Source organism: Variovorax sp. 01N429 (assembly GCF_056399425.1).
This window is the reverse complement of sequence record NZ_JBFTRG010000004.1, coordinates 394,343-449,583: the sequence shown is the minus strand read 5'-3', so window position 1 is coordinate 449,583 and position 55,241 is coordinate 394,343. Positions and strand designations below refer to the sequence as shown.

The following is a 55,241-nucleotide window of genomic DNA, read 5'->3' as shown; positions in this document are numbered from 1 at the left end:
GCGGCGTGTTGAACATCGAGTCGTTGTCCGACTGGATCTTGTAGTCGAAGGCCGAAGGCGTGATCGGCAGCGCCTGGCCGATGAGGTCGTCGCGCACGATCACAAGTGTGACGCCGGCCGGACCGACGTTCTTCTGCGCGCCTCCATAGATCAGCCCGTAGCGGCTGACGTCGACCGGGCGCGACATGAAGTTGCTCGACATGTCCGCCACCAGCGGCACTTCGCCAGTGTCGGGCGTCCAGTGGTACTCGACCCCGCCGATGGTCTCGTTCGAGCAGATATGGACGTAGGCGGCGTCGCGGTCGAGTTTCCAGCTCTCCCGCGGAGGCACGCTGGTGTAGCCGCCCGCCTCGCTGCTGGCGGCCACATTGACCTTGCCGTACTTCTTCGCTTCCTTGATCGACTTCTTCGACCATTCGCCCGTGTCGATGTAGTCAGCGCTTGCACGACCGCGCAGCATGTTCATGGGCACGATGGCGTTCTCGCCGATCGCGCCGCCCTGCATGAAGAGCACCTTGTAGTTCGAAGGCACTTCCAGGAGCTCGCGCAGCAGCCTTTCAGCCTCCGCGTGGATCGCGATGAATTCCTTGCCGCGGTGGCTCATCTCCATCACCGACATCCCGCTGCCGTGCCAGTCGAGCATCTCGTCGGCCGCTTGGCGCAACACCGATTCGGGCAGCGTCGCGGGACCGGCGCTGAAGTTGAAGACACGGGTCATCGGGCGATCTCCAGGAAGGAAGCAGCGTGCAGGACGGTAGCGCATCGCCGCACCTTCCACAAGAGTCCACGGGCCGGCCTGCCGGCCCGCCCGGCTTGCGCGCAGGATCAGTTCAGCTGCGCCTTGTCCAACCCGAAAGCCTTGTCGGCGGAACCAGGGACATTCCTGAACCCGATGCTCAGCCGGTTCCACCCGTTGATTTCCATGACCACGAAGCTCAGGTCTGACAGTTCCTTTTCCGAGAACTGCGTCCGAACGCTGTCGAAGATGTCGTCCGGCACGCCGTGCTCCGGCAGGCGCGTCAGCACCTCGGTCCATGCCAGCGCGGCGCGCTCACGCGCTGAGAACAGCGCCGACTCACGCCAGATGGGCAGATGATGAATGCGCAGTTCGCGCTCTCCGTGCAAGCGGGCTTCCTTGACGTGCATGTCGAGGCAGAAGCCACAGCCGTTGATCTGCGAGGCACGGATGTGCACGAGGTCGCGGATCGACTGTTCGACCGCACAGTCTTTCAGCTGACTGCTGAACTCCTGGAACTTCTTGACCAGCTCAGGGGACTGCTGCCAGGGATTGATGCGTTGGCTCATGATTGCTCCGATGGGTGAGGCATCGCGCATGCACGCCGTTCGATGATGCGAGCCTCGGGTGATGAAATTGGCGTCCACCCCCTGAAGACGTTCGAGCCCCGCGCCTTGTGACATCAACGCGCCAAAAGCGTTGCCAGCCGCGCCAGCTTGTCAGGGTTGCGCTGCACGTGGATGCGCACGATGCGCTTGCCGTCGGTCTCGTAGGTCTGCACGGATTCCAGTTCGCCGCCGATGAAGCGCAGGAGCCCCAGCTCGCCGTTGACCCGCGCCAGCTCGACGCGCTGGCCCTCTCCGAAACGTCGCTGCACGGCAAAGTACAACTGCGCGATCCGCTGGCCTCCCACGACCGGCCTGCCGAAGCTCGGCACCTTGCCGCCGCCGTCTCCGATGAGCTCTGCGTCTTCCGACAGCATCGATTTCAGCGTCGCGAGGTTGCCCCCCGTCGCCGCCGCCGCGAAGTCGCGCAGCAGGCGCTCATGCATGTCCGGTGAAACATCGTAGCGGGGCCGCTCGTCGCGGATCTGCGCCTTCGCGCGATGCACCAGTTGGCGGCAGGCCGCTTCGCTCTTGCCGATCATGCGCGAGAGATCGGCGTAGTCGGCGTCGAACACCTCCCGAAGCAAGAAGGCCGCCCGGCCTTCCGGCGAGAGCCGCTCCAGCAGCATCAGAAAGGCCACCGACACCTCGTCCGCGCGTTCGAGCAACTGGTCGGGCGTCGGGGGCGAGTCGGTCAGCACCGGCTCGGGCAGCCAGATCCCGACATAGTGCTCCCGCCGCGACTTGGCGGTGCGAAGGCGATCGATCGACAGCCGCGTGGTGACGGTGACCAGCCAAGCCTCGGCGCTGTCGAGCTCCGTGTGATCGGCTTCATGCCAGCGCAGCCAGGCATCCTGAACCACCTCTTCGGCCTCGGCCACGGAGCCGAGCATGCGGTAGGCGATGCCCTGGAGGCGGGCGCGAAGTTGGTCGAAAGTGCGGGTCGGATCGTCCATATTTCCTCAATACGTTGGCCAGGGCGATTTTGTGACAAGGCCGGCTTTGTTGAATTCGCTTCGCCGCTAGACTCCACGCGGTGTGCGCCGCCCGCGCATCGATTCAGGAGTCAAAGGAGTCAAACGCCCCATGGCAGAGCCCCGTTCCCGACCACTGACTGTGCATGCACCGCGCGCGGTAACGGCGATGCGCGAGCCATTCGAGCGGCTGGTGCGCAGCGGGCTGGCTTTCAACGCGCTGCGCACCGAGGCGGAGGTGCATGCGCTGCTGGTGGACGAGGCGGCCGATCTCAGCGGCGCTCAGCGCGTGCTGCTGGTACTGGAGGCGGGGGCGGGACCGAACGTTGCCGGCTCGATCCTTCCCGGAGGCGAAGATCCGGCCGGGCTGCTCGATGCCATCCGCCCTTGGCTGACGGAAGCCGTCCACGGGAATTCTGCGAGCCTGCGGCATGGGCCGGACGGTGCCGAACCGAAGGCGCAGCGCTCGTGCGTGATCGCTCCGCTGATGGCGCAGCACACGCCAATGGGCTATCTCTACACCGATGTCGAAGGCACGGCCGGCCGCTTCGATGAGGCGGACCGCGATCGGATCGCCCTCCTCGCGCAACAGGCGGCCGCGGCACTCGCCGCCATCCGCGAGCGCGAGAGCCTTCAACATCAACTGACAGAGCGAACGGCCGAGCTCGCGCAACGCGCCGGCGAACTGACCTTCGTGAACAGCATCCAGCGGGGCATGGTGGCCCGCATGGAATTCCTCGCGGTCATCCGGATGGTGGGCGACAAGCTGCGAGAGATGTTCGACTCCGGCAACGTGGCCATCATGTGGTGGGACGACCGGACCAACTACGTCCAGGCGCTGTACCGCTATGAGCACAATCGCCCGCTCCCGCTGCTGCCGGCACGGCCGCTGAAGCCTGACGAAACCGTGGCGACCATCCTGCACGAGCGCAAGGTTCGCGTGGCAAACACGCGTGAGGAGCAGGTTCAGGCCGGCCTGCGGCCGACGCCTGGCACCGATTGGGCCCATTCGGTCGTCGGCGTGCCGATCATCGGAAGCGACCGCGTTCTCGGCGTGATCGGCCTGCAGAACCATGAGCGCGAATATGCTTTCGGCCGCAGCGAGATCCAGCTCCTCGAAACAGTGGCGGCGAGCATGGGCATCGCGCTGGAAAACGCCCGTCTCTTTGATGAAACCCAGGAAGCGCTCCATCGACAGACCGCGATGGCCGAAGTGCTTCAGGTCATCGGCAGCTCGATGGAAGACGCGCAGCCTGTCTTCGAGAAGATCCTGGAGAGCTGCGAACACCTGTTTTCCGGTCACCAGTTGGGGATCTCGCTGCTCGGGGACGACGGCCTGGTGCACCTGGGCGCCCACCGGGGCTCCGCGCGCGAGGCATTGGAGCGCCACTATCCGCGGCCGGTCCTTACGGAAGCCATGGGCTCTCCGATGGTGGGCGTCGAAGTCTTTCATCTTCCGGACGTGCTCGCCGACCCGAAGGCCCCGGTCTTCATGCGCGAAGTGGCCGAACAGATGGGCAACTACGCGATCATCGTCGCCCCCTTGATCTGGGAGGGCCGGAATATCGGCTCAATCCACGTCAATCGCCAGCCGCCGGGCCCCTTCAGCGAGAAAGAAATCAAGCTGCTGAAGACCTTTGCGGACCAGGCCGTGATTGCGATCCAGAATGCGGCATTGTTCAAGCAGACCCAGGAGGCGCGCGCGGCGGCCGAGGCTGCGAACGAAGCCAAGAGTGCCTTCCTCGCGACGATGAGCCATGAGATCCGCACGCCGATGAATGCCGTGATCGGCATGAGCGGCCTGCTGCTCGAAACGAAGCTGGACGCGGACCAGCAGGACTACGTCGCGACGATTCGCGATTCGGGCGATGCACTGCTGACGATCATCAATGAGATCCTCGACTACTCGAAGATCGAGGCCGGCCGCATGGACATCGAGTCGCATCCGTTCGACCTGCGCGATTGCGTGGAATCAGCGCTCGACCTGGTAAGCTCGCGCGCGACCGAGAAGAACCTCGATACAGCCTACGTCTTCGAGGGCGACGTGCCCGCCGCAGTGAGCGGCGACCTGGCGCGCCTGCGGCAGATCCTGCTGAACTTGCTGAGCAACGCGGTGAAGTTCACCCATGCCGGTGAGGTGGTGTTGACAGTCAGTGCGCAGCCAGCGCCCTCGGGCAAGGTGACCCTGACCTTTGCAGTGCGCGATACCGGCATCGGCCTCACTCCAGAGGGCATGGGACGGCTGTTCAAGTCCTTCTCGCAGGCGGACTCCAGCACGACGCGCAAGTACGGCGGCACCGGCCTTGGCCTGGCGATCAGCAAGCGTCTGGCCGAACTCATGGGCGGGCGCATGTGGGCCGAAAGCGCCGGCATGGGCAGCGGCTCGACCTTCTTCTTCACCATCGAAGTACCGACGGCACAACTGCCGCCGACTCGGAGCCGCGATTTCTCGGGCGTGCAGGCAGAGCTGCGCGGCAAGCGATTGCTCGTGGTCGACGACAACGCGACAAACCGCCGCGTGCTTTCATTGCAGGCGGGCCATTGGGGCATGGAGACACGCGAAACGGATTCTCCCGCCGAGGCCCTGCACTGGCTGCAGGAAGGCAAGCCTTTCGATCTCGCGATCCTCGACATGCACATGCCGGACATGGACGGAGTCGAGTTGGCGCGGCGGATCCGAACCCTTCACGCCACCTTGCCGCTGGTGCTCTTCAGTTCGGTGGGCCGTCGCGAGGTAGGTGATGCCGAATCAATGTTCAGGGCCTTCCTGGCCAAGCCGATTCGCCAATCCCATCTGTTTGATACCTTGGTCAGCCTGCTCGCGCATGACACTGCCGCAAGGCCACCGGCAATCGCCAAGGCCAAGGCACAGATCGATCCCTCCATGGCGGAGCGGCATCCACTGCGCATCCTGCTTGCCGAGGACAACGCGGTGAACCAGAAGCTTGCGATGCGCCTGCTGCAGCAGATGGGCTACAGGGCAGACCTCGCTTCCAACGGCATCGAGGCTGTGGAGTCGGTGCAGCGCCAAACCTACGACGTCGTGCTGATGGACGTGCAGATGCCCGAACTCGATGGGCTGGATGCGACGCGCCAGATCTGCGCGCTGCTGGAGCCCGGGCAACGACCGCGCATCGTGGCCATGACGGCCAATGCGATGCAAGGCGATCGCGAGATGTGCATGGAGGCAGGCATGGACGACTACCTGACAAAGCCGATCCGCGTCGATCGGCTCATTGAAGCATTGAACAGCGTACCGACGCGCAGGGAACGATGACATGAGCGATGCAACCATCGATCTTGGGACTTTCAACGAACTGAAGGAAACCGCGGGGGCCGACTTCATCGAGGAGCTGGTTCAGACGTTCCTGGAAGAAGCCCCGGCCATGCTCCAGGAACTGCGCGATTCGCTGGCCGCCGAAGACGCCAATACGTTTCGGCGAGCAGCCCATTCGCTCAAGTCGAACAGCATGACCTTCGGCGCGCTCAGGCTCGGCGGAATGTCGCGCGAGCTGGAGTTGAATGGATTCGCAGCGAGCGCGAGTCCGAACACCCTGGACGCGCTGGAACAGGAGTACGCGCGCGTCGCCACGACACTCGCGGAGTTGAGCCATGGTTGACCTGCGCCATGCGCCCGCCCGGCTTCTGGTGGTGGACGACAACAAGGTCAACCGCCTGCTGCTGACTCGCAGCCTCGAACAGCACGGGCATGGGGTCGACTGCGCCGAGAACGGGCGCGTCGCACTCGAACTGCTGCGCCGTCAGTCCTTCGATCTGCTGCTGCTGGACATCGAGATGCCCGAGATGGACGGCTTTCAGGTGCTGGAGCAACTGACTGCCGACCCCAAGCTGCGTGACATTCCCGTGATCGTGACCTCCTCGCTCGAAGGCTTGGCGAACATCGTGCGTTGCATCGAGCTCGGTGCCGAGGACTACCTGCACAAGCCGATCAATCCGGTGTTGCTGAAGGCCCGCATCAGCGCCAGCCTGGAGAAGAAGCGCCTGCGCGACCAGCAGAAGGAAATGGTGCGCCGCTTCGCGACCTCCGAAGTTGCGCAGGACTTGCAGCAATCGGGCTTTGCGTTGGGGGGGCGGCGCGTGCAGGGGACGGTGATGTTCTGCGACATCCGCGGGTTCACGTCGCTGGTCGAATCACAGCCGCCCGAAGAGACGATCGAACTGCTCAATACCTACTACACGCTGATGTTCGACGCCATCAATGGCCACGGCGGCGTGGTCAACCAGATGATCGGCGACGGCTTGATGGCGATCTTCGGTGCGCCGCTGCCGCTGCCCGACCACGGCGAGGCCGCGGTGCTTGCGGCCCTGGACATGATCGAGATGATCGAGTTGTTGAACGTCGACCGAATCGCAACGCCGAAGCCCGCGATCCGCATCGGCATCGGCATTGCGACAGGCGAGATGGTGGCGGGCTACACCGGCACGCAGCAGCGCGCGACCTACACCTGCATCGGCGACACCGTCAATCTTGCCGCGCGCCTGGAAGAGCACACCAAAATCGCGAAGCGGCCGATCCTGATCGATCCGACGACGAGCGCCGCGATCAATGGACGCATCGATTTCGAGCACCTCGGGCCGGCGACGTTTCGCGGCAAGGCAGCGCCGGTGGAGGTGTATGCAGTGGGCACCGCACAGCCGATGGCGTGACGTTGCCGTGTTGTAGGCCGTTCGCCTCGGTGCGGATGGGTAGATTCCTACGACGACGCAAGCAACGTTAGCGCATGAACCTCTAGGAACATTGAAGCTGCACTCCGCAGCCAACACACCAAGAGGGGACATCATGCTCATGCAATGCGCGTTCAAGTCGTCGACAGCGACACTCGGCCGGCTCGGGCTTTTTGCCGTGGCGGGCACGCTCGCCGCGTGCGGTGGCGGGGGTCACGGCGGGGGCGGGTTTTTTCCCATCACGCCGCCTGGGCAGTCCAAGCTCGTTTGTGACGACACCATGAAGACGCGCTTCACGCCGGACAGCCTGACGCAGGTTCTTCTGGTGAAGCCGTTCAAGGCGGGCGATCCGCTCTTGCTCTCTGGGGCATCGACCGCAACGACACCGACGGCAACGAGCGATGTGTGTGTGGTCAAGCTGCTTGTCGGCCCTGGCAATCCGGGGCCGGCGGGTGCGCCTTCGACTTCGTCCGGAATCGGCATCGAGATCTGGTTGCCGAGTGAAGGCAAGTGGAATCATCGAATCCACGTCAAGGGCGGCGGCGGCTGGGCCGGCGGCGTGCAGGCTTCGACGACGGCACTGGCCGGCACCACCGGCGGCTCGTCCGGCTCACCCGCGACGACCGCCATGGTCGAGGGTGCCGTATCCGCAAGCACCGACACCGGGCATGCCAACACAGCGAATGGCGGCTCCTTCGCGATGAATCCCGACGGAACGATCAACACAGTGTTGTGGAGCGACTTCTCCGAGCGGGCCATTCACGAAATGGCGGTGAAGACCAAGGCGCTGACGCAGGCCTACTACGGCACTGCGGCCAAGTACGCGTACTGGGACGGCTTCTCGACCGGCGGTCGCCAGGGCCATAAAGAGGCACAGGCCAATCCGAAGGACTTCGACGGCATCCTGGCCGGCGCGCCGGCGATCAACTGGTCGAAGTTCATCACATCCGAGCTGTATCCGCAGATCGTCTATCAGCGCGACCTGGGTGGCGTTCCGCTCACGACAGCGCAGATTGCATTGCTCGGCAATGCCGCCATCAATGCATGCGACGTCGTCGGCAACCAGCATCTGGGCTACGTCCCCGATCCCTCGCAGTGCCGCTACGATCCGACGCAGGACGCGAGCGTGATCTGCGCATCGAGCGGAGGCGGCGCGCCAGCTGACAGCTGCGTCACGCAACAACAGGCCGTCGCCATGAACAAGATCTGGTACGGCCAGACGGCTGACGGTTCCGTGCCCTCGCCTTCGACCGACAACGGCTTCGCGCTTGAACCGCAGGGCAGCCAGCGCTGGTATGGCCTCACGCGAGGCACCAACGTCTCAGGGCTTGCAGGCCCGACGCCCTTCACCATCGCATCCGACATGGTGGCCCTCGAGCTGCAGAACCCGACGATTGCGTCGACCAACTTCGTCAACGCGACGGGCAATGGCGCTGACGGTTGGAAGGGCTTGTCGTACATCGACTTGTCCAATGCATACGACCGCGGCGTGGCACTCCAGCCCCAGTTCGCCAACATCAACACCGACGACAACAATCTCGCCGAATTCGCGGCGCGGGGCGGCAAGATGCTGGTCTATCACGGGCTGTCGGACACGCTCATTCCGCCGCAGGGCACGCTCAACTACTACAACAGGTTGACCACGAAGATGGGCGGCGACACGATCGTCAAGAACTTCTACAGGCTCTTCCTCGTTCCGGGCATGGCGCACGGTTTCACAAATGGCACGACCAACCCTGCCGCGAATCCGCCGCTTCCAACTCTCGACCAGCTGTATCTCGCGCTGACGGCGTGGGTGGAACAGGGTCAGCCGCCAAGCAGGCTCGACATCACCTCGCAGGTGACCACGGGCGGCGCGAAGACGACTTCACGGCCGATCTGCATGTATCCGACCAAGGCCAACTTCGTGGGCACCGATCCGAGTGCGGCAAGTTCGTACAACTGTTCCTGAAGTTGTCTTGAACCTGTGTTGAACTGAAATAGGAGACTGGCGGGGTCCGTCTGAAAATGCTAGTGTCCCGATCGGCTTCGGCAGCAGCCGAATGGGAGCCGACATGACAGCAACACCCCGCATTCGTCCCGCGAAGTTCGTTCACGTGGTTTACCGGACCTATCGCTTCGACGAGATGATCCGCTGGTACCAGACCGTGTTTGACGCCACGGTCCGGCATCGCAACCCGGCGATTGCCTTCGTCACCTACGACGATGAGCATCACCGCGTCGCCTTCATCAACCTGTCGGTGTTCGAGCCCGATGGACCCCGACGCCGGCAGGATCTTGTCGGCGTCGACCATGTGGCCTACACCTACGGTTCATTGCGTGAGCTTGCGGAGAACTACGCCCAACTGAAGGAGCTCGGCATCCTGCCGTACTGGTGCCTGCATCACGGCATCACGGTGTCGATGTATTACGGGGACCCTGACGGCAACCGAATGGAGTTTCAGGTCGACGCCTACGCGACCAACGAAGAGGCCACCGAATTCATGGAAGGTCCGGGGTTTGCGCAGAACCCGATCGGCGTGGAATTCGATCCCGATGAAATGCTCGCCCGCCTGCGCGCCGGCGAGCCGGAGTCGGCTTTCCTGCATCGCACGGTGCATCTGCCGGTGGCGCCATTGCGCCATCCGGTGGTTGCGGATTGAGCGATGAATTCATTGGCCGAGTGACAGCTTGCCAATGCTGGCCTGACGAAGCGGATGCTGCTCCCACTTGCAGCCTACGGACCCACCTTCGTGGTCGTGAGCTCCGCGCTCCTTTACTTGTCGCGGGGCGCGATCCTGCGGCCGCGCTCTCATGGCTTCTATCGCTTCTTTGCATGGGAGTGCATCCTCGGGCTGATCTGGATCAACTTGCCCGTCTGGGGTGATGCGCCGCTCACCCCGGGCAAGTTGGTGGCGCAGGCGCTTTTCATGACCTCCGTGTTGCTGCCGCTTCACGCCTTCGTTCTCTTGAGGCGTCTCGGCACGCCGAGCGAGACGCGCAGGGACAAAGCCCTGCTTGGATTCGAGAAGACGACGACGCTGGTCACCGCCGGTGCATTCCGATTCATTCGCCACCCGATGTACACCGCGCTGATCTGCCTGGCGTGGGGCATCTTCCTGCAGCAATTCACCTGGCCCGGTCTCGGGCTGGCGCTGATGGCGACGGCGCTTCTTGTCGTCACCGCCTTCCGCGAAGAGAAGGAATGCCTCGCGCATTTCGGCGCGGCCTACCAGGACTACATGCGACGCACGCGCCGCTTCGTGCCCTTCGTCCTGTAGCTTTCTTGTAGGCAGCCGAACGGATCCGGCGCATCCGGCCCGCAACATGCGCCGCCCGTTTTCTCGCCTTTACGAAACTTCACCTGCTATCAATGGCATAGCTGAAAGTCCAGGCAGGGCAAGGGTTTCCCCACGGGCATGGGATCTTTGCGTTGCCCTCGCCTGCTCGCGAGAATAACATTCATTCTCATTTGTGAGTCTAGAATCGGCGCCTCAAATGATCGCCACATCCCCCGACAACCGTCGCCGCGCCTATTGGCTCAAGACCCTGCATGAATGGCATTGGGTCAGTTCGGCGGTCTGTCTCATTGGGATGATCTTGTTTGCGGTCACAGGCTTCACGCTCAACCACGCGGCAAGCATCGAGGCAAAACCCAGCATCACAAGCCATGCGGGCACCATCGATTCGGCATTGCGCGAAACACTCGTGCAGCAAGCCGCCGCCGTCAAGGCGCAGAAGGCGCAAAAAGGCAAAGCCGAATTGCCCGAGGAGCTTCAGGCTTGGGTGCGGCGGCAATGGTCGATCGACACTTCGGGCCGCGAAGCCGAATGGTCGGACGAAGAAATCTATCTCTCCCTGCCGCGTCCGGGCGGCGATGCCTGGCTAAGACTCAGCCTCGCCGACGGCCAAGCCGAATACGAGCGCACGGACCGCGGCTGGCTCTCCTACTTGAACGACCTGCACAAGGGCCGCAACACGGGTACGGCCTGGAGTTGGTTCATCGACATCTTCGCCGCGGCGGCGCTGGTGTTCTCGGTCACTGGTTTGTTCATCCTCAAGATGCATGCGGGCAATCGGCCCTTGACATGGCCGATGGTCGGCATGGGCCTGGTGATCCCGATGCTGCTCGCATTGCTGTTCATTCATTGATTTCAGGAGAAAGATTCAGTGCAAGTTCGATATTCGATTGCCCTTGCCGCTCTGCTCGGCGCCCCGGCGTTCGCGGCGGGCCTCTCGCTCAACATCGAAGTCCCGCGGCTCAACGTCGCCGAATACCACCGGCCCTATGTCGCAGCGTGGATCGAGCGTCCCGACCAATCCGTCGCGACCACCCTGGCCGTCTGGTACGACGTCAAGAACAAGGGCAACGCCGAGGGCGAAGGCACCAAGTGGCTCAAGGACATGCGCCAGTGGTGGCGCCGCACGGGACGCGAATTGCAGATGCCGGTCGACGGCGTGAGCAGCGCGACGCGGCCGGCCGGCAAGCATCAACTCAACTTCACAGAGGGGTCCGTCGCATTGCCCAAGCTCGCACCTGGCGCATACAAGCTCTACGTCGAAGCGGCGCGCGAAGTGGGCGGACGCGAGATCGTGAGCATCCCCTTCCAGTGGCCGCCACAGGGCGACTTGCCCGCCGCAAAAGGCAATAGCGAGTTGGGCGAGGTCAAGCTCGAACTCCGGCCCTGAACGTCAATTCATCATCAACGGGATTCACCATGAAGACTGCTATCCGTACTGCGGCCATTGCGCTTGCTCTTTCCGCCGGCGCAGCCGCCGTCCAGGCACACAACGTGTGGTTGCTGCCGTCGAGCACGGTTCTGTCGAAAGGAGACTGGATCACGGTTGATGCGGCCGTCTCGAACGATCTGTTCTTCTTCAATCACAACCCGCTCGGACTGGACAATCTCGCCATCACGGCGCCGGATGGCAGCAAGGTGGCGGCGGAGAACATGCACAAGGGCAAGCTGCGAAGCGTGTTCGACCTGAACCTCGCGCAGCCCGGCACCTACCGCATTGCGGTGCTCAATGAAGGCGTCTTCGCGCGCTGGAAGGACAAGTCCACCGGCCAGGCCAAGCGCGCCCGGGGCACGCCGGAGAACATCGCCGGCCAGATTCCGGCCGACGCGCAGGAGGTCGAGGTCACGCAATCGGCAGGACGCATTGAGACCTTCGTGACCGTGGGCAAGCCCAGCACGCTGAAGCCGATCGGCAAGGGGCTCGAGCTCGTGGCGGCCTATCCGACGGATCTGGTCAAGGGCGAGAAGGCGACCTTCGTGCTGCACATCGACGGTCAACCCGCGAAAGACGTCGAGGTCAACGTGACGCCCGGCAATACGCGCTATCGCGACAAGGTCGATGAAGTTGCGATCAAGACCGATGCCAAGGGGCAGTTCGCCGTGACGTGGCCGCAGGCGGGCATGTATTGGCTCGAAGCGGCCACCAAGGACGGCAAGACCTCGGTACCGCAAGCGAAAGAGCGGCGTCTGACTTACGCCGCAACCCTGGAAGTGATGCCCTGAGCGCATCGGAGACTCCTTCGGAGAAGCCGGCGGCAGAGCGCATTTCGTTCGCCACGTGGCGCGCGGGCGGCTATGCGAATGCGGGCGCACCGCGACGGGCGGACCCTTCCAGCCTTCAGACCTTGGCTGGTCGAAGCATGGGCACGATGTGGTCCGTGCGCTTCGACAATCCCGCCATGATCCCGCTTGCTGCCATTCAGGCGAGCGTGGAAGCTGCCTTGCAGCGCGTGATTGCGCAGATGAGCACTTGGGAGATCGATTCGGAGATCAGCCGCTTCAATCGCGCCCCCGAGGGCAGCCGTCACGTCATTGGAGCGGAATTCGCCGAGGTGCTTGCATGTGCGATGCACTGGGCATCCGCGAGTGACGGAGCCCTCGATCCGACGATCGGGCCGCTCGTCGCCCTCTGGGGATTCGGCTCGCAAGCATCGTTGTCGACGGCTTTGCCTGATGCATCGCACATTGCCGCGGCGCGAGCGCGCGTCGGATGGCAACGCATGATGTTCGATACAGCTCGCCCATCGATCGTGCAGCCTGGGGATTGCGCGCTCGACCTCTCCGGGATCGCGAAGGGGTTCGCAGTCGATCACGTCACTGCCGCTTTGCATGGCATAGGCCTTCGCGATTTTCTGGTCGAGATCGGAGGGGAGCTTCGGGCGGCCGGGCGGCGGCCGGGCGGCGAGCCATGGCAGGTGGTCATCGAATCGACGGTCGGAATGACTCGGAGGATTGCGCTGTCCGACATGGCGATCGCCACGACCGGGGACCGCTGGCACGTGCACGATCGCCATGGGCGACAGTGGTCGCACACGATCGATCCGCGTTCGGGCGAACCTTCGTGCAACACAGTGGCATCTGTTTCGGTGCTGCATTCGCAGTGCATGCAGGCGGATGCACTGGCGACGGTGCTTGCCGTTCTGGGGCCTGACGATGGGTTCGCTTTTGCGCGGGAACACAAGCTCCCCGCATTGTTCGTGCTGCGTGACCCCACAGGTCATGTCGAACGAACCAACGAATTCTGGCCAGGCGGAGCGAGCGCCGCATGAGCGAACCCACCCTGCGAGCACTTGCCGCGTGCGCGATCGTGCTCGCCTACGCGACTTTGTGCCTTGCCGTGTATGGGCGGCAGCGCCGGGCGCGCACCGTCGATGCGCGAACAGCTTCGGCATTTGCGGGCGCTGATGCCGGCGAAGCGGCACTCGTGCTTTTCGCAACCCAGACCGGCCATGCCGAAACGCTGGCGTGGCAAACGGCGCGATGGCTTCATGAAAGCGGGACGCCGGCGCGCCTGATGCCCCTCGACAAGGCCGACGTCAACGTCCTGCGCAATGCACGGCGAGCGTTCTTCATCGCGAGTACCTATGGCGAAGGCGACCCGCCCGACGGTGCCAGTGTGTTCGCCGAGCAGGTGATCGGGTCTTCAGCCCAGTTTCCTTCTCTGCGCTACGCGGTCCTTGCGCTGGGGGATCGCCAGTACGCCAACTTCTGCGCGTTCGGGCGCATGCTCGACGAGTGGTTGCACGCACGGGGTGCGACTCGGCATTTCGACAGGATCGAAGTCGACAACGCAGATCCGGACACCATCGCCGCGTGGAAAGCGCGGTGCAGCGGCGTTGAAGAGGTTGCGGTGCAGCCCGCAACGCCGCCGGGTCAGCCGACTCGCTGGCGCCTCGCCGCACGCACGCTCTTGAACCCGGGCAGCGCGGGCGCCCCTGTGTTCGAGCTGGGTTTTTCACCGTTGGCCCCATCCGAAGCCACATGGGAATCAGGCGACATTGCACAACTCACGCTTGCAAAGGACCCTGGCCGTCCTCGTGATTACTCCATCGCATCCATTCCGGCGGACGGTGCATTGCAACTCCTGGTTCGCCAGGAGCGGCATCCCGACGGCACCCTGGGCGCGGGTTCTGGGCTATTGACTTCGACCCTTGCCATCGGTGACACGCTGGAATTCCGAATCCGGCCGCACCGCAATTTCAGGCTCGCCGAGAACCGGGAGCGCCCTCTCATCCTAATCGGCAATGGGACGGGCCTGGCCGGTCTTCGCAGTCATCTGCGCGCGAGGGCGGCAATCGGTCAGAAAGACAACTGGCTGATCTTCGGCGAGCGCAACGCGAAGCACGACTTTCTCTGCCAGGAAGAGATCGAGGGATGGCGCGGCGACGGCGTACTGAGGCGCCTCGACATGGCTTTTTCACGCGATCAGGACCAGCGGGTCTACGTGCAGCACCTGTTGCTTCAGGCTCATGACGATGTGCGCGAATGCGTCGGGCGCGGGGCCGCCATCTACGTCTGCGGGAGCATGCAGGGAATGGCTTCCGGCGTGGATGCGGCCCTGCGTCAGATTCTCGGGGCGGATCAAGTGAGCGAACTCGCCGGCACGAATCGCTACAGACGCGACGTCTATTGACCACGCAAAGTTGCTCCGCCGCAACAGCATGCACCGCAATCTGGCGATTTGTTTCACAAAGATGAACAGCGAGTTAATTTGCGGTTGAGAGTCATTATCATTTAGGACGAACTCGCCTCTACCGCGATTCGACTCACCCAGCCAATCCAGACGCCTAGAAGGCGCCCTCGTGGACCCGCCAGTGAAGTTCTCAATTCCTTCCTTTCCGGAGAACATTCATGGCCTACATCAAGAGCCGCAAGCATGCTGTCGCACGCGCCCTGCCCCCCCTGGGCAGCGCTACGGCCGCCACACTTTTTGCACTGGCACTGCCCGTCTCGGCGCAGACCCCGACGAACACTCTCAAGGAAGTTCGCGTCGTCGCCGACACTCCCGCGACTGAACTGAAGGTCGACAATTCGGCCAGCCCCAAGTTCACGGCGCCGCTCGTCGACACGCCGCAGACGGTCCAGATCATTCCGCAGGTGCTGATGCGGGAGCAAGGCGCCACGACACTGTCTGAAGCCCTGCGCAACACGCCGGGGGCCGGCGCTTTCTATCTCGGAGAGAACGGCAACACCACCACTGGCGATGCCATCTACATGCGCGGCTTCGATGCTTCGAGCAGCATCTTCATCGACGGCATTCGCGACCTCGGTTCGATCACGCGCGACGTGTTCAACATCGAACAGGTCGAGGTCGTGAAGGGGCCATCGGGCACCGACGTGGGACGCACCTCCCCCACCGGCTACATCAACATGATCTCCAAGCAGCCGAACATGGAAGACGCCTTCCTGGGTTCCGTCGGATTTGGCAGCGGCAGCTATAAGCGGGGCACCATCGACTGGAACAAGGTCATCACCAACACTGACGGCTCTGGTGCGGCGTTTCGCCTGAATGCCGTCATGGACGACTCCGGCGTAGCCGGCCGCGACGAGATCACCACCAAGCGCTGGGGCATTGCACCGTCGATCGCGATCGGGCTGAACACGCCGACGCGCTTCTACTTCAACTATCTGCACATGGACCAGAGCGGCGTTCCTGATGGCGGTGTGCCGACCATCGGCCTGCCGGGCTACACGAGTCCCGATCCGAAGCGTGGGTTCCTGAGCTTCGCCTCGCCTGTGGATCCGTCGAATTTCTACGGCACGACTTCGGACTTCAACAACGTGACGGCCGACATGTTCACGGCGCGCGTCGAACACAACATCACGCCTGACGTCATATTGCGCAACACCACGCGCTACGGCAAGACCTCCCAGGACTACATGCTGACGTCGTTCATGGGTTCGTCCGCGAACCTCCTGACGCCGGTCGTTGCCAACCCGAACACCTGGAGCATCGCGCGGAGCAATCCCACCAACAAGGACCAGACGAACGAGCTGTTCACCAACCAGACCAACGTCTCCGCGAAGTTCAACACGGGATCCGTCGGCCACACGATGAACGCTGGCCTGGAGTTGATCCGAGAAGAGCAGACCAGCTTGGGATTCTTCGGCCCCAATGTCACTCCCGCCGCTGGCGCACCCTTCAACACCGGCGCCTGGCCCGCGGCCAACCTCTACAACCCCAACCCGAATGTCGTCGGCTTTCGCCGGACCTACAGCGGCGCGGACAGCGTGGGCTCCACGGATACGGTGGGCCTGTATGTGTTCGACACCGTCAAGCTGAGCGAGCGTTGGCAGTTGACCGGCGGCGTGCGTTACGACCACTACAACACCGACTATCGCGCCTCGACGCTGTCGACCGCCACCACTTTCCCGAAGCTGCCGGTCGGCACTCTGGTGCCCACGTCGCTGTCGACCTCCGACGACTTGTGGTCGGGCAAGCTGGGCGTCGTCTACAAGCCGGCGGAAAACGGAAGCATCTACGCGGCATGGGGCACCTCGGCACAGCCGCCGGGCGGGGCCAACTTTGCGCTGGCCGCGGGCGGCACGGGCAACAGTGCGTCGCGCATCGACTTCCAGCCGCAGGAAGGCACGACCTACGAGGTCGGCACCAAGTGGGACGTGCTGAACAACAAGCTCGCGCTGACTGCGGCGCTCTACCGTACCGAGATCAAGAACGAGGTCGTGCAGGACCCGACTTCGCTGCAGTACTACCAGACCGGCAAGAAGCGCGTGCAGGGCATCGAACTCGGCGCGGCAGGAGCCATCACTGACGCATGGGGCGTCAGCGCCGGCTTCACGACCATGGACACCAGCGTGCTGAGCGGCCCCGCCATCACGGCCAGCGGCGAGAACGTGCTGACCTACACGCCCAAGAACGCGTTCACCCTCTGGACCAGCTACCAGCTGCCTTTCGGGCTGACGATCGGCGGTGGCGCACGCTACAACGGCAAGCTCAGCCGCGGCACCGATGGCGCCATCGGCACGCCGGCGTATGCCGATGCCTATTGGGTGGTCGATGCAATGGCTTCCTACCGCATCAACAAGAATGTCGAGCTCCAGCTGAACGTCTACAACCTGTTCGACCAGGAATACGTGGCAGCCATTAACAAGAGCGGCTATCGCTACACGCCGGGCATTCCGCGGTCGGCACGCATCACGGCCAACTTCGCGTTCTGACGCGCATCGAGATCGACGAGTTCGCGCCGAGCCGGATGCGACACTCGGCCCCTGCTTTGCGGCAGGGGCTTTTTTCATTGTGAGGAGTGTGCGAAATGATGCTGCATGTACCCGACGTTCTGAGCGCAGAGCAGGTTCGAGAGATCCGCGCCGCACTCGACGCAGCCGATTGGGTGGACGGGCGCGAATCCGTCGGCGCGCAAGGCGCCCGCGTGAAGCGCAACCGCCAGTTGCCCGAGCAATCGCCCGTGGGCCGCGAATTGGGCAAGACCATCCTCTCTGCGCTGGCCGGCAATCAGCTCTTCTTTTCTGCCGCGCTGCCGCTTCGCTTCGTGCCGCCGATGTTCAATCGCTACGAAGGCGGCGAGCACTATGGACTGCACGTCGACGGATCGGTGCGAACGGTGCCCGGCACTGGCCAGCCGCTGCGTACCGATCTTTCCTGCACGCTGTTCCTCTGCGATCCGGAGGACTACGAAGGCGGCGAACTCGAGGTGGTCGACACCTACGGAACGCATGAAGTCAAGCTTCCTGCCGGGGACCTGATCCTCTATCCCTCCACGAGCCTTCATCGTGTCCATCCTGTCACGCGGGGCGAGCGCATCTGCTCGTTCTTCTGGCTCCAGAGCATGATCCGCGACGATCGACAAAGAGGCATGCTGTTCGAACTCGATCAAGTGATCCAGAAGCTGCGGGCGAGAGTGGGCGAGTGCGAGGAGACTGTGGCGCTCACGGGGCAGTATCACAACCTGCTGCGGATGTGGTCCGAGGTGTGAGGTTCTGCTGAAGGCATCGGTTGTGCGGAACCGCGCACGCGGCCGACCGGGTGCAAATTTGTCAAGCACTTCGTACAGCGCTTGAGCCTTCGCTCGACAGCTACTATCCTTTCGAACACTTCAAGCCGGCCGCCGCATGACGGGCAAGGCCGGGAACGGGGGAAAGGTGATCTTGTGGGTGGTCTTGTGACGCTGGATTTCGCAATCGCCTACTGCGGCCCTGCGCCGGTCCCTTCGGACCTTTGGACGCGCTGGAATACGGATCCACTGCTGCTGGCAGCGCTCATCGCGTTGTCAGTGGCCGTTGCCCGAGGCAAATCGTCCGACGCGCGTGCGGGCTGGAGTGCGCTCGCGCTGATGTTCATTGTCTTCGTGTCTCCACTCTGCGCGTTGTCATCGGCATTGTTCTCGGCGCGGGTGTTCCACCACATGCTGCTCGTCACTGTCGTTGCGCCGCTGCTGGCGCGGGCCTTTCCGCTGCCACGCGCGGGTACTCCGCCGCTGGCGATGCTCGTCGCTGCCCACACCATCGTGCTGTGGCTCTGGCACGCACCCGGGCCCTATGCATGGGGGCTTGCCAGCGTGCCGTCCTATTGGCTGATGCAGGTTTCGCTGCTCGGCACCGGGTGGCTGCTGTGGCGCGGCGTGTTTTCGGCATCGACTCCGACGGGCCCCGCGCTGATGGCACTGGTCGCCACCATCGCGCAAATGGGTCTTCTCGGCGCGCTGATCGTCTTCGCCTCGGTGCCCCTCTACCCGGTACACATCGCAAGCGCAGTGTCCTGGGGGTTCACTCCGATCGCCGACCAGCAGCTTGCGGGGCTGTTGATGTGGGTCCCCGCGATGCTGCCCTATCTGGGCGTGGGGCTCTGGCTCGCATGGTCCAGCCTTCGACCGAGCGAGCCCGCCCTGTGACGACGTTCCTCAAGTTCGCTCATCTTGCGGCGATCGCGGTCTGGTCGGGCGGACTGATCGTCCTGCCCTTCCTCTTCTGGCAGCGCAAAGCTCTGACGGCGAGCGGAGACCTCGACCGCCTGCACCGCATCACGCGCCTGGTGTATGTGGAGATGACTTCGCCCGCCGCGTTCATTGCTATCGGCACTGGCACGGCGCTGATCTTCCTGCAGGCGACCTTCGTCGAATGGTTCACCATCAAGATGGTGCTGGTCAGTCTCATGGCGATGCTGCACGTGGTGGCCGGGCTGGTCATGCACCAGTTGTTCATGCCCAGGGGCCATTTCGGCCGCTTCTCATTCGTGGCGCTCACCGTCGCCTATGTCGTGCTGATCGCCGCCATCCTCTGGGTCGTGCTGGCCAAGCCTCACATCGACTCGAACATGTTCGCCGCGCACCTGTTCGAGCCCGGCGGCCTTTCACGGCTGTGGCATCAGTCCTTCGGCGACACCAGGATGCCGATGCCATGATCGAACACCAGCTTGCCGCCATGCCAGCCGGCGAAGCCGACCATGACCGAGGCGATTGCCGACAGCACGAGACCGTGCGGCAAGACCGATGCGGGATCGGTCAATCGCAGTCCCCAGCTTGCGCCTGCGATGGCAACCAAGGTCATCGCAGCGATGGCGTGCGACCAGCTTGCCTCGTGCAGCCGAATTCCGCGGACAAGCAGAAGCTCACCGGTGCCGACGATGCTCGCGCCCACGCCGCTCCAGAACGCCATGCCCGACGCCCAGATGCCCGCGCGCAGCCAGAAGGCATCGGCGGACCACCAGTAGAAGACGTCGACACCGAGTGTCGCGACGATGAACGCCACCGGAAAATGCACCAGCATCACGTGGATCGGGTGCCCGATCACCGCGACGGCAGAGCCGACATCGAGCCGCTGCAGTTCAAGCAGGACTTCGCTCTGCGAAGAAGCAGCCCTGTCGGCAGTCTTGCCGAGAACTCCGTCGCTAACTCCGTCGCTATGGCTCGCCATGCTTCTTCTCCTTTGCATCGGACGCCGACGCAGTCAATGGGCGGCCATCGTAGCGTCTTGCGCGCGGTGCTCCAAGCCGGATCGTTGGCGGCGTTGTCCGCGTTGTCTGGTTGCACCGGGCCGTTGTCGGCGCTCGATCCCTCCGGACCGGCTGCCGCTTCGATCGCGACGCTCTGGTGGGTGATGCTGATCGGCTCGGCCGTTCTCTTCCTTCTCGTCATCGGGATCTTCATCCAGGTGTTCAGGCGTCCGGGCTGGGGCTCCGGCGTCTCTCCGATGCGGTGGATCGTCCTCGGCGGACTCGTGCTGCCCGCTTGCGTCCTGCTGCCGTTGCTGGCTTATGGGCTCGTGACCGGCGAACGCTTGCTGCCCCTGCCCGGCAGCGCGCCGCAGCAGCGCATCGAGGCGGTGGCGGCGCAATGGGCCTGGACGTTTCGCTATCCGGAGCACGGCGGCGCCGAGACACGCAACGTCCTGCTTCTGCCTGCCGGCCAACCCGTCGACATGGCGGTGACGAGCAAAGACGTGATCCACGCCTTCTGGGTTCCGCGCTTCGCGGGCAAGATCGACGCGGTGCCGGGCCGGACCAACAGGCTGCGCATCCAGGCCGACCACCCCGGCCGCTACGAAGGAACCTGCGACGAGTTCTGCGGGCTGGGCCACGCCGGCATGCGGTTCGTCGTCATCGTCCATCGACCGGAGGACTTCTCCGCGGCCCTGACACAGGCGCTCGAAGCACCGGAGGCGAAGAAATGAGTGGACCCGTCAGTTCGCAACCCGAAGGTGCACACGCACTCCGGCTGCACCGCCAGTTGAACCGGATATGGGCCACAGGTCCTGGCTGGCAGCGGCTTGCCGCCGTGAACCACTCGGTCATCGGCAAACGGATGTTCCTCACGTCCTTCACGTTCTTCCTCATCGCGGGCGTGCTGGGCATGCTGACGCGCGTGCAGTTGGCGACGCCGCATTCGGGCTTCCTCGACCCCGAGACCTACAACCAGGTCTTCACGGTCCACGGATCGATGATGCTGTTCCTGTTTGCCATTCCGATGGTGGAGAGCTTCGCGGTCTACCTGACGCCGAAGATCCTCGGCACGCGCGATTTCGCATTTCCGCGGCTGACCGCCTACGGCTATTGGTGCTATCTCTTCGGCGCGTCGATCATCACGGTGTCACTGGTGCTGGGCATCGCGCCCAATGGCGGATGGTTCATGTACACGCCGCTCAGTTCAAACGTCTATTCGCCGGGCGTCAATGCGGACATCTGGCTGCTCGGCATCACCTTCGTGGAGATCTCCGCGCTGTCGCTCGCGGTGGAGATCACAGTCTCGATCCTGAAGATGCGCGCACCGGGCATGTCGCTCGACCGCATGCCGATTTTCGGCTGGTACATCCTTGTGACGGCGCTGATGATGATCGTCGCCTTCCCGCCGCTCATCCTCGGTTCGATCCTGCTCGAACTCGAGCGCGCCTTCGGTATGCCCTTCTTCGACCCCACGCGCGGCGGCGACTCACTGCTTTGGCAGCACCTGTTCTGGCTGTTCGGCCATCCGGACGTCTACATCATCTTCCTGCCGATGGCCGGTGTGCTGTCGACGATGATCCCGGTCTTTGCCAACCGGCAGTTGGTCGGATATCGCGCGATCGTGGTCGCCATCATCGCGCTGGCATTCCTGAGCTTCGGCATCTGGGTGCATCACATGTTCACCGTGGGCATTCCGCATCTCGCGCTCGCCTTCTTCTCGGCCGGCTCCGCCATCGTCGCCGTACCCACCGCCGTGCAGGTCTTCGCGTGGCTCGCGACGCTGTCGCACGGCAAGCCGCGCTGGGGCGTGCCGATGCTCTACATCTTCGGCTTCTTCTTCATCTTCGCGATGGGCGGGTTGACCGGCGTGATGCTCGCGATGGTGCCCTTCGACTGGCAGGCGCATGACACTTACTTCGTCGTCGCGCACATGCACTACGTGGTGGCAGGAGCGCTCGCGTTTCCGATGATGGCCGCGATCTACTACTGGCTGCCTCTGGTCACCGGGCGCACGGCCGTGCATCGATTGGCCGTGCCCGCGTTCTGGCTGATCTTCATCGGCTTCAACATGACCTTCTTCCTGATGCACCTGACGGGCCTGCTCGGCATGCCGCGGCGCGTCTATACCTACCGCGGCGACGAAGGCTGGAACTGGCTGAACCTGTTGTCATCCGTCGGGGGGTTCGTGATGACGATCGGCTTCGGCCTGCTCCTTATCGATCTTGTCGTGCAGTTGCGCTTCGGACGCCGCGTGCGGCGAGACCCCTGGAAGGCAGCGACTTTCGAATGGGCCATGGCGCTGCCGCCGGCGTCGTATGCGTTCGCCTCAATTCCGCACGCGGGTCCACAGACCGACAGCGTGCCAAGGGGCGAGCTAGCCTTGTCGCTGGCGCGCGGCGAGGGCTACCTCGGCTTTGCGCGCAACGGATGGCAAGAGACGCTGGGTGTCCACATCACCAGCGGCAAGCCGGATCAGGTGATCGTCCTGCCCAATCCCACCTACCTGCCGCTGGTCACGGCGATCGTCACCGGCGGCGTGGTCCTGGGCTTCCTGTTCAAGGCTTACTGGCTGTCGCTCGTGTTGGCGCTCGTCACCTTCGGACTGTTCGTCCATGCGGGCAGTCGCGCGGGGCTGTCGCGCGACCACGGGCCGTTGCCAGTCGGGCTCGGCGTCGAAGTGCCGCCGCACACCGAGGTCGCCAGCACGCCGTCCTACCTCGCGATGATCTGCGCCCTCTTCGCGAACGGCACGCTGTTCACATCGCTCATTTTTGGCACCTTCTATCTCTGGCTGGCGGGCGGGGACTGGCAGAAGATGACGCCGCCGACACCCAGCTGGAGTCTTGCATTCGGCGCCATCGTGTCGCTTGTCATTGCGGCAGTCTCGACACGCGGCTCGCTCAAAGTGGTGGCCGCCAGCGGCAAGGCATCAGCCTGGATGGGCCTCACCGCGATTGCGCTGATCGCTGCCGTTGCAGCCATCGTGCAGATGATCCTGGGCGTGACTCCGAGCCCGCGAGAGCATGCGCTCGGGGCGACGGCATCGGTGCTCCTGGGCTACGTCGCCTTTCATGCCGGCGCCGGACTGCTGTTTCTCTTCAGCAACTTCCAGCGTGTGCGCAATGGCTACATTTCGCAGCGCCGTTCGAGCGACCTGCGTCTGACGCAACTCTGGGTTGGCTACACGCTGGTCACGGGCATCATCGCGGTGGGACTCGTGCTTGCCTTGCCCTCACTGGTGACCGTACTCGGGGCCCGCCCATGAACGCCGCCACCAGCGCGATCGTGCCGCCCCGACGCATCTGGTGGCTTGCGGGCGGCTTCGGTGTGTGGTGTCTTGCGCTGTCGGTACTCTATGCGCTTCATGCGGTCGGATGTGCCTTCGGCTGGCCGACAGCCGTGCTCCGCTGGAGCCTCGTCATCGTGTTCATCGCGCACCTGCTCGTCATCGGCTGGATGTGGCTGAAGTTCGCCAGGCAGACACCGAATGCAGACGCTGGCAAGACTGGTAGCTTCCTGCACGACGTGATCGTGTGGTCGACCATCGTGGCCTTTGCCAGCGCAGTGCTCGCGCTGGGGCCGCCGCTGCTTCTCAGGACATGCATTTGATCTGACGCGTCGACACATGACGAACCGCGATCTCCTGCGAAAGGCCGTCTGGGCAGTCATCTACCTGCTGTTCATCCTCGCGCCCATGCTCGCGCTGCTGACCGGCACCCTGCCACCGAGCCGCAATTTCTGGACCGAGTTCTCGGTGGGGCTCGGCTACACCGGCCTCGCAATGATGGGACTTCAGTTCGGGCTCACCGCGCGCTTCAGGTATGTCACCGATCCCTGGGGCGAAGATGTCATCTACCACTTTCACCGGCGCATCTCGCTCATCGCCGTGGCGCTCGTGGTGGCGCATCCACTCATCCTGATCGCCACCGGCTCCGACAAGCTCGCGCCGCCCGAGACGCTGGCCGATGTGCCCATGGGCGCCGTCTTCGCGGTGCTTTCGCTCGGCTCGGTCGTCACGCTCGTGGTCATGGCGCTGTGGCGTGTGCGCCTGAAGATCAGCTACGAGCTTTGGCACATCACGCACATCCTGCTTGCCCTGCTGGCCATCGGTGGCGGATTGCTCCACATGGTGGGCTGGGGCTTCTATCTGATCGACCCCATGAAGCGCGCCCTCTGGATCGGCATGACGCTCTTCTGGATTGCCCTGCTGGCCTACGTGCGCATCTTGAAGCCGCTCTTCATGCTGCGGCGGCCCTATCGCGTGTCGGAAGTTCGCCAGGAACGCGGCGATACGACAACCCTCGTGATGCGGCCCGAGGGGCATGCGGGCTTTCGCTTCAGACCGGGCCAGTTCGGTTGGTTGACGCTATGGGGCAGCCCTTTCAAGATCACCGGCCATCCGTTTTCCTTCTCGTCGAGCGCCGAAGCCGCGGATGGACGCGTCGAGATGACCATCCGCAAGCTCGGGGATTTCACGAACGAAATCCCCAAGGTGCCGGTTGGCACGCGCGTCTATCTGGACGGTCCCTACGGCGCATTCACCACAGGCAACCCGGCCGACATGCACGTGCTCATCGCTGGGGGCATCGGCATCACGCCGATGATGAGCATCATCCGCACCTTCGCGGATCGCGGGGACAAGCGGCCGCTGATCCTGATCTATGGCAGCAAGGATTGGGAGTCGGTGACCTTCCGGGAAGAACTGGACGTGCTGGCGAAGCGGGTCGACCTGACGTTGGTCCACGTGCTCTCGAACCCGCCTGAAGGTTGGACGGGTGAAAAAGGCCGCATCACGGTGGAGGTGTTCAAGCGCCACCTCCCGCCGAACTACGCGGCTCACGAGTATTTCATCTGCGGACCCGATGTGATGCTCGACGCGATCGAAGCGGCGCTGGGGGAGATGAAGGTGCCGCTGGCCAAGTACCACTCTGAACGGTATAGCTTTGTGTAGTAGTAGCTGTAGGGACTCATTGAAGTTTTCAGTCCCTCATCCTGACCTTCAGGTGGGAGATCTCCAGCCTGTCATCGGGACTGCCTTGATCAGCCGCGTCTCCTGCGCCGTGATCAGGTGCTCAGACGCTTTCAAATAGGCAGGGAAGTCTGGGTGCGCATCGCGCGCCTGGCAGCGCCGTTCGTAGTCGGCCAGGTCGTCATAGCCCCAAAGATGCACGAACTGGTTGAGCGGGCCGACATGGCTCACGTAGAAGCCCAGCGGCGTACCCAGCGTCTCCATCAGGAACGGCAGAGCCATCCGGTTGAAGACCTCGAGGAATTCCGGCATCTTGCGCAGCCGGATCGTGTAGATGCGCTGATCGACCAACGGCTTAGGCGGGTATGACATCGGCTTGACTTTCGGTCGTGGGAGTCATGTTGGTCGTTGAAGAAAGCGCCGCCTCCAGCCCGGCCAAGTGGCGCCCGGTGATGTAGCCGAAGGTCATGATCGGCCCCAGCGTGATACCGGCGCCCGGGTAGTTGCCACCCATCACGCTGGCGCGGTCGTTACCCACCGCGTAGAGGCCCACGATCGGCTGGCGCTGCGCATCGAGCACGCGCCCCACCACGTCGGTGGCGATGCCATCGAAGGTGCCCAGGTCGCCCATCACCACGCGCAGCGCGTAATAGGGACCCCGGCCGATCGGCGCCACACAGGGATTCGGCTTGTTGTCCGGGTCCGCGAGGTAGCGGTTGAAAGAGGTCGTGCCGCGGCCGAACTGGCGATCTTCACCGTGCACCGCGCCTTCGTTGTACTCGCGCACCGTCCGCTCAAGCCCGGCCGGGTCGATGCCGGCCTTCTGGGCCAACTCGCGCACCGTGGCGCCTTTGAGCAGATAGCCGTTGCGCACCAGCGGCCCGAGCGGCATCGGCGCCGGCTTGGCATAGCCCATGCCGTACTTGCCAATCGTGGCCTGGTCGCAGACCAGCCACATGCCGGTGTCTGCGCCCTGCCCTGACGCGACCATCGCCGCGCCCACGTCGTGGTACGAGTTCGATTCGTTGGTGAAGCGCCTGCCGTTCGTCAGCACGCCGATGATGCCGGGCTTGTAGCGGTCCAGCAGATGCGGAAAGGCGCCGTACTCACCGTTGCCCAGCGGCACCTTCGATGTCGGCATCCAGGCGGCCGGCGAGCTGAAGCGAATCTCCACGCGCCCGCCCACCTTCTCGGCCATGCGTGCACCGTCGCCGGTATTGCCCCGGGGCACCGGTGAGAAATGCTCGCCACCTGCGCGCACGTGCGGGTAGGCCTGGGCGATGCGCTGCAGGTCATGCGAGAAACCGCCGCCGGCCAACACCACGCCCTTGCGAGCGACGATGCGCTGCAAGCCTTCTGGCCCCTTCACCAGTGCACCGATGACGCGACCGTTTTCGATGATCAGTTCCTGCGCCGGCGTGCTCGTGCGAATCGGAATCTTCAGGTCGAGCGCCGATTTCGCCAGCCGCGCCGCCAATGCATTGCCGCTCGTCACATTGATACCGCGCCGATAGAGCACCAGTTCCTTCACATGGTTGAGCAGGCGCTTGACGACGTACTGGAACGAAGCAAAGGACTTGCTGAAGCGGAAGAAATGCTTGAGATCCGCGTTGGCGGAGTTGAACATCATCCCGATGAAGGTGATGGTCGCGAGCGGCTGGCGCAGCCGAGCCATATCCGGCCCCAGCGCGCGGATGTCGTAAGGCGCAGCAAGGATGGAACGTCCGATGTCCACGCCGCCGGCCGCGTCGGGATGGTAGTCGGGGTAGAGCGTGGGGATGAATCGCACCTCCGTCTCACTTTCGAAGAACTCCACCATCTCGGGGCCCCTGTCGATGAAAGCCTCGACCGCCGGAGCGTCGTACCAGCGCCCCGTTTCGGCCTTCATGTAGCGAATGACGGCCTCGCGCGTATCGGCGTAGCCGGCCTTCTTCGCATGCGGCGACAGCGGAATCCACAGCACGCCGCCGGAAAAGGCAGTGGTGCCGCCGAACACCGGCTCCTTCTCGACGACGATGACATCCAGGCCGTTCTTCGTGGCAGTGATGGCGGTCGAGAGGCCACCGGCGCCCGAGCCGATCACCAGCACGTCACATTCCGTCGTGGGTAGTTCATTCATTTTCATGCGAGGGTCTCCTGCGCTGCGGCACCGCGGCGAAGCTGGTCGAAGTAGTGGCTCATTTCGGCTTCCGCCGCGTCGGGGTCGCGCTCGCGCATGTGCGCGAGGATCTTCCGGCGCACCGGCACGAGCTCAGGACGGGCCCGAAGTGTGGAATCGGTCTGCAGCACATGCCGCAGCAGCGTCGTGAGCGTCTCCGCCACGACCACCAGCACGTCGTTGTGCGCGGCCTTGGTAACCAAGCGGAAGAACTCGATGCTGGCCTCGGCGCGATGCGCTGCATCCTGATAGTTTTCGATCTCGGCGATGTTGCTCTCGATGGCGTCGAAGTCCTCCGTCGCGCCGTTCTGGCATGCCAGGCGCAGCAGCATGCAATTGATCAGCCGCCGCGCCTGGTCGAGGTGGAGCGAATCGAGCTGTCCGCTCGCGGCCAACTCACGCAGCGACTGCGCCAGCATCATGTAGGCGCCCTTGTAGAACACCAGCGAGGCTTCCTGCCGGCCGTGGTCGAACTTCGCCACCTGGCCGAGGAAGAGCGCGTGGTCGCCGGCGAGGTGCTCGGCGAACTTGTCGCATTCGAAGGTGGCCACGCTGCCGGCGATCACCGGCAGCCCGCGGTGGCCCGACGTCCATGCCACGCCATCGAACTTGTCGACGACGGCACCACTGGCGAAGCGCGCCGACAGCTCCTTCTGGTCCTCCGCCAGCACATTGATCGCGAAGGCACCGCTCTGACGGAAGTCCTCCAGGCTCTTGCTGGCCAGTCGCAGGCCCCAGGACACCAGCGGCGGCTCCAGCGACACCGAGCTGAAAGAGTTGCAGGTGAGTCCGATCGGTTTTCCATCGGAGCCAGTGGTGGTGATGATGGCGACGCCAGTCGGGAAGCTGCCGAGCGCGCTGCGGAAGGCCCGCACGTCGAAGGCGTTCTGCGTGTCGGCGGACGCGAGGTTCGGGTTCGTCACGGGTTTGTTCCAGAAGTTGAATGGTTAGACCATTATAGATATACTGGCCTACCATTTCAACCAAGGGGACCCACCCAATGACTCGTCGAGTTGCCATCATTGGCACCAGCGCGATCCCGGTCGGCCGCCACCAGACCAAGGCGGAAGAGCCGCTGCAGGTGCTGGAGCAGGAGATCATGACCAAGCTGGTGGTCGAGGCAGTCGCGGACGCCGGCGTCGAGAAGAAGGACATCGGCAGTCTGGTGCTGACGCTGCCCAGGCCCTACACGCTGCAGAAGTACTTCTCCACTTTCCTGGTCAGCCATCTGCGCCTGCAATGCACCGGCAGCGTGCTGGAGGTGATGGGCAACGGCATGACTGGCGCTGTCTGCTTCGACCGGGCCTGCGACGAGATCCTGCTCGGCCGCACCGAGGTCGCGCTCGCGCTGGGCATCAACATGGAGGCGGCCACGCCGGCCTCCGAGCACGCGATGAGCAGCATGCGCACCACGGGCGACGTGGACTTCCATGCCTCGGGCGGCTTCATCCCCATCAGCTGGTACGCCATGGATGCCATGCGCTACATGCACGAATACGGCGCCACGCGCGAGCAGCTGGGTGCGGTCGCTGTCAAGAACCGCTGGCATGCCTCGATGAACCCGCTGGCGCAATACCGCAAGCCGATCACCCTGCCGGAGGTGCTGGAGCAGCGACCGATCGTGGAGCCGCTGGGCCTCTATGACGTGCCGGGCCGCAGCGACGGCGCGGCCTGCCTCGTGCTGGCGTCCGAGGAGGTCGCGAAGTCGCTCGGCCGCCCCTATGCACTGGTGCGCGGGCGCGGCTTCTGCCATGACGGCTCGCACCAGATCAACGAGGTGCCGAACGACATGACCGAGCTGATCGCCGCAAAGCAGGCGGCCGCCACGGCGTACGCGCAGGCAGGGCTCTCCGCGAAGGACATCAACGTGGCCGAGTTCTATGCGCCCTGCACCATCGTCGAGGTGCTGGTGAGCGAGGCGGTGGGCTTCTTCCGGCGCGGCGAAGGCGCACCTGCCGCCGCCGACGGCAGCACAAAGCTCGGCGGGCAGATTCCGATCTCGACCTCTGGCGGCCTGACCTCGCGCGGCCATCCGGCGTACGTCACATCGCTCTACAACTACTGCGAGATGGCCGACCAGCTGCGTGGCCGCGCCGGCGAACGCCAGGTCGCGGGTGCACGCCTGGGCCTGACTACCGGCGAACTCGGCAACTACAACGCCGCCCTTGTCCACGTGATGGAGGCCCAACGATGACGCTCGAGATGATTCCCGTCGCACGTGCGCGCGCCTATCCGCCGCGCGTGTCGGCCTTCACGCAGACCTTCTGGGAAGGCCTTCGCGACGGCCGCTGGCAAAGCACCTGCTGCGAGGCCTGCGGCAAGTTCACCTTCCCGCCCAAGCCGGTGTGCCCGCATTGCTGGTCGCCGCGGATGCTGTGGAAAGAGCTCGGACAGCGCGGCATGCTCTATTCATGGACACGTATCCATGCCGCACCCAAGGTGTTCGTGGACGAAGCGCCCTATGCCGTGTGCGTGGTCGACCTCGACATCGGCCTGCGCATCGCCACCCGTCTCGTCGAGCGGGATGGCAAGCCGTTCGAGTGCGGCATACCGGTCGAACTCGTCGTCCTTCAGTACGAGGACGGGCCGCTGCTCGCCTCGCGTCCGCTCTAGTAAAGGATTCACCCCGTGTTCTACGAATTCCGCACCTATACCTGCGCTCCGGGCAAGTTGCCCGCAGTCCTCAAGCGCTTCGAGACGACCACCCTCGGACTGTTCGAGAAATACAGCATCCGCCGCGTGACGCCGGTCTTCACCGTTGCCGTCGGCGAAGACAACATGCAGGTCAAGTACATGCTCCAGTGGGAATCGCACGAGGAGCGCGACCGCGCATGGGCGGCTTTCCGCGCCGATCCCGCTTGGCACAAGGCCCTGGCCGAGTCTGACAAGGACGGCCCGGCGGTCGTCAGGATCGCCAATGAACTGCTCGCGGCGGCGTTTCCGCTGGCCGGTTGAACGGGGCGAGGGGCTAGAATCCGCGCCGTGAGCCACGCAGACCTCCGCACGAAAGAAGCCTTCGAATCCTCCCTTGGATTCGAGCCCATCGCACCCTCGCGCGCGTTCGAAGAGATCGCGGCGCAGATCCGCGACCTGGTGGCCACCGGCCGGCTCAAGCCCGGCGACCGCCTCCCCGCCGAACGCGATCTCTCCGCAAAATTCAAGGTCAGCCGCAACACGCTTCGCGAGGCGCTGCGTGCCCTCGAACTGAGCGGAATGATCGAGCTGCGCAAGGGCGCCGCCGGCGGCGCCTTCGTGCTTCCGGGCAACTCCGGCGTGGTCGTCAACGGCCTGCGGGACCTCTATCACCTCGGCGCCATCAAGCCCGCGCATCTCACCGAGGCGCGCGTCTGGCTGAGCGAGATCGTGGTGCGGGTGGCCTGCGAGCGCCTGACCGAAGACGATCTGAAGGCGCTCGAACTCAACGTGGCACAGGCCACCAAGGCCGACAAGGCCGGCAACTTCGAGGAGCGCGCGGACTTGCATCGCGAGTTCCACAACCTGTTGGCCGCAGCCACCCGCAACCCCATCATCGAGATCACGATGGAAGGTGTGATGGAAGTGATGCGCGAGTTCGTCAAGGCCATCGGCCCGAGCGACAACCCCTACACCCTGCCCTCGCGCCGCCGGCTGCTCAAGCACCTGCGTGCACGTGACGCCGATGCAGCGGTCGCCGAGATGAACAAGTTCCTGGAACGCCTGCAAGCGAACTACATGGAACTCTGGAACTCGCGCAAGCAGTGAGTCATGCGGCAGCGGTCGCCGCGAATCGTCCTGCCCGCCTCCCCGACGTCACTGCCCAGCAGATGTGATGGCCGTTGCCGGCCAGAAGCGCGCCGCCCTGCCCTGCGGCGCCCGCCGCGTAGAGCCTGGGAATCATGCTGTCATCCGCACGCAGCACCTGGTGCGAGCCGTTGACCGCCAGTCCGCCATCGGTGATGACGATCCTTGCCTCCAATGGGCCGAGCGCATGCAGCGGCGATTGCCATTGGCGACTCCTCAAGGTGCTTTCGAGCGCATCGGCCGGCAGTCCCATCGCACGAGCCAGCGCCGCTGCGGTGGTGCCAGTGCGATACAGGTCCTTGCGATGCCGCCGGTAGTCCGGCAGGTAGGCGAAGGCGACACCCGGAGCGGTCGAGACATGGTGCGGCGGCGCCGAGAACCTGCGCGCGAGCGCATCGTCGAACACCAGCCAAGCCTGCCCGCCCGGCTGCGCGGCGATCGCGAGACCGGGTGCCAGCTGTTCGTCGGCGAAGCACTCGCCGTCGCGGTTGACCAGCACGGCGCCGCTGCGCACCAGGCTTGCTTCCGGCCCCAGCGAGGCGGTCATGAAGGACATCACGAAGGGACGAAAGAGCGCGGCCGGCAGTGCCGCGAGCGCCAGCGCCATGAGCTTGCCGAGCGCCCATGAAGGCGGCAGCCGCTGTACCAGGCTCGGTCTCGCCGGCGCGCCGAAGCGCAGGCCGGGGCCGAAGACCACCTCGCCGTTGACGATGCGCGCGCCGATCGCTTCGGCCAGCCGGTGGCCGTCGCCGGTCGCCGTCGGGTTGACGCCCGGGACGTGCGCTAGCTCCGGCCGAAAACGTGCCTTCAGCGCAGCTCCGTTGCTGTAGTCGCCGGAGCAGAGGATCACGCCGCGCCGCGCGGTGATCTCCACACGCCGCCCGTCGATGAGCGCTTCGACGCCCCCTACACCGCCGTCATCCGCGCGCAGCAGTTCGGTCGCCCGGGCACCGCACAACACCCGCGCGCCGCGGCGCTTCGCCTCCCTCGACAGGTAGTAGGGATAGGCTCGCGAGTTCGGCAGCACGTTGTGCATGCGAGGATGGCGGTGCGGGGGATCGGCAGTGGGCCCGTAGAAGCTCAGCCCCAGCGACATCAGCCAGTGCAGCGTGTCGGCCGCGTTGTCCACCAGCAGGCGCCGGAACGCGCGGTTCTCCTGCGACGCGAACGGGCCCATGAAATGGTCCATGTCCTCGAAGTGCTCGTCGGGCGAATCGACGATGCCGGCGCGCTGCTGCAGGCGCGAGCCCGCAGCATTGATGGAGCCGACGGACAGCCGGCTGCTGCCGCCCGGGACCGGGTTCTTCTCCAGCACCAGCACGCTGGCGCCTGCGGCAGCCGCCTCGATGGCGGCAGCGAGCCCGGAAGCGCCGCCGCCGACCACCACCACGTCGGCCGCGTCCACGCCATCCCACTGGCGAGAGGACGTCCCGCTCACACGATCTTCACTTCCTGCACGAGATACACGGCCACGGACTCAAGCAGCGGGTCCTCGAAGACCAGCCCGCGGCCGGCGGGCGATTCCAGCGCCGCGCGCGCCGAAGCGGCATCGTCGAACCACAGCTCGCCCACCGCCTCGGCGCCTGATGGGTCGCCCGACGGCACGCCGGCCGCCACGGGATGCGCACGATCCACTACGAAGTTCTCCACGAAGCGGCGGGCACCGGGCAGCTCGCACGCAGCGTCACGGTGCGCTGCCAGCCAGCGCTCGCGCAGACCGCCCGGCGTGGCGTCGGCGCGGCAGGTCGACACCCACATCAGCTTGGCCGGCGTCGCCGATCCCGGCATCAACTCATCGGCCTCGATCACGAGGATGGTGATCCCGCCATGAAATTTGGGAATGTCGAGCTTGCAGGCCGCGTACTGGGGCGACGCATCGGACACTTCCATCGCAGCGATGCTCGGAAAGGACAGCTGCGCGATGCCGTCGATCGCCTGCAGCGGCGAGCCCGGCGCTTCATACAGTCGCTCGCGGATATGGTTCTGCCGGTAGGTGCCCAGGCCAGGCAGACGGGCCGCCAGCGGTCCGTGCACGTCGAGCCAGTGGCTCTTGAACTGCGCCCGCGTCACATCCGCACGCCGGCTGAACAGCGCGCATCGGTAGATCGTCACTTGAGTTCCTTGCCGGCATGCTCCCCCTCGAGGAAGCGGTTGGGCTTGAGGAAGAAGGACAGCACCAGCGCGCCGCCGGGCGATCGGGCCAGGTGCCGGTTGCCCTTCGGGCGCCAGACGAAGTCGCCCTCGCGCACCTCGCCTTCGTCGTCGACGATGCTGCCCTCGAGCACGTAGGTCTGCTCGACCTCCACGTGCTCGTGCAGCGGCAATTGCGTGCCCGGCTGCCAGCGGAACAGCGCTGTCAGCAGCCCGCTGGCGTCGTCCTGCATCAGCACCTTCATCTCGATGCCGGGCGTGGGCGTTGGCTTCCAGGGCAGGCTCGCCACGTCCACGTAGCGGGATGCGTCCGCCTCCAGCCCTTCGTGCCCGGGATGGAAGGGCGTGAAGGTCGTCATCGCCCCGTCAGAACTGGTAGCCGTACTTGGCGGCGGCTTCCTTGAAGCCGAAAACGCGCGCGGCGTTCTCACCCAGCACCTTGCGGCGCGACACCTCGCTCATATGGCCCATCTGGCGCTCGATGGCCTGGGCCGAGTGCGGCCAGGTGCCCTCGTGGTGCGGGTAGTCGTTGGCCCACATGAAGTTGTCCTGCAGCCCATGTTCCTCCATCAGGCCGAGGCCGGCGCGGTCCTCCCCGAAAGTCGCGAAGCCGCGCGCCTTGAAGTAGTCCGAGGGCAGCATTTTCAGCTTGGGCCGTACCCAGAAGTGGTGCTTCAGGTAAGCCTCGTCCATTGCGTCCAGCATCCATGGCACCCAGCCGATGCCGGCCTCGACACTGCCGAAGCGCAGGTCTGGGAAGCGCTCGGCCACGCCCGAGGCGCAGATGTTCACCAGCGGCTCAAGAGTTGGCGACAGCGAGTGCACCACGTAGTTCACCACCGCGCCGCCATTGCCGCGCGTCGTGCGCGGGTCCTTGCCGGTGGAGACGTGGAACGTCGCCGGCACGCCCGCCTCGACGAAGCGCGCCCACATCGGGTCGAACTCCACCTTGTTGTAGTTGAGCTCGTTGGTCTTGGGCGGGCCGAACAGCGGCTTGCATGGCAGCGTGAAGTGACGGAAGCCCAGCTTCAGGCAGCGGTCGATCTCCTTGAGCGTCGCTTCGATGTTGCCGGTGGCCAGCGCCGCGGCCGGCGACAGGCGCTCGACGTGGGGGCCGAAGTTCTCCCAGGCCCAGGTGTTGTAGACCTCGCACTGCGCGTGGGCAAAGTCGGGATCGAACGTGTACCACATGCCCAGGCCCTTGCCGGGGAAGATGATCTCGCCATCGATGCCGTCGAGTTCCAGGTCGTTCAGCCGCTGCTCCACGCTGGGGCCGCGCTCGGAAGCGGTCGCGCCAGCCTTGGAGCGGGCCAGGTCCTCGCCCTCGAGCTTGGCAAGGATGAGGCGGTCAGGCTGCTCCGACGCTTCCATCTTGCGCCACTGCACGCCCTTCTCGTCGATCCACACCTTGGGCAGGCGGTCGCGGTACTTGGCGTCGATGCGCTCGGCCCACAGGTTGCCGGGCTCGTTGGCATGCGTGTCCGCCGAGATCATCAGGTACTTGTTGGCGGCTCCGGGCTGCGGCGACTTCTCCCAACCGGCAGAGCCGGGGGTGTTCAGGCGCCATTGGTTGGCTTCGTTGACGACGATCTCGGTCATGACAGGGGTCCTCGGTGGGAATGCGTGGAAGGTTGAACCACTATATGTGAATGGTTTGACCATTCTAAACAGCGAAGAGCACCTGTCAAGCCCCTGGGCCGGGACGAGCCCTCGCTCGGGGCGGGGGATCAGTGGGAAATCAGCGAGAAGTCTTGCGGGCGGGCGCGGGCACCGACGCGGGCACGGCATCCATGCCTTCCTGCACGATCGTCAGGTACTCGTCCATTCCTTTGGCCGCGGCCTTCGCATCGCGCGCTCGCAAGGCCTTCAGGATGCGCCGACGCACCGGCACCAACTCGGGGCGCGCCTTGCGGCCGGTCTGGTCGATCACGTAGCGGATGATGTCCGACAGCGAATCGACCAGCATCGCCAGCACTTCGTTGCGCGTGGCCCGGGCGATCAGACCGAAGAAGCGCACGCCCGCGTCGGCGCGCTTGGGTAAATCTTCGCTCTTCTCGATCTCCATCATGTTCTGCTCGATGGCGGCAAAATCCTCCTCCGTCGCGCGCTCGCAGGCCAGCTGGATCACCATGCCGTTGATGAGCCGCCGCGCCTCGACCAGACCGGCCAGCGACACACGGCCCAGGAACATCAGATCCTGCAGCGACTGCGTGAGCAACGCCGGGTTGCCGTCGCGGATAAAGGCGCCGCCTTTCACGCCCTTCTGCAGGGATACGACGCCGGAGATCTCCAGGGTGCGCAGCGCCTCGCGCACCGCGGGCCGGCTGACCTGGAACTCCACCGCCAGGTCGCGTTCGGCCGGCAGCTTGTCACCGGGCTTGAGCATGCCGGAGGCTAGGCGCTTTCGGATCTGCTCGCAGATCTCCTCGAAGACGCGACGCGTCTTCACCTCCTGGAAGGACAGCTGCGGAATGGGTTGCATCACTTGGGTCGTCAAAGTTGTGTTGACCGAGGATAGCCCAAGGGCACCAAGGGTCTGACAGCTCAATTTCGTAGACTTGCAATGGACTGACCATTACACTTCATCCATGGCCAACCCTCCCACGATCCACCATCTTCCCGCCGGCCGCGTGCTGGTCTTCGATTCCGCGACCTATGTCGAGAGCCGTGTGGCCCACGCGCCCGATACCGTCGGCGACGTGGTCGTCAACGCCTCATACAGCGGCGTGCTTTGCGCCCGCATGGTGATGCTGGCGAGGCCGCAGGCCGTCATCGGGCTGGACTGTGCGATCGGCAAGGATGGCGCGGGCATCGCGGGCCTGTGGTACTACGAGGCACTGGGCGTGCCGGCCGCCGCAGCCGACGTGATGACCGCCGAGATGGGCAACGGCGCCGATCTGTACGACCACGGCATCGTCAGCCGTGTGAACGACGCAGCGCAGGCGCTGGGCATCACGCCAGGCATGACGGTACGCGATGCCGCGCGCTGCATGCTGACGGGCGAGAATAAGCCCGCGACCTTCGATCCCGCGCGCCGACTCGTGGTGCACACGGCCGATAGCGGCCGCAGCATCGTGTGCACCGATTCCATCGCCTACGCCCGGCCCGAGGACCGCGAGCGCAATGTCCTGTGCACCGCCGGCCACACCGGGCGCAGCGTGGTCGGCTACTTCCGCGACTTCCGCCCCTGGGCCTTCATCTGCTCCGACGGCGGCGGCGGCAAGAACGGTAGCGGCCTGAGCGCGCTCGAGGCCGTAGAGCCCGACGGCATTGCCGGTGCCAGCGTGAGTGCGCTCACCGCACGCATGGGCGATGGCCAGAGTACCTACTTCGACGGCGTGATCAGCGCCGCCAACCGCATCGCCCGCGACAAGGGCGTGCGCGTCGGGCAATCCGCCCGCGAGGCCGCCCTGCTGCTTTTGGCCTGAACATCTCGAAACCCTGGAGAAACTGGATGAAGACCGAATCCCCTTCCGGCCCCTTGCGCGGCCTGCGCGTTGTCGAGTTCGCCGGCATCGGCCCCGGTCCGTTCGCTTGCATGCTGCTGTCCGACATGGGCGCGGATGTCGTCACCATCGACCGGCCCGGCAAGAAGCTGGGCGAGCCGCACAACATCACCGGCCGGGGCCGCAGCGTGGTGCTGGCCGACCTGAAGGACGCCGCCGCGCGCGAGCAGGTGTTCAAGCTGCTGGAGAAGGCCGACGTGTTGATCGAAGGCTACCGCCCCGGCGTGATGGAGCGCCTCGGATTCGGCCCCGACACGGTGCTCACGCGCAACCCGCGCATCGTCTACGGCCGCATGACGGGCTGGGGCCAGGAGGGACCGCTCGCGCAATCTGCCGGCCATGACCTCAACTACATCGCGATCAGCGGCGCGCTCCATGCGATCGGGCCGAAGGACGGCGCGCCCGTGCCGCCGCTGAACCTGATCGGCGACTACGGCGGCGGCAGCCTTTACCTCATCGTCGGCGTCCTGGCGGCGCTGCGCGAGGCGGGCCTTTCCGGTCGCGGCCAGGTGGTGGACGCAGCCATGAGCGACGGCGCCGCCTCACTGATGACCAATTTCGTGAGCCAGCAGATGCGCGGCGTGTTCGGCGAAACGCGCGGCAGCAATCTGCTCGACGGCGGTGCGCCCTACTACCGCGTGTATGAGACCGCGGACGGGGAGCATGTCACGCTCGGTGCGATCGAGCCGCAGTTCTTCTCGGAGTTCTGCGAGCGTGTCGGACTTCCGGCCGAGCTGCACCGCGCGCAGAACGATCGCGCGCAATGGCCCCGGCTGCACGATGAGTTCGCCCGCGTCTTCAAGCAGAAGACGCAGCAGGAATGGACGGCCGCACTGGAAGGCACCGACGTGTGCTTCGCCCCCGTGCTGCCCCTGTCGCGGGCACAGGTGCATCCGCACAACCGAGCGCGCAACACGTTCGTAGAGGTGGAAGGCGTCCGCCAGCCGGCGCCTGCCCCGCGCTTCTCCCGCACGCCTTCGCAGATTCAGGGACCGGCGCCGAAACAGCCAACGCCTGCAGCCGACGTGCTCGAGCGTTGGCAATGAGCGCTGCACCCGGCGCGCGAGTCCGCCTGCTCGCGGCGGCAGCCTTCTTCAGCGCCGCGGCGCTTCGGGTGTGCGATTCGCCGCTGCCGCGCTTCGCTCTCGAATTTCACCGCGGCGCGGGCGATGCAGTCCGCCTCATCGTCGCCTTTGCAGTCGCCTATGGACTGATGCAGCTGTTGTCCGCTCGCGGACCGCTTCGGCAAGCAGCGCTTGATGACGTTTGCGCTCGTCGGCTGCGGCCTCACTTCGGCAGCCGCGGCACGCGCGGACTTCTTCGACGCGCTGCTGGCCTGGCGCGCACTGTGGGGCATGGCGGCGGCTGGCATCGACCGAGCCGCCGAAGACCACCACACCGAGCGATTGGCTCCAAGCGTATGCCGCCCCGCTGCTGCTGCCTGCGGCCGCCCTGTCCGTTGTGGGCGCAGGCTTCGCCCCGCTGCTCCGGCGGCGGGTCAGCGTCGCCGGATAGCGAAGGCACCGCCCGCCGCCAGCAGCACCGAGACCGCCCAGAACACCGCGATCATCCCGACGGCCGAGCCCAGCGCGCCGAACAGCATTGGCAGGAAGGTCTGGCTCGCGCTGGTGATGGTGGAACGCACGCCGACCGCCTCGCCAATGCGGTCCTCGGGCGAATGCCTGTGAACGAGTGCCATCGAGACGGGTTGCCCGCAACCCAGGCTCATCCCGAGCAGGAAGGACGCGACCATCAGCGGCCCGAAGTCGCTCAGGAGCGGGAAGGCCAGGTACCCCAGCGCCGTGACGAACAAGGCGCCACCCATCGTGCCCCATTCGCCCGCGCCGCGCGAGATGCGCGGCAGCAGCAGTCGGATCGCAAAGGTCCCGACGCCGAAGAGGCCCATCAGCGCGCCGGTGCTGGTCGCGCTCAAGCCGGCCCGCACGCCCTGCAGCGGTGCCAGAAAAGTGAACAGGTCCCAGCCCATCGAAAGCAGCCCACTGACAAAGAACACCGCGCGCAGCGGTCCTTGGGTCAGCAAGTCGCCGACGCGCGGCCGCGCCTGAGCGCCCTCCCCCGACGGCGGCAGACGATATCGGGAGGCCGCGCGGCGCAACAGCGCCAAGCTCGCGAGCGCGAAGGCGCACAAGGCCAGAAAGGACCAGCGATGCCCGGAATGATCGATGACCACACCCGCCAGCATCGGCCCCGTGAGCCCCGACAGCGAGAACACGACGGCCATCACGGAGAAGGCATCCGTGCGGCGCTGCGGTGCGCTGGCGCGGCCGATCGCCAGGTTGATTGCGACATGCGCCGACATGTAGCCCGTACCGGTCAGCACGCTCGCGGCATAGAGCGAGGGCATCGAGGGCCATGCGGCGACCAGCAGGCCGGCCACCAGCAGCAGCGCCAGGCCGCCGGCCGCGAAGGGCGCGTAGCCGATGCGGTCCGACCAGCGTCCGATCTTCACCGCGGCCAGCATCGGAACGATCATCACGAGCCCCAGCAGGGTGCCGATCGCCAGCGGCGATGCATGCAGCGCGACTGCGTGCAGCGTGATCGTGAAGCGGTTGCCGGCGAACGCCGCGTGCCCGACCCCGAGCGCGACGATCAGCCCGAGCGGCAGGCCGGCCGAACCTAGGCCACGCAGCGCCACTGCATCAGCGTGTACGACGGCTCGGCCTGCGGGTGGTGCTCGAAGACCCCCTCAACCTCGGCGCCAATCACCACCTGCCGCATCGGATCGCCGAGCAGGTTCCCGAGCATGCGCACGCCGCCGGCCTGCTGCAGCTCCACCAGCACCACGAGGTACGGTCCTGCGCCCTTCAGGCAGGGATGCACTGGGTGCCACACGCGCTCCCAGCTGTAGATGCGGCCGCGCGGCGCGACCTCGACCCAGTCCGGGTCGAAGCGATGGCAGTGGTGGCAGATCCATTCCGGTCCGAACTGCCACGTGCCGCAACCGCCGCAGCGCTGCACTCGCAGGCGGTTCTCGCTCAAGCCGCTCCAGTAGGGCCTGGAGAGGCCGTCCGGCTCGGGGACCGGAATAGGCAAGCCGGGTGGCAGATAGGTATGAGCGCTCACAGTGCAGCCTCCGATCCGAGCATGAGATTGCTGACGGGCGTGACCATCGGCCCGCCGATGACCAGCGCCACGTCGTTGCGCGGCGCCTGCGCGGTGGAGGTGCCGCGCACCTGCCGCACCGCTTCGAGCACCAGCTCGAAGCCATGCATGTAGCACTCGGCCAGATTGCCACCGCTGGTGTTGAGCGGCAGCTTGCCGCTGGGTGCCAGCAGGTTCTCGAGCCGTAGGAATTCGTTGGCCTCGTCCGGATGGAAGAAGCCGTGCTCGGCCAGCGCCATCAGCACGCCGCCGGTGAAGTTCTCGTAGCTCTGCACCACGCCCACGTCCTTCGGTGTGACACCGGCCATGCGGTAGAGATTCGGCGCGACGGTGGCGAAGCTGGAGCTCGCGTAGTTAGGCGTGTTGTGGGGCACCGCGCCCACGCGCTCGTCCGACCCGGTGGCCGCGCCGAGGACGTACACCGGCCTGTTGGGAAAGTCCTTCGCCCGCTCCGCCGGCACCATGATCACCGCGGCCGCCCCATCGTTCTCCATGCAGCAATCGAACAGATGGAAGGGCTCGACGATCCAGCGCGAATCGTCGTACTGCGCCTCGGTCAACGGCTTGCCGTGCATCACCGCTCGCGGGTTGCGCTGGGCATGCGCATAGGACGCCATGGCGATCGCGCGCAGCGCCTCCTGCTTCACCCCGTGATCGTGCATGAATCGGCGCGCCTTCATAGCGAACTTCTGAGCGGGCGACAGCACGCCGTAGGGCGCCTGCCAGGCCATGTCGCCGGAAATCGTCGGCCCGGTGGGCGCCTGCCCGAAGCGGCCGAACTGCCCCTGTGCCAGCGCACGGAACGCGACGACGCAGTCCGACAGGCCGCCCGCGACTGCGGCCGCGCCATTGGCCACTGCCGCGCAATTGCCGCCGCCCCCGCCCCCCCACTGCATGGTGGTGGAGCGCAGTTGCCGCAGCCCGAGCGCGGCAGCCAGGCGCGAGGGATCGTTGCGATCGTTGCTGTACGAGGCGAAGCCATCGATCTCGCGCGGGTCGATCCCGGCATCGCGGCAGGCACCGAGGATCGCCTTGAGCGCCAGCTTGAACTCGGAATCGGGCGACTGGCCATGACGGTAGTAGGTCGTCTCGCCGATGCCGACGATGGCGACGCGACCGCGCAATGTTCGGTTGTTCATGCTCAAAACATCTAACTGTTGAATGGTTGGACCAATGCTATCACAGTGCCTATACTTCGTTCCTCAATCCATGTTTCACGAAGGAGCCGTCAAGCCATGCCGACCCAGAGATCCGTACTCGTCACCGGCGGCGCAGCCGGCATCGGCCTGGCCATCGCTCGCGGCTTCGTCGGGCTGGGGCACCGCGTGCTGTTGGCGGATGTGAGCGAAAGCGTTCAAGCCGCGGCGGACCGGCTGTCCACACCGCACGCACCGGTGCATGCGCAAGTGGCCGACATCGGGAACGAAACGCAGGTGCTGGGTGTCGCGGCACGCATGAAGGAACTGTTCGGCGGCGGCGACATCCTGGTCAACTGCGCCGGCGTCTCCAGCAAGCGCAACGGCCAGCCCGTTCCACCCACCGAGGTAACGACCGCAGACTGGGAGCGCGTGCTGCGAGTCAATCTCACCGCGCCATTCATTCTTTCGCGCGAGTTGATCCCGGGCATGCGCCAGCGGGGCTTCGGCCGCATCATCAACATCGCCTCGCGCGCCGGACGCACTTTCGTGGCACCGGCCGGCGTCGACTATGCCGCCTCCAAGGCGGCCCTGATCGGACTCACGCGGCACCTGGCGGGCAGCTATGCGCCAGATGGCATCACCGTCAACTGCGTCGCGCCGGGCCGGATCGAGACTGCACTGTCCTCGCTTTCCAGTCCGGAAGTCATCACTGCGGCGACCCGCGCGATTCCGATGGGGCGGCTGGGGCACACGGACGAAGTGGCGGCTGCCGTTCTCTTCCTTGCGAGCGAACAGGCGTCCTACGTCACCGGCACGTGCGTGGACGTGAACGGTGGCGTGTTCATGGGCTGAGACAGCCCATGAGCGACCTCACGATGGCGTCAATACCTGCCCACCACACACCGAGATGCACTGCCCCGTCACATAGCCCGACAACGGCGTGACCAGGAACTCCAGCACGTTCGCGCAGTCCTCGACTTCGCCGAAGCGGCGCAGCGGGATGCGCTTGAGTTCCTTCTCGTTCTGCATGCCACGCTCGGCCGCCTGCTTGCGAATGCGCTCGGTCATCATCGAACCGGGCGCGATGCAGTTGACGCGAATGCCCTCTGGACCGAGCTCGTGGGCGAGATATCGCGTGAGAGTAAGCAGCGCTCCCTTCGCGATGGCATAGGGCGCGAGGCGCCCGGCGGCGCGCGACGGGTCGAGCGCGGCCAGGGTGGCGATATTCACGATCACGCCGGCACCCTGCGCGCGCATCGCGGGCAATACCTCCTGGCTGCAGAAGAGAGCGCTGCGGTAGTTCACGTCCAGCATCGCATCGCTGTCCTCGTCCGGCATCTGCGAGGCCAGGCTGCGCTCGACCGGCGTGAAGGCCCCACCGGCGTTGTTGACCAGGATGTCGATGCGGCCGAACTCCGCCATCGTTCTTTCCACGAGGGCGCGCGCGCCCTCGCGCCGACGCAGGTCGCCCTGCACGCCGATGCTGCGGCGGCCCAGGGCGCGGATCTCTTCGGGTACACCCGATGCCGTGAGCCCCTCGCCGAACTCCCGCGCGGACTCAAGGTCGATGTCGGCGACCACCACATCGGCGCCCAGTTGCGCGAGCCGCAACGCGTATGCGCGCCCGAGGCCGCGCGCGGCGCCGGTGACGATGGCCACCTGGCCTTGCAGCGTGGAAGTGATGGCGTTTCTCATTGATCGATCATATTATTGGTCCAACCATTAGGTCAATGTGCGGCAGACATGCTCGTTGCCGCTACGATCCGCCTCATGCCCAACTCCCTCGACCGCGACGACTTCGACGTTGTTCCCATCAATCCGCAGCGCATCTTCCAGGAGGTGGCCAACCAGTTGCGGCGCCTGATCTCGGAAGGAAAGCTGCGTCCCGGCGACAAGCTCCCACCGGAGCGCGAGCTGGCCAAGCGGTTCGGCGTCAGCCGAAATACCATGCGCGAGGCGCTGCGCGCGCTTGAACTCAGCGGCCTGGTCGAGTTGCGACTGGGCGCAACCGGCGGTGCCTTCGTGCTGCCGGGCAGCTCGAACGCCGTCGTTGCGGGCATGCGCGATCTCTACTTCCTCGGCGCGATCACGCCGCAGCACCTGACCGAGGCGCGCATCGCGGTGAGCGCCGCGGTGATCCGCGTAGCCTGCGAGCGCATCACCGACGAGGAGATCGACGCACTGGAGGCCAACGTCGCGGCCGCCGCGCGCGCGAAGCAGGCCGGCGATTTCGAAGAGCGGACCCGGCACCACCAGGCCTTCCACGTGATGCTGGCACGGACCACGCATAACCCCGTCCTGATTGCGACGACCGAAGGGATCATGGAGATCACCCGCCAGTTTGTGAAGGCGATCGGCCCGACCGAGCAGCAGGACTACACGCATCCTTCGCGCAAGCGGCTGCTCAAGCACCTGCGCGCGCGAGACGCGGAGAAGGCGGTGTCCGAGATGAGTTCGGCGCTCACCAAACTGCACCGCGGCTACATGGTGAATGCCGACATGCCCGACGCTAGCGCGCCAGCACTACGCCGGCCGCCTCGCGATCCCAGGCCTGCGAAAGCCCGGCCTCGAGCTCCTGGCGAAGCCTGAACTTTTCCACCTTCTGGCTCATGGTAGTCGGCAGCGCTTCTCGGAACTGGATGTAGCGAGGCACCATGAAGTAGGCCATGTTGCGCTGGCAATGCGCGACCAACTGCAGCTCGTCGAGCTGCGCGCCGGGCTTCGTGACGATCACTGCCGCCACCTCCTCGTCGTTGCTCGCCGTCGCCACCGGGAAGACCGCGGCGTCGGCCACGCCGGGATGCGTGGCGATGATCTGCTCGACCTCGAAGGCCGAGATGTTCTCGCCGCGACGACGGATGCAATCCTTCTTGCGGTCGACGAAGTAGAGGTAGCCGTCGGCGTCGCGCATGCCCCGGTCGCCGGTGTGGAACCACAGGTTGCGGCGTGACGCCAGTGTGGCCTCGGGCATCTTGTAATAGCCCATGGTGCCGCGCCAGGGTTCCTCGAAGCGCAGCACCATCTCGCCCGGCTCGCCCGTTGGCAGCTCGAAGTCGTCGTCGTCCACGATGCTGACCTGGACGCCGCGCCTCGGCCGTCCGATGGAGCCGAGCTTGTCGCGCGGGTCCCACTCGGTGAAGGACGTGACCATGCCGTAGTCCGACAGTCCGTAGTTGTTCATCGCCCGCAGGCCGAAGCGCTCCTCGAACTCGGCCGCGTACTTCGGCGTCGGTGCCATGCTGACCAGTCGCAGGCAGTTGTCGGCATCGGCGGGCGACGGGGGTTGGCTCCAGAGAAAACTGGACATCGCGCCGAGAAAGTTGGTGATTGTCGCCTTCGCTTCTCGGATCTCATCCCAGAACCTCGACACCGAGAAGCGCCGAGACATCACCACCGAAGCCCCGCAGACCAACGCGGCGCCCGTGGCTGCCAACAGCGCGTTGTTGTGAAAGAGCGGCAGACACACGTAGAAGATGTCTGATGCACGGTAGCCCTGCGCCTCGGCCGCACTGGTGCCATAGGTGAGCGCCGCGGCCTGAGACAGCATGCTCCCCTTGGACGGACCAGTGGTGCCAGAGGTGTAGGCGATCAGCACCAGGTCGCAGAAGCGCGGCTCGATGGCGGGAACGAAGGGCGTCCCGGGGGCGCGCTCGACCAGTGCATGGAAATCGGCGACCTCGAATGCGCCAGCCGATTCGATCGGAGTTTCGCCCTCCTCTCCCGTGCGCACCACGATCACGCGCTTGAGCTGCGGCAGTTCCGGAAGCACTTCATGCAGGCGCGAAGCGAGCGTCGCATCGACGAGCACTATTTCGCAGTCGGACTGGCCGAGGTAGTAGCGCAGCAGTTCGCCGCGCGCGGCCGTGTTGACCGGCACCGATACTGCGCCGATCTTGGCAATGGCGAGAAACACCGCCAGATGCTCGGCCGAGTTGCCCATGAGCAGGCCCGTGTGCCCGCCACGCCTCACGCCGAAGTCCTGCAACGCATGCGCGGCGCGGTCGGTCCAGGCGTCGATCTCGCCGTAAGTGAAGGTGCGGCCGGTGGCCGTCTCGGTCAGGAAGACCTTGTCGCGCGATCGTTGCGTGAATCTGGCGAGCATCTTCGGAAAGGTCAGCTCGCGCAGGGCGTAGGTGTCGGCGGTAACGGCGTTCGGCTCCATGCCAGGGGTCTTCGGACTCATTCGGGCGTGATGTTGTTGCGCTTGATGACAGCGACCCAGCGCTCGTTGTGGCGAGTCAGCAGGGCTCCGAACTCCTCGGGTGTGCTGCTGGTGGCAGTGACGCCGGCCTTCTCCATGGACTCGCGATAGTTGGCGTCGGCCACTGCGACCTTCATCGCCGCGGCGAGCTTGTCCACCACGGGCTTGGGCGTGCCAGCTGGTGCGACCAGGCCGAAGAAGATCTCGATCGTAAGGTCCGGTTGCCCGACCTCCGTCATCGTCGGGAACTGCGGCAGCGCCGGCTCGCGCTTGGGCGTGGTGACTGCGTAGCCCTTGAGCTTGCCTGCCTTCACTTGCGGCGTGGCGGCCGAGGTGGAGGTGAACATGAGGTCGACTTGCCCGCCGAGCTGCGCGTTGACGCCTTCGATCTCGCCTTTGTAGGGCACATGCAGCAGGTCGATCCCGGCGGACTGCTTGAGCATCTCAGCCAGCAAGTGCGGCGCGCTGCCATTGCCCGAGGAAGCGATGCTGATCTTGCCCGGCGAGGCCTTCGCGAGCTTGACCAGTTCACCGAAGTCCTTGGCGGGCAGGTCGGCCCGGGAGGTCAGCGTCCACGACGAGATCGCCGCCAGGCTCACCGGCGCGAAGGCCTTGCGCGGGTCGTAGGGCGGGTTCTTCGTGACGTGGGGCGTGACGCTCATGGGGCTGTTGCCGCCCCACCCCAGCGTGTAGCCATCGGGCTGGGAGCGCGCCACGACACCCATGCCGATCATGCCGCCCGCGCCTGCGCGGTTCTCCACAACGAAGGGCTGGCCGAGCTGCTTCGACAGCAGCGTCGCAATCATGCGGGCGGACAGGTCGGTGGCGCCGCCCGCAGAGAACGGCACTATGATCGTCACAGGCTTGGAAGGATAGGCGTCCGGGCCCTGTGCGAACGAAGTCGCGGCGGCCACGAGCATCGCGGCGGCGGCGAACAGGCGGGCGGTCTTCATAAGATATGTCTCCTGGGTTCTCTCTGGTGAAAAGCGCGAGTGTCCCTATAATATTCTAAATGGTCCAACCATTCAATGATTCTGACAATCCTGGCCTGTTGCAGGGTCTGCGGATCCTGGAACTGTGCGAGCCGGAGGCCGAGTACTGCGGCCTTCTGCTCGCCGGGCTCGGCGCACATGTCACCAAGGTCGAGCCCCTCGCCGGCGCGGCGTCGCGGCGCATGCCGCCACTCTCGCAGGACGGGCGCTCCCTCTTTTTCCAGGCCTACAACCGCGACAAGGACTCGGTGCTGCTGGACCTGCCGGTCGCGCCGGCACGCGCTTCTCTGCTTGCGCTTCTGGTAGAAGCCGACGTCTTTCTGTGCGGCGGCCTGGCGCAGGTGGAATTCGCCACCGGGCTCGCGCTGCCAGATCTCGCCCGTCACTTCCCCGGTCTGGTCACCGCGCGCATCACCCCGTTCGGCGACGACGGTCCATGGAAGGACTTCCGCGGCAGCGACCTGATCCACCTGGCCCTCGGCGGGGTCATGATGAACACGGGCTATGACCCCGATCCCAAGGGCGACTACGACTTGCCTCCGATCGCACCGCAGGCCTTCCACGCCAGCCACATCGCGTGCGAGCAGACGCTGATCGGCATTCTTGGTGCACTGATGCACCGCGAACGCACCGGAGAGGGCCAGGACGTGAGCTGTGCGATCCACACGGCGGTGTCCGTCTCGACCGAGATGGACCTGATGTCCTGGGTGATGCGCGCCGCCCACCAGCGGCGGCAGACCTGCCGCCACTCCGCCGAGTTGCCCAATATCACCACGTCGCTCGCGCAGACCAAGGACGGGCGCTGGAACCTCGGCTGGATGGTGACTGCTGCGGAAGAGAAGAAGCTTGTCGAGTTTCTATCGTCCCGCCGCATGGCCTACGACCTCACCGGCCCGGATCCGTTGCGTGACCCCAAGAAGCGCGACGTGCCAGGTGCCACGGCCTTCGATGAGCACAAGGCCCATGTCTTCGAGGTGGTGCAGCGCTTCGTGCGCAGCTTCCGGTTCCGCGATCTGCCATGCAAGAGGCGCAGGCACACGGCCTCATGTGGGCGCCACTGCGCAAGCCGCACGAGAACCTCGAGGATCCGCACTGGGCCGCCCGCGGCACTTATGCGTGGATCGACGGGCTGCCCTATCCCCGCAGCAAATGGATCGGATCGACCACCGCATGGGTGGCCGATCGCGCCGCTCCGCAGCCCGGCGCGCGGCGGCCGCAGCAAGGCTCGACACCGCACAGCGAAGCGCCGGCCGCCCGCAAGGACAAGGCGCCTGACGCCCGGAGCGCGCTCTCCGGGCGCGGCAGGCCCTTCGCGTTGCAGGGCATCCGCATCCTCGACTTCTCCTGGTTTCTTGCCTCCGCCGGCGGCACGCGCATGGTGACGGCGCTCGGCGCGGAATGCATCAAGGTCGAATGGAAGGACAACCTCGACAGCCGTCTGGGCGCAATGGCTCCGATCGGTGGTCGCGAAGCGCGCCAGCATGCCACCGGCCCTTTGCAAGGGCTCGACGACCCAACCATGGGCGGGCACTACAACCACAAGAACGCCGGCAAGCGCGGCCTGTCGCTCAATATTCGCGACCCGCGCGGCCTCGAGATCGCGCGGAAGCTGGTAGCAATCAGCGACGTGGTGGCCGAGGGCTTCTCGCCCGGCGTCATGGACCGCTGGAGCCTGGGCTACGAAGCGATGAAGAGTATCCGATCGGACATCGTCTACGTGCAGCAGTCGGGGATGGGCGCACACGGGCGCTATGGCCGCATGCGCACCGTCGGCCCGATCGCCGCGGCATTCACGGGTATCAGCGAGATGTCCGGCCTGCCCGAGCCCGCGCCCCCGGCCGGTTGGGGGTATTCGTACCTCGACTGGATGGGCGCCTACGGCTTCGCGCAGGCCATCCTTGCAGGCCTGCTGCACCGCGAGCGAACCGGCCAGGGCCAATGGATCGATGCGTCGCAATGCGAGTCCGGGTTGATGCTCACAGGCGTGCAATGCCTGGAGTGGGCGCTGCAGCGCAAGCCCTTCACGCGCACCGGCAACCGATCGCCCTACGTGCCCGCGGCGCCCCATGGAGCCTATCGCTGCGCGGGCGAGGACCGCTGGATCGCGATCGCCTGCTTCGCCGACCGGGACTGGCAGGCCCTGCTGCGCGCCGCCGGCGAGCCCGAGGCCCTGCGCGATCCACGCTTCGCCACGCTCGCCTCACGCATCGCGCACCAGGACGCGCTGGACGAAGCGGTGGAGAGCTGGACCCGCACGCAGGAGCGCTACGCCTGCATGGCGCTGCTGCAGTCGCATGACATCGCGGCGGGCGTGTGCCAGACCGCGGAAGATCGGTGTGAATTCGACCCGCAGCTTGCGCAGCAGCGGTGGATGACCGAGGTGACGGCGCCGCGCATCGGCACATGGCCCATCACCGAACTGCCCGCGCGGCTGTCGAAGACTCCGAGCCATGTGGGCGGGTTGCCGCAGCGCGGCGCGCCCGTCTATGGCGAGGACAACGAGTACGTGCTGGGCGAACTGCTCGGCTACGCGGGATCGGAGATCCGCGCCTTCGAGCGCGACGGCGTGATCTGACCCGCGCGCCCGCCGCCTCAGTCGAGGTGGATGTCGGTGGACTGGATGAACCTCTTCCAGCGCGCGCTGTCGGCCTGAATGGTCTTCTGCAGATAGGCCGCGCTCGTGTCTTCGGCCGGGTCCACGCCGATGTCGCGCATGCGCTGGCGCACCGCGGGATCGGCCAGCATCTTCGCGATCTCCGCGTTCAGGCGCTTCACCGCTTCGGGCGGGGTACCGGCGGGCGCGCAGATGCTGTACCAGGTATCCACCACGAAGCCCTTCACGCCTTCCTCCTCCATCGTCGGCAGCTCGGGCGCGGCGCCCAGCCGCGTGCGGCCGGTGACGGCCAGTGCACGCAGCCTGCCGCTGCGCACCTGCGGCAGCACCGAGGTGTCGACGAACAGGAAGTCGATCTGGCCACCGAGAAGGTCCACGATGGCCGGACCGCTGCCCTTGTACGGCACGTGCACCACCGGCGCGCCGGTGAGCTGGCGAAACATCTCGCCCGAAAGGTGCGGCGTGGAACCGTTGCCGGCCGAGCCGTAGTTCGCCTTGCCCGGATTGGCTTTGGCGTAGGCGATCAGGTCCTTCACCGAGCGCACCGGGCTGGACGCATTGACCACCAGCACGTTCGCATTGGTGAAGATCATCGACACCGGCGCGAAGTCCTTGAGCGGATCGAAAGGCAGCCTGGAGTACAGGTGCGGGTTGATGGCCATGGTGCTGTTGACGGCCATCAGCAGCGTGTAGCCGTCCGGCTGCGCCTTGGCCACGTAGGCCGCGCCAAGCGCGCCATTGGCGCCGCCCTTGTAGTCGACCACGATGTTTTCGCCGAGCCTCGGGCTGAGCGCCTCGCTGACGATGTTGCCGAAGGTGCTGCCCATGCCCCCCGGCGGATAGGGTACGACGAGCATGACCGGCTTGTCGGGATAGGCAGCCAGCGCGGGCCACGCGGCGCCTGCAGCCAACGCTGCGAACGTGCAGCGGAGGAATTGCTTTCGGTTCATGGTCGGATCCCCAACGCCTTGCGTTCCTGGAAGATGAAGTCGTCCTGGTTGCGTCGGCCGGTCTGCTGCGAGGCCGGCGGCGTCGGCAGGCCGTCGGGCACGGGCACGAACTGCTTCCAGTCCGCCACGAGCGTGCGTCGCGCGATCTTCCAGCGCCGGTCCTCGCGCCGCTCGAAGCGATCGACATAGCGCGAGCAGGTCATGAGGTCCATGCCGCCGCCGTCGGCGCCTGCCTTGCCGCCGGCGAGCTGGTCAAGCGCCGCGCGCGCCTCGGCCGGGTAACGCTGGGTGGTTCGAACGTAGGTCTCCACCAGCGCGAGATCGGGGCCGGCGAACTCGATCAGGAGATTGCTCACTGCATGCATCGAGAAGGGGATGGCCGCGTGGCGGCTGCGGATCCAGTCGACCAGCCCGTCAACCGGGCCATCGTAGGCGCCATGCATGTCGGTCGCATCGGGATGAAAGACGTCCCGAATGCCACTGAAGTCCAGCCGATCCACCGCGCGGCACCAGCGATACATGCAGTCCTGGATCTGCATGCGGTCGGCGATTCGCTCGGGCGCGTAGTCGTCAAGGGTGCTGTTCATCATCACTCCGCTTCGATGCCCGCCTTGGCGATGACGCCGGTCCACAGCACATGATCGCGCTTCATCATGTCGCCGAAGCTCGCGGCATTGCCTGCGTTCGGGAACATGCCCAGGGCCTTGAGCCTGGCCTGCACCGCGGGCTCGGCGATCGACTTGTTCAGCGCGTCGTTGAGCTTCGCGACCACGGCGCTCGGCGTGCCCGCCGGCGCCGACAGTCCGAAGAAGGCGTTGACCGCAAAGTTGGGCAACGCCTCCGAGATTGCCGGCACCTCGGGCAGCAGCGGGCTGCGTTTCTCGCTCGACACCGCGAGCATGTGCACCCGGCCCGCGCTCACGAAGGCATTGATCGCGTCCGAGGGCGTGGTCAGCGCCACCTTCACATCCCCGGCGAGCACCGCATTGACGGCCTGTGCCGCGCCCTGGTAGGGCACGAAGACCATCTTCAGGCCGGCCGCCTGGTTGAAGGACTCGGTCGCCAGGTGCGCGAGCGAGCCACGCCCGGCCGACGAAAACTCGAGCTTGCCGGGATTGGCCCGTGCGTAGTCGATGAACTGCTGCATGTTGGTCGCCGGCACGACCGGATTGACCAGGAACACCATCGGCGTGGTCGCGATCAGTCCCACCGGCGCGAGGTCCTTCTGAGAATCGTAATTGGCCGTCTTCTGCAGCATCGGCGTGGTCACGGTCGAATTGCCCACCTGCAGCAGCGTGTAGCCATCGGGTGGCGCGTTCTTGACGAACACGGTGCCCATCGAACCGCTCGCGCCGAGGCGGTTCTCCACGATGATCGGCTGCCCCAGGCGACGCTGCATCGGCTCCTGCAGCGTGCGGATGAGCACGTCGCCGGTGCCACCCGCGGCGAAAGGCACGACGATCTTGATCGGCCGGCTCGGAAAGCTGTCGGCCTGCGCGCTACCCAGCGCCAGCGCGGAAAGCGCGAGCGCCGACAAGGCCAGCCATTGGCGTCGAAACATCATGGGTTGTCTCCTGGAATCGTGTATTGAAGAAATGCAGAGGCCGCGCGTCCTTCAGCCTGCCGGTTTGAACACCGGAAAGGCGCGCCGCGAGTCGGGATGGCTCCAGTCCACCTCTACCGCCTGGCCGATGGCCAAGTCGTCATAGCGCGCATGGATGCGGGCGAGCATGCGCGGGCCCTCTGCCAGGCGCACGAGCGCCATTGGGTAGGGCACCGCGTCGGCCAAATGCGGCGGCCCGACGCGGCTCAGCGTCAGCGCGAAGATCGTGCCGCGGCCGCTGGCCTCGCGCCACTCCACGCCGCTCTCGCTCCAGAGGCTCTGTGGGCGCGGGTAGAACTGGGCGCGGCCGTTGCCGCGGTCGAACTGCAGCATCAGGCGGCCATCGCGCAAGCCTTCGAAGAAGGAGGCGCCAACGTCGGGGGGAAGATCGATCGTCATGCTCATTGGCTTCTCTCCAGAAGCATCACCGTGCTGGTGCCCCAGGTGCGGGCGTACTGGATCACGCCGATGCCCGAGAGCATCGCGTTGCTGGCATCGCCCACCTGGCGCGCGCCGGCCTCGCCGAACATCTGACGCAGGCACTCGACGAGGTTGACGCCACCGCCGGCGAGGCCGGGCTGGCCGGCCGAGATCTGGCCACCGCCAGTGTTCAGCGGCAGCTCGCCGCGCCAGGTCATGTCGTGCGCCATGACGAAGGCACCACCCTCGCCCGGCCCGCAGAAGCCGGTTTGTTCCAGCTGCAGGATCAGCGCGATCAGGAAGTCGTCGTACCAATGCAGCATCTTCACGTCGCCGGGCTTCCAGCCCACGGCGCCGAAGGCGCGCGGAGCGACATCTGTGAAGCCGGTGCGCAGCATGTCGCCGCTGGACTCGGTCGGATCGAAGTTGATGCGCTCGGCATAGGCGATCGGGTGCACGAGCTTCTGGAAGCCCATCACGCGTGCGCGCCGCGTCGACATCACCAGCACCGCGCTTGCGCCGTCGCAGCGCATCACGCAGTCGAGGATGCGCAGCGGGTCTGAGACGATCTTCGAGTCGAGGTACTCGCGCTCCGTCAATGGCCGGCGCAGCACGTCGCAGGCGTTCTCGTTGAGCAGCGCGCCCTCGCGCTGCGTCACCGCCAGCCGCGCCAGCGCGTCGTGCGGCAGGCCGTAGCGCTGGTCGTACACATTGGACAGCAGTGCGAAGGCCGACAGCGGGCCCGCGTAACCGGCCGGGTCGCAGTACTCGGTGCGATGGCCCGATTGCACCGAGCGGTCGACGGTGGACACCGCGTCCGACGCGAGGCACAGCACGATGTCGCACAGGCCTGCCTGGATGGCAGCTGCCGCGCGCGCGATATTCCCACCCGATGAGGCGCCGCCGATTTCGGTGGCCTGGCACCAGGTGACCGACAGGCCCAGCCCCTCGGCCAGCAGGTTGCTGTAGAACGGGTTGCCGCCTTCGCTCATGGCCAGCGTCGTGGCGAAGCCGTCGATGCGCGAGCGCTCGATGCCTGTCTGCGCGATCAGGCGGTCGATGGCTTCGCCGGCCAGCGATAGCGCGGTACGTCCGCTCCTGCGCACCAGCTTGGTTTCCGCGTAGCCGACGATCGCGATGCTGCGGTCTGCAAGGGTCTTCATGTCGTCACGCTCCCACGAACTGGACCGCCTGCCCGAGTGGCGCGCGCGAGGTGCGATAGCTGTTGGCAGGATGCTCGGTGTCTTCGTAGCCGAAGGAGATGCCACACACCATCAGGCGCTCCTTCGCAATGCCGAGCTCCTCTTTCACCAAAGCGCTCTGATGCGCCAGGGCGGCCTGCGGAATCGCAGCCAAGCCATGGGCTTGCATCGCGAGCAGCACCACCTGCACATAGCCGCCCACATCGACCGCACCATAGACGCCGAGGCCCGGGTCGCTGGTCAGGATGGCGACATGCGGCGCGCCAAAGAGCCGGAAGTTCTCCAGCGTCTGGCGCGCATAGCCTTCCCTGTCTCCGCGCTCCACGCCGACCGCGCTGTAGAGCTGGAACCCGCATTCGCGCCGGCGCTCCAGGTAGACGCCTCGGTACTCCTGTGGAAAAGGAAAGTCGGTGCCGCCGCCCTCGCCCGCGCGCTCGGCTTCGAGCAGTTTGGTCCGCAGGCGCTCGGTCGCCTCGCCCGAGGTCACGCTGACTTGCCAGGCCTGCGAGTTGCACCACGAGGCGGCTCGCTGCGCCGTGCGCAGAACGGACTCGATGGTGGCGCGCTCCACCGGCGTCGAAAGAAAGGCGCGGCAGCTGTGGCGCTGCGCGAGCAGCGAATCGAGCATCTGGGCCGGCGTGAGATTCATCGTGTGGTTGGTTATAGGTTGCATATTTAAATGGTAGGACCAATATAATGGGGTATCCATGCCGAGTCAATCAGTCGAAACGGCTGACGGCGTCCACGGATCTTTTCCCCACTCGATGAAGGAGACACCCATGACCGATTGCCGCATCCGGCGCCGCACGCTGCTTGCCGCCGGCGCAGCCATCGCCGTCCAGCCCCTTTGGGCGCAGGAGCCGTTCCCGTCGCGCCCCATCAAGATCCTCGTGGGTGCTGGCGCCGGCGGCACAACGGATATCACCGCCCGCCTGGTGGGCGACAAGATGGGCAAGCTGCTCGGCCAGCCCGTTGTGATCGACAACAAGCCGGGCGCCTCGGGCACGCTCTCCGTTGCGCAGACAGTGCGCGCGCCCGCCGACGGCTACACGCTGGTGTGGGTGGGCAACAGCGTGATGGCGATCTCGCCCTTTCTCTATAAGAATCCCGGCTACGACGTGAAGACGCTGATCCCGGTGGGCCAGGCCACCACCTCGGGTTTCATCCTGGTCGCATCGCCGACGCTCGGCGTGAACAATGTGAAAGAACTCGTGGCCTACGGCAAGGCGCATCCCGGCCAGTTGAGCTTCGGCTCCAACGGCATCAACGGCAGCCTGCATCTGCTTGCCGAACTGCTCAAGAGCGAGGCCGGCTTCGACGCCCTGCATGTGCCTTACAAGGGCGGGGCCGAATCCGCAAGCGCCATCATGGGCGGCAACATCCAGTTCCTGTTCGACGCGCTGTCGTCCAACATTCCCCTTGTACGCTCGGGTAAGCTCAAGGCACTTGCGGTGACCGGCCCGCAGCGCGAGAAGGAACTGCCCGAAGTACCGACGATGGCCGAGCAAGGCTTTCCCAGCATGACGACCGAGGTGTTCTTCGGCCTCGTGGCGCCGCCCGGAACGCCTCATGCCGTGGTGACGAAGCTCAACGACGCGATGGGACAAGCGCTGACGGATCCCGCCGTCCGCGAGGCTCTGCAGCGTTCGGGCAACGAGCCGAAGTTCAGCACGCCGCAGCAGTTCCGCGCGTTGGTCGACAAGGAAGGCGCGCGCTTTGGGGCCTTGCTGCAGTCAAAGGGCATCCAGCCGGAATGAGCCAAGGCGCGGCGGCGCTCAGGCGCCGCGTCCGCCCCAGCGAATGATTGCGGGCTCGCCCCCGCGGCGCAGGCCGTGACAGCTGCCCAGCAGGCGATCTCCGGACTTCGGGTCGTCGATCGGCTCGCCGCGCCGCGCGCGCCGGCGTTCGAGGGCAGGGTTGATCGCCTGCAAGGCGGTAGTGGCCATAGGGCCGAGCAGTTCGGTCAAGTGCGTGCAGCCGTGTTCACCAGAGAACATCGCCTTCACAGCCTTGGTGAAGCCGCCTTTGATCTGCAGCCCAGCCAATTGAGCGTAGGCCGCATTGATGCCATCGCAGTCCGCATAGGGCACCTGGTGGGAGCAGGCCTCCGCTGCCACGATGGTGAAGCGGTCGTCCAGCGTGATGCGCAGCGACATCAGGTGCACCGGATCGCCCGCCTTGCGCGGTGCATTGCCGCGCGAGCCGTCCTGGTCGTGCGTGCGCACGTCCGACAGGCGG

The 55,241-nt window shown here is 65.6% G+C and carries 55 protein-coding genes (2 of these 55 running past the window's edge); 30 read left to right on the top strand and 25 right to left on the bottom strand.

Annotated elements, in window-relative coordinates:
* From serC to AC1DSF_RS10440, 3 genes are all read right to left on the bottom strand, one after another.
* On the bottom strand, positions 1–718 hold the 5' portion of the coding sequence (gene serC / locus AC1DSF_RS10450) for a 3-phosphoserine/phosphohydroxythreonine transaminase (RefSeq protein ID WP_478124675.1). It extends 365 nt beyond the left edge of the window; 718 of the gene's 1,083 nt are visible here — the first part of the coding sequence; it begins with the start codon at positions 716–718; the stop codon falls past the left edge of the window.
* A gap of 107 nt (positions 719–825) precedes the next feature.
* Positions 826–1,305 carry a carboxymuconolactone decarboxylase family protein gene (locus AC1DSF_RS10445; RefSeq protein ID WP_478143889.1) on the bottom strand — a complete coding sequence of 160 codons (480 nt, stop codon included), beginning with the start codon at positions 1,303–1,305 and terminating at the stop codon, positions 826–828.
* Positions 1,306–1,418: 113 nt separating this feature from the next.
* Positions 1,419–2,297: an RNA polymerase sigma-70 factor gene (locus AC1DSF_RS10440; RefSeq protein ID WP_478182800.1), complete on the bottom strand. Its 879-nt coding sequence runs from the start codon at positions 2,295–2,297 to the stop codon at positions 1,419–1,421.
* 130 nt (positions 2,298–2,427) lie between these two features.
* Between AC1DSF_RS10440 and AC1DSF_RS10435 the strand changes: the two genes are divergently transcribed.
* The 15 genes from AC1DSF_RS10435 to AC1DSF_RS10365 all read left to right on the top strand — a co-directional run bounded on the left by AC1DSF_RS10435 (position 2,428) and on the right by AC1DSF_RS10365 (position 19,658).
* Positions 2,428–5,592, top strand: a complete 3,165-nt coding sequence (locus AC1DSF_RS10435) for a hybrid sensor histidine kinase/response regulator (protein WP_478182799.1) — start codon at positions 2,428–2,430, stop codon at positions 5,590–5,592.
* 1 nt (position 5,593) lies between these two features.
* On the top strand, positions 5,594–5,935 hold the full coding sequence (locus tag AC1DSF_RS10430) for an Hpt domain-containing protein (protein WP_478143886.1): 342 nt from the start codon (positions 5,594–5,596) through the stop codon (positions 5,933–5,935).
* Positions 5,928–6,983: an adenylate/guanylate cyclase domain-containing protein gene (locus tag AC1DSF_RS10425; RefSeq protein ID WP_478124670.1), complete on the top strand. Its 1,056-nt coding sequence runs from the start codon at positions 5,928–5,930 to the stop codon at positions 6,981–6,983. The genes AC1DSF_RS10430 and AC1DSF_RS10425 overlap by 8 nt, the downstream gene beginning before the upstream one ends.
* A gap of 133 nt (positions 6,984–7,116) precedes the next feature.
* Positions 7,117–8,952, top strand: a complete 1,836-nt coding sequence (locus AC1DSF_RS10420) for a tannase/feruloyl esterase family alpha/beta hydrolase (RefSeq protein WP_478182798.1) — start codon at positions 7,117–7,119, stop codon at positions 8,950–8,952.
* A 103-nt stretch (positions 8,953–9,055) separates the two neighbouring features.
* The gene (locus tag AC1DSF_RS10415) at positions 9,056–9,643 is read left to right on the top strand and encodes a VOC family protein (protein ID WP_478182797.1); all 588 of its coding nucleotides are present in this window, start codon (positions 9,056–9,058) and stop codon (positions 9,641–9,643) included.
* A gap of 54 nt (positions 9,644–9,697) precedes the next feature.
* Positions 9,698–10,261, top strand: coding sequence for a methyltransferase family protein (locus AC1DSF_RS10410; protein ID WP_478143884.1), 564 nt, complete (start codon positions 9,698–9,700; stop codon positions 10,259–10,261).
* A gap of 217 nt (positions 10,262–10,478) precedes the next feature.
* Positions 10,479–11,132, top strand: coding sequence for a PepSY-associated TM helix domain-containing protein (locus AC1DSF_RS10405; protein ID WP_478124666.1), 654 nt, complete (start codon positions 10,479–10,481; stop codon positions 11,130–11,132).
* 18 nt (positions 11,133–11,150) lie between these two features.
* Positions 11,151–11,669 carry a DUF2271 domain-containing protein gene (locus AC1DSF_RS10400; protein ID WP_478182796.1) on the top strand — a complete coding sequence of 173 codons (519 nt, stop codon included), beginning with the start codon at positions 11,151–11,153 and terminating at the stop codon, positions 11,667–11,669.
* A gap of 29 nt (positions 11,670–11,698) precedes the next feature.
* Positions 11,699–12,502, top strand: coding sequence for a DUF4198 domain-containing protein (locus AC1DSF_RS10395; protein WP_478182795.1), 804 nt, complete (start codon positions 11,699–11,701; stop codon positions 12,500–12,502).
* Positions 12,503–12,639: 137 nt separating this feature from the next.
* Positions 12,640–13,548: an FAD:protein FMN transferase gene (locus AC1DSF_RS10390; RefSeq protein WP_478182794.1), complete on the top strand. Its 909-nt coding sequence runs from the start codon at positions 12,640–12,642 to the stop codon at positions 13,546–13,548.
* Positions 13,545–14,912 (top strand): sulfite reductase subunit alpha, encoded by a 1,368-nt coding sequence (locus AC1DSF_RS10385; protein ID WP_478182793.1) that lies wholly within the window; start codon positions 13,545–13,547, stop codon positions 14,910–14,912. Before AC1DSF_RS10390 ends, AC1DSF_RS10385 begins: the two co-directional genes overlap by 4 nt.
* 218 nt (positions 14,913–15,130) lie before the next feature.
* On the top strand, positions 15,131–17,458 hold the full coding sequence (locus AC1DSF_RS10380; protein WP_478182792.1) for a catecholate siderophore receptor Fiu: 2,328 nt from the start codon (positions 15,131–15,133) through the stop codon (positions 17,456–17,458).
* Positions 17,459–17,553: 95 nt separating this feature from the next.
* On the top strand, positions 17,554–18,234 hold the full coding sequence (locus tag AC1DSF_RS10375) for a Fe2+-dependent dioxygenase (RefSeq protein ID WP_478124661.1): 681 nt from the start codon (positions 17,554–17,556) through the stop codon (positions 18,232–18,234).
* Positions 18,235–18,408: 174 nt separating this feature from the next.
* Positions 18,409–19,149: a cytochrome c oxidase assembly protein gene (locus tag AC1DSF_RS10370; RefSeq protein ID WP_478143878.1), complete on the top strand. Its 741-nt coding sequence runs from the start codon at positions 18,409–18,411 to the stop codon at positions 19,147–19,149.
* Positions 19,146–19,658 carry a CopD family protein gene (locus AC1DSF_RS10365; RefSeq protein ID WP_478124659.1) on the top strand — a complete coding sequence of 171 codons (513 nt, stop codon included), beginning with the start codon at positions 19,146–19,148 and terminating at the stop codon, positions 19,656–19,658. The genes AC1DSF_RS10370 and AC1DSF_RS10365 overlap by 4 nt, the downstream gene beginning before the upstream one ends.
* Here the strand turns inward: AC1DSF_RS10365 and AC1DSF_RS10360 are convergent.
* Complete coding sequence (locus AC1DSF_RS10360; protein ID WP_478124658.1) at positions 19,622–20,170, bottom strand: DUF2231 domain-containing protein; 549 nt, start codon at positions 20,168–20,170, stop codon at positions 19,622–19,624. The genes AC1DSF_RS10365 and AC1DSF_RS10360 overlap by 37 nt on opposite strands.
* 36 nt (positions 20,171–20,206) lie before the next feature.
* Here AC1DSF_RS10360 and coxB point away from each other — a divergent pair, with 36 nt between their 5' ends.
* Genes coxB through AC1DSF_RS10340 form a run of 4 tightly spaced genes read left to right on the top strand, consistent with a single transcriptional unit; the run spans position 20,207 to position 25,146 of the window.
* Entirely contained in the window at positions 20,207–20,926 is a 720-nt protein-coding gene (gene coxB, locus AC1DSF_RS10355; protein WP_478124657.1) for a cytochrome c oxidase subunit II, read from the top strand.
* Positions 20,923–23,460: a cytochrome c oxidase subunit I gene (ctaD, locus tag AC1DSF_RS10350; protein ID WP_478124656.1), complete on the top strand. Its 2,538-nt coding sequence runs from the start codon at positions 20,923–20,925 to the stop codon at positions 23,458–23,460. The genes coxB and ctaD overlap by 4 nt, the downstream gene beginning before the upstream one ends.
* Positions 23,457–23,804, top strand: coding sequence for a hypothetical protein (locus AC1DSF_RS10345; protein WP_478182791.1), 348 nt, complete (start codon positions 23,457–23,459; stop codon positions 23,802–23,804). The genes ctaD and AC1DSF_RS10345 overlap by 4 nt, the downstream gene beginning before the upstream one ends.
* Positions 23,805–23,820: 16 nt before the next feature.
* Complete coding sequence (locus tag AC1DSF_RS10340) at positions 23,821–25,146, top strand: ferredoxin reductase family protein (RefSeq protein WP_478182790.1); 1,326 nt, start codon at positions 23,821–23,823, stop codon at positions 25,144–25,146.
* Between the two features lie 48 nt (positions 25,147–25,194).
* Here AC1DSF_RS10340 and AC1DSF_RS10335 read toward each other — a convergent pair whose 3' ends face one another.
* The 3 genes from AC1DSF_RS10335 to AC1DSF_RS10325 are packed head-to-tail and all read right to left on the bottom strand — an operon-like array spanning position 25,195 to position 28,245.
* Entirely contained in the window at positions 25,195–25,536 is a 342-nt protein-coding gene (locus tag AC1DSF_RS10335; RefSeq protein WP_478124653.1) for an NIPSNAP family protein, read from the bottom strand.
* Complete coding sequence (locus AC1DSF_RS10330) at positions 25,520–27,289, bottom strand: FAD-dependent oxidoreductase (RefSeq protein WP_478124652.1); 1,770 nt, start codon at positions 27,287–27,289, stop codon at positions 25,520–25,522. The genes AC1DSF_RS10335 and AC1DSF_RS10330 overlap by 17 nt, the downstream gene beginning before the upstream one ends.
* Positions 27,286–28,245 carry a flavin reductase gene (locus AC1DSF_RS10325; protein ID WP_478182789.1) on the bottom strand — a complete coding sequence of 320 codons (960 nt, stop codon included), beginning with the start codon at positions 28,243–28,245 and terminating at the stop codon, positions 27,286–27,288. Before AC1DSF_RS10325 ends, AC1DSF_RS10330 begins: the two co-directional genes overlap by 4 nt.
* Positions 28,246–28,322: 77 nt before the next feature.
* Between AC1DSF_RS10325 and AC1DSF_RS10320 the strand changes: the two genes are divergently transcribed.
* From AC1DSF_RS10320 to AC1DSF_RS10305, 4 genes are read left to right on the top strand one after another with little or no spacing between them, the layout of a single operon-like run.
* A complete protein-coding gene (locus tag AC1DSF_RS10320) occupies positions 28,323–29,516 on the top strand; it encodes a thiolase family protein (protein ID WP_478182788.1) in 1,194 nt (397 codons plus the stop codon).
* The gene (locus AC1DSF_RS10315) at positions 29,513–29,935 is read left to right on the top strand and encodes a Zn-ribbon domain-containing OB-fold protein (RefSeq protein WP_478182787.1); all 423 of its coding nucleotides are present in this window, start codon (positions 29,513–29,515) and stop codon (positions 29,933–29,935) included. Before AC1DSF_RS10320 ends, AC1DSF_RS10315 begins: the two co-directional genes overlap by 4 nt.
* 15 nt (positions 29,936–29,950) lie before the next feature.
* Positions 29,951–30,277, top strand: coding sequence for an NIPSNAP family protein (locus AC1DSF_RS10310; RefSeq protein ID WP_478182786.1), 327 nt, complete (start codon positions 29,951–29,953; stop codon positions 30,275–30,277).
* Positions 30,278–30,304: 27 nt separating this feature from the next.
* Positions 30,305–31,063 carry a FadR/GntR family transcriptional regulator gene (locus AC1DSF_RS10305; RefSeq protein WP_478124647.1) on the top strand — a complete coding sequence of 253 codons (759 nt, stop codon included), beginning with the start codon at positions 30,305–30,307 and terminating at the stop codon, positions 31,061–31,063.
* Between the two features lies 1 nt (position 31,064).
* On the opposite strand, the gene AC1DSF_RS10300 is transcribed toward AC1DSF_RS10305, so the two are convergent.
* From AC1DSF_RS10300 to AC1DSF_RS10280, 5 genes are all read right to left on the bottom strand, one after another.
* Positions 31,065–32,540 (bottom strand): FAD-dependent oxidoreductase, encoded by a 1,476-nt coding sequence (locus tag AC1DSF_RS10300; RefSeq protein WP_478124646.1) that lies wholly within the window; start codon positions 32,538–32,540, stop codon positions 31,065–31,067.
* The gene (locus AC1DSF_RS10295) at positions 32,537–33,214 is read right to left on the bottom strand and encodes an EthD domain-containing protein (RefSeq protein ID WP_478143873.1); all 678 of its coding nucleotides are present in this window, start codon (positions 33,212–33,214) and stop codon (positions 32,537–32,539) included. The genes AC1DSF_RS10300 and AC1DSF_RS10295 overlap by 4 nt, the downstream gene beginning before the upstream one ends.
* Positions 33,211–33,612, bottom strand: coding sequence for a cupin domain-containing protein (locus AC1DSF_RS10290; RefSeq protein ID WP_478124644.1), 402 nt, complete (start codon positions 33,610–33,612; stop codon positions 33,211–33,213). The genes AC1DSF_RS10295 and AC1DSF_RS10290 overlap by 4 nt, the downstream gene beginning before the upstream one ends.
* Positions 33,613–33,619: 7 nt before the next feature.
* Positions 33,620–34,852 (bottom strand): amidohydrolase family protein, encoded by a 1,233-nt coding sequence (locus AC1DSF_RS10285; protein ID WP_478124643.1) that lies wholly within the window; start codon positions 34,850–34,852, stop codon positions 33,620–33,622.
* 139 nt (positions 34,853–34,991) lie between these two features.
* The gene (locus AC1DSF_RS10280) at positions 34,992–35,702 is read right to left on the bottom strand and encodes a FadR/GntR family transcriptional regulator (protein WP_478124642.1); all 711 of its coding nucleotides are present in this window, start codon (positions 35,700–35,702) and stop codon (positions 34,992–34,994) included.
* Positions 35,703–35,841: 139 nt separating this feature from the next.
* Here AC1DSF_RS10280 and AC1DSF_RS10275 point away from each other — a divergent pair, with 139 nt between their 5' ends.
* Positions 35,842–36,681, top strand: a complete 840-nt coding sequence (locus AC1DSF_RS10275; protein ID WP_478124641.1) for a hypothetical protein — start codon at positions 35,842–35,844, stop codon at positions 36,679–36,681.
* 26 nt (positions 36,682–36,707) lie between these two features.
* Positions 36,708–37,805 carry a CaiB/BaiF CoA transferase family protein gene (locus AC1DSF_RS10270; protein WP_478124640.1) on the top strand — a complete coding sequence of 366 codons (1,098 nt, stop codon included), beginning with the start codon at positions 36,708–36,710 and terminating at the stop codon, positions 37,803–37,805.
* A gap of 452 nt (positions 37,806–38,257) precedes the next feature.
* On the opposite strand, the gene AC1DSF_RS10265 is transcribed toward AC1DSF_RS10270, so the two are convergent.
* The 3 genes from AC1DSF_RS10265 to AC1DSF_RS10255 are packed head-to-tail and all read right to left on the bottom strand — an operon-like array spanning position 38,258 to position 41,021.
* Entirely contained in the window at positions 38,258–39,415 is a 1,158-nt protein-coding gene (locus tag AC1DSF_RS10265; protein ID WP_478124639.1) for an MFS transporter, read from the bottom strand.
* On the bottom strand, positions 39,397–39,843 hold the full coding sequence (locus AC1DSF_RS10260) for a Zn-ribbon domain-containing OB-fold protein (protein ID WP_478124638.1): 447 nt from the start codon (positions 39,841–39,843) through the stop codon (positions 39,397–39,399). Before AC1DSF_RS10260 ends, AC1DSF_RS10265 begins: the two co-directional genes overlap by 19 nt.
* Positions 39,840–41,021, bottom strand: coding sequence for a thiolase C-terminal domain-containing protein (locus tag AC1DSF_RS10255; protein ID WP_478124637.1), 1,182 nt, complete (start codon positions 41,019–41,021; stop codon positions 39,840–39,842). The genes AC1DSF_RS10260 and AC1DSF_RS10255 overlap by 4 nt, the downstream gene beginning before the upstream one ends.
* A gap of 96 nt (positions 41,022–41,117) precedes the next feature.
* On the opposite strand from AC1DSF_RS10255, the gene AC1DSF_RS10250 reads away from it, so the two are divergent.
* Complete coding sequence (locus tag AC1DSF_RS10250; protein WP_478182785.1) at positions 41,118–41,873, top strand: SDR family NAD(P)-dependent oxidoreductase; 756 nt, start codon at positions 41,118–41,120, stop codon at positions 41,871–41,873.
* An 18-nt stretch (positions 41,874–41,891) separates the two neighbouring features.
* On the opposite strand, the gene AC1DSF_RS10245 is transcribed toward AC1DSF_RS10250, so the two are convergent.
* Positions 41,892–42,716: an SDR family NAD(P)-dependent oxidoreductase gene (locus AC1DSF_RS10245; RefSeq protein WP_478124635.1), complete on the bottom strand. Its 825-nt coding sequence runs from the start codon at positions 42,714–42,716 to the stop codon at positions 41,892–41,894.
* 75 nt (positions 42,717–42,791) lie between these two features.
* Between AC1DSF_RS10245 and AC1DSF_RS10240 the strand changes: the two genes are divergently transcribed.
* On the top strand, positions 42,792–43,610 hold the full coding sequence (locus AC1DSF_RS10240; protein WP_478182784.1) for a FadR/GntR family transcriptional regulator: 819 nt from the start codon (positions 42,792–42,794) through the stop codon (positions 43,608–43,610).
* Here AC1DSF_RS10240 and AC1DSF_RS10235 read toward each other — a convergent pair.
* Both AC1DSF_RS10235 and AC1DSF_RS10230 read right to left on the bottom strand, forming a co-directional pair.
* Positions 43,531–45,204, bottom strand: a complete 1,674-nt coding sequence (locus tag AC1DSF_RS10235) for an AMP-binding protein (RefSeq protein WP_478124633.1) — start codon at positions 45,202–45,204, stop codon at positions 43,531–43,533. The two genes, AC1DSF_RS10240 and AC1DSF_RS10235, sit on opposite strands and share 80 nt — an antisense overlap.
* The gene (locus tag AC1DSF_RS10230) at positions 45,201–46,175 is read right to left on the bottom strand and encodes a Bug family tripartite tricarboxylate transporter substrate binding protein (RefSeq protein WP_478124632.1); all 975 of its coding nucleotides are present in this window, start codon (positions 46,173–46,175) and stop codon (positions 45,201–45,203) included. The genes AC1DSF_RS10235 and AC1DSF_RS10230 overlap by 4 nt, the downstream gene beginning before the upstream one ends.
* A gap of 59 nt (positions 46,176–46,234) precedes the next feature.
* Here AC1DSF_RS10230 and AC1DSF_RS10225 point away from each other — a divergent pair, with 59 nt between their 5' ends.
* Together AC1DSF_RS10225 and AC1DSF_RS10220 are read left to right on the top strand one after the other, a co-directional pair.
* Positions 46,235–47,596 (top strand): CoA transferase, encoded by a 1,362-nt coding sequence (locus tag AC1DSF_RS10225; protein WP_478182783.1) that lies wholly within the window; start codon positions 46,235–46,237, stop codon positions 47,594–47,596.
* Positions 47,590–48,789 carry a CaiB/BaiF CoA transferase family protein gene (locus tag AC1DSF_RS10220; RefSeq protein WP_478182808.1) on the top strand — a complete coding sequence of 400 codons (1,200 nt, stop codon included), beginning with the start codon at positions 47,590–47,592 and terminating at the stop codon, positions 48,787–48,789. Before AC1DSF_RS10225 ends, AC1DSF_RS10220 begins: the two co-directional genes overlap by 7 nt.
* A gap of 17 nt (positions 48,790–48,806) precedes the next feature.
* On the opposite strand, the gene AC1DSF_RS10215 is transcribed toward AC1DSF_RS10220, so the two are convergent.
* From AC1DSF_RS10215 to AC1DSF_RS10190, 6 genes are read right to left on the bottom strand one after another with little or no spacing between them, the layout of a single operon-like run.
* Positions 48,807–49,778 carry a Bug family tripartite tricarboxylate transporter substrate binding protein gene (locus AC1DSF_RS10215; protein WP_478143869.1) on the bottom strand — a complete coding sequence of 324 codons (972 nt, stop codon included), beginning with the start codon at positions 49,776–49,778 and terminating at the stop codon, positions 48,807–48,809.
* On the bottom strand, positions 49,775–50,365 hold the full coding sequence (locus tag AC1DSF_RS10210) for a nuclear transport factor 2 family protein (protein WP_478182782.1): 591 nt from the start codon (positions 50,363–50,365) through the stop codon (positions 49,775–49,777). Before AC1DSF_RS10210 ends, AC1DSF_RS10215 begins: the two co-directional genes overlap by 4 nt.
* Positions 50,366–50,367: 2 nt before the next feature.
* Complete coding sequence (locus AC1DSF_RS10205; protein ID WP_478182781.1) at positions 50,368–51,342, bottom strand: Bug family tripartite tricarboxylate transporter substrate binding protein; 975 nt, start codon at positions 51,340–51,342, stop codon at positions 50,368–50,370.
* Between the two features lie 51 nt (positions 51,343–51,393).
* Entirely contained in the window at positions 51,394–51,786 is a 393-nt protein-coding gene (locus AC1DSF_RS10200) for a Zn-ribbon domain-containing OB-fold protein (RefSeq protein WP_478182780.1), read from the bottom strand.
* The gene (locus AC1DSF_RS10195) at positions 51,783–52,964 is read right to left on the bottom strand and encodes a thiolase family protein (RefSeq protein ID WP_478182779.1); all 1,182 of its coding nucleotides are present in this window, start codon (positions 52,962–52,964) and stop codon (positions 51,783–51,785) included. The genes AC1DSF_RS10200 and AC1DSF_RS10195 overlap by 4 nt, the downstream gene beginning before the upstream one ends.
* Positions 52,965–52,968: 4 nt before the next feature.
* The gene (locus AC1DSF_RS10190; protein ID WP_478182778.1) at positions 52,969–53,676 is read right to left on the bottom strand and encodes a nitroreductase; all 708 of its coding nucleotides are present in this window, start codon (positions 53,674–53,676) and stop codon (positions 52,969–52,971) included.
* A gap of 106 nt (positions 53,677–53,782) precedes the next feature.
* Between AC1DSF_RS10190 and AC1DSF_RS10185 the strand changes: the two genes are divergently transcribed.
* Positions 53,783–54,760: a Bug family tripartite tricarboxylate transporter substrate binding protein gene (locus AC1DSF_RS10185; RefSeq protein WP_478182777.1), complete on the top strand. Its 978-nt coding sequence runs from the start codon at positions 53,783–53,785 to the stop codon at positions 54,758–54,760.
* 18 nt (positions 54,761–54,778) lie between these two features.
* On the opposite strand, the gene AC1DSF_RS10180 is transcribed toward AC1DSF_RS10185, so the two are convergent.
* On the bottom strand, positions 54,779–55,241 hold the 3' portion of the coding sequence (locus AC1DSF_RS10180) for a DUF2889 domain-containing protein (RefSeq protein ID WP_478143865.1). Its footprint extends 101 nt past the window's final position; 463 of the gene's 564 nt are visible here — the last part of the coding sequence; the start codon falls outside the window, past its right edge — the gene reads right to left on this strand; the stop codon is at positions 54,779–54,781.

Excerpts from the sequence above, each read along its gene's own strand:
- AC1DSF_RS10290 (WP_478124644.1), bottom strand. The coding sequence starts at position 33,612 with ATGACGACCTTCACGCCCTTCCATCCCGGGCACGAAGGGCTGGAGGCG.
- AC1DSF_RS10390 (WP_478182794.1), top strand. The coding sequence starts at position 12,640 with ATGGGCACGATGTGGTCCGTGCGCTTCGACAATCCCGCCATGATCCCG.
- AC1DSF_RS10345 (WP_478182791.1), top strand. The coding sequence starts at position 23,457 with ATGAACGCCGCCACCAGCGCGATCGTGCCGCCCCGACGCATCTGGTGG.
- AC1DSF_RS10435 (WP_478182799.1), top strand. The coding sequence starts at position 2,428 with ATGGCAGAGCCCCGTTCCCGACCACTGACTGTGCATGCACCGCGCGCG.
- AC1DSF_RS10185 (WP_478182777.1), top strand. The coding sequence starts at position 53,783 with ATGACCGATTGCCGCATCCGGCGCCGCACGCTGCTTGCCGCCGGCGCA.
- AC1DSF_RS10285 (WP_478124643.1), bottom strand. The coding sequence starts at position 34,852 with ATGACCGAGATCGTCGTCAACGAAGCCAACCAATGGCGCCTGAACACC.
- AC1DSF_RS10255 (WP_478124637.1), bottom strand. The coding sequence starts at position 41,021 with ATGAACAACCGAACATTGCGCGGTCGCGTCGCCATCGTCGGCATCGGC.
- AC1DSF_RS10360 (WP_478124658.1), bottom strand. The coding sequence starts at position 20,170 with ATGGCGAGCCATAGCGACGGAGTTAGCGACGGAGTTCTCGGCAAGACT.
- AC1DSF_RS10205 (WP_478182781.1), bottom strand. The coding sequence starts at position 51,342 with ATGATGTTTCGACGCCAATGGCTGGCCTTGTCGGCGCTCGCGCTTTCC.
- AC1DSF_RS10445 (WP_478143889.1), bottom strand. The coding sequence starts at position 1,305 with ATGAGCCAACGCATCAATCCCTGGCAGCAGTCCCCTGAGCTGGTCAAG.
- AC1DSF_RS10220 (WP_478182808.1), top strand. The coding sequence starts at position 47,590 with ATGGTGACGGCGCTCGGCGCGGAATGCATCAAGGTCGAATGGAAGGAC.
- AC1DSF_RS10225 (WP_478182783.1), top strand. The coding sequence starts at position 46,235 with ATGGTCCAACCATTCAATGATTCTGACAATCCTGGCCTGTTGCAGGGT.
- AC1DSF_RS10410 (WP_478143884.1), top strand. The coding sequence starts at position 9,698 with ATGCTGCTCCCACTTGCAGCCTACGGACCCACCTTCGTGGTCGTGAGC.
- AC1DSF_RS10380 (WP_478182792.1), top strand. The coding sequence starts at position 15,131 with ATGGCCTACATCAAGAGCCGCAAGCATGCTGTCGCACGCGCCCTGCCC.
- AC1DSF_RS10395 (WP_478182795.1), top strand. The coding sequence starts at position 11,699 with ATGAAGACTGCTATCCGTACTGCGGCCATTGCGCTTGCTCTTTCCGCC.
- AC1DSF_RS10275 (WP_478124641.1), top strand. The coding sequence starts at position 35,842 with ATGGCCAACCCTCCCACGATCCACCATCTTCCCGCCGGCCGCGTGCTG.
- AC1DSF_RS10420 (WP_478182798.1), top strand. The coding sequence starts at position 7,117 with ATGCTCATGCAATGCGCGTTCAAGTCGTCGACAGCGACACTCGGCCGG.
- AC1DSF_RS10210 (WP_478182782.1), bottom strand. The coding sequence starts at position 50,365 with ATGAACAGCACCCTTGACGACTACGCGCCCGAGCGAATCGCCGACCGC.
- AC1DSF_RS10240 (WP_478182784.1), top strand. The coding sequence starts at position 42,792 with ATGCCCAACTCCCTCGACCGCGACGACTTCGACGTTGTTCCCATCAAT.
- AC1DSF_RS10335 (WP_478124653.1), bottom strand. The coding sequence starts at position 25,536 with ATGTCATACCCGCCTAAGCCGTTGGTCGATCAGCGCATCTACACGATC.
- AC1DSF_RS10375 (WP_478124661.1), top strand. The coding sequence starts at position 17,554 with ATGATGCTGCATGTACCCGACGTTCTGAGCGCAGAGCAGGTTCGAGAG.
- AC1DSF_RS10430 (WP_478143886.1), top strand. The coding sequence starts at position 5,594 with ATGAGCGATGCAACCATCGATCTTGGGACTTTCAACGAACTGAAGGAA.
- AC1DSF_RS10250 (WP_478182785.1), top strand. The coding sequence starts at position 41,118 with ATGCCGACCCAGAGATCCGTACTCGTCACCGGCGGCGCAGCCGGCATC.
- AC1DSF_RS10405 (WP_478124666.1), top strand. The coding sequence starts at position 10,479 with ATGATCGCCACATCCCCCGACAACCGTCGCCGCGCCTATTGGCTCAAG.
- AC1DSF_RS10315 (WP_478182787.1), top strand. The coding sequence starts at position 29,513 with ATGACGCTCGAGATGATTCCCGTCGCACGTGCGCGCGCCTATCCGCCG.
- AC1DSF_RS10425 (WP_478124670.1), top strand. The coding sequence starts at position 5,928 with ATGGTTGACCTGCGCCATGCGCCCGCCCGGCTTCTGGTGGTGGACGAC.
- coxB (WP_478124657.1), top strand. The coding sequence starts at position 20,207 with ATGGGCGGCCATCGTAGCGTCTTGCGCGCGGTGCTCCAAGCCGGATCG.
- AC1DSF_RS10385 (WP_478182793.1), top strand. The coding sequence starts at position 13,545 with ATGAGCGAACCCACCCTGCGAGCACTTGCCGCGTGCGCGATCGTGCTC.
- AC1DSF_RS10415 (WP_478182797.1), top strand. The coding sequence starts at position 9,056 with ATGACAGCAACACCCCGCATTCGTCCCGCGAAGTTCGTTCACGTGGTT.
- AC1DSF_RS10200 (WP_478182780.1), bottom strand. The coding sequence starts at position 51,786 with ATGAGCATGACGATCGATCTTCCCCCCGACGTTGGCGCCTCCTTCTTC.
- AC1DSF_RS10190 (WP_478182778.1), bottom strand. The coding sequence starts at position 53,676 with ATGCAACCTATAACCAACCACACGATGAATCTCACGCCGGCCCAGATG.
- AC1DSF_RS10195 (WP_478182779.1), bottom strand. The coding sequence starts at position 52,964 with ATGAAGACCCTTGCAGACCGCAGCATCGCGATCGTCGGCTACGCGGAA.
- AC1DSF_RS10320 (WP_478182788.1), top strand. The coding sequence starts at position 28,323 with ATGACTCGTCGAGTTGCCATCATTGGCACCAGCGCGATCCCGGTCGGC.
- AC1DSF_RS10270 (WP_478124640.1), top strand. The coding sequence starts at position 36,708 with ATGAAGACCGAATCCCCTTCCGGCCCCTTGCGCGGCCTGCGCGTTGTC.
- AC1DSF_RS10235 (WP_478124633.1), bottom strand. The coding sequence starts at position 45,204 with ATGAGTCCGAAGACCCCTGGCATGGAGCCGAACGCCGTTACCGCCGAC.
- AC1DSF_RS10230 (WP_478124632.1), bottom strand. The coding sequence starts at position 46,175 with ATGAAGACCGCCCGCCTGTTCGCCGCCGCCGCGATGCTCGTGGCCGCC.
- AC1DSF_RS10330 (WP_478124652.1), bottom strand. The coding sequence starts at position 27,289 with ATGAAAATGAATGAACTACCCACGACGGAATGTGACGTGCTGGTGATC.
- AC1DSF_RS10340 (WP_478182790.1), top strand. The coding sequence starts at position 23,821 with ATGACGAACCGCGATCTCCTGCGAAAGGCCGTCTGGGCAGTCATCTAC.
- AC1DSF_RS10245 (WP_478124635.1), bottom strand. The coding sequence starts at position 42,716 with ATGAGAAACGCCATCACTTCCACGCTGCAAGGCCAGGTGGCCATCGTC.
- AC1DSF_RS10215 (WP_478143869.1), bottom strand. The coding sequence starts at position 49,778 with ATGAACCGAAAGCAATTCCTCCGCTGCACGTTCGCAGCGTTGGCTGCA.
- AC1DSF_RS10440 (WP_478182800.1), bottom strand. The coding sequence starts at position 2,297 with ATGGACGATCCGACCCGCACTTTCGACCAACTTCGCGCCCGCCTCCAG.
- ctaD (WP_478124656.1), top strand. The coding sequence starts at position 20,923 with ATGAGTGGACCCGTCAGTTCGCAACCCGAAGGTGCACACGCACTCCGG.